This is a genomic window from Runella sp. (assembly GCF_965279615.1).
GTDB lineage: Bacteria > Bacteroidota > Bacteroidia > Cytophagales > Spirosomataceae > Runella.
In genome coordinates this window covers 7008079-7065749 of sequence record NZ_OZ257252.1, presented here as the reverse complement: position 1 = coordinate 7065749, position 57671 = coordinate 7008079, and the positions used below count along the sequence as shown (strand labels likewise).

At 43.1% G+C, this 57671-nt stretch carries 49 protein-coding genes (2 of these 49 only partly in view); 15 read left to right on the top strand and 34 right to left on the bottom strand.

All coding sequences use genetic code 11. The features are described 5' to 3' along the window. From ACQY73_RS29690 to ACQY73_RS29650, 9 genes are all read right to left on the bottom strand, one after another. On the bottom strand, positions 1-788 hold the 5' portion of the coding sequence (locus ACQY73_RS29690; RefSeq protein WP_428657800.1) for an O-antigen ligase family protein. It extends 667 nt beyond the left edge of the window; only the first 788 of its 1455 coding nucleotides appear in the window; the start codon lies at positions 786-788; its stop codon lies off the left edge, out of view. A 29-nt stretch (positions 789-817) separates the two neighbouring features. After that, on the bottom strand, positions 818-2029 hold the full coding sequence (locus ACQY73_RS29685; protein WP_428657799.1) for a glycosyltransferase family 2 protein: 1212 nt from the start codon (positions 2027-2029) through the stop codon (positions 818-820). A 13-nt stretch (positions 2030-2042) separates the two neighbouring features. Next, positions 2043-2987 (bottom strand): glycosyltransferase family 2 protein, encoded by a 945-nt coding sequence (locus ACQY73_RS29680; protein WP_428657798.1) that lies wholly within the window; start codon positions 2985-2987, stop codon positions 2043-2045. After that, positions 2984-4144, bottom strand: coding sequence for a sugar transferase (locus ACQY73_RS29675; RefSeq protein WP_428657797.1), 1161 nt, complete (start codon positions 4142-4144; stop codon positions 2984-2986). Before ACQY73_RS29675 ends, ACQY73_RS29680 begins: the two co-directional genes overlap by 4 nt. A 69-nt stretch (positions 4145-4213) precedes the next feature. Continuing rightward, complete coding sequence (locus ACQY73_RS29670; RefSeq protein ID WP_428657796.1) at positions 4214-4594, bottom strand: response regulator; 381 nt, start codon at positions 4592-4594, stop codon at positions 4214-4216. An 827-nt stretch (positions 4595-5421) separates the two neighbouring features. Further along, the gene (locus ACQY73_RS29665) at positions 5422-6525 is read right to left on the bottom strand and encodes a sensor histidine kinase (protein ID WP_428657795.1); all 1104 of its coding nucleotides are present in this window, start codon (positions 6523-6525) and stop codon (positions 5422-5424) included. 12 nt (positions 6526-6537) lie between these two features. Further along, the gene (locus ACQY73_RS29660; protein ID WP_428657794.1) at positions 6538-7113 is read right to left on the bottom strand and encodes a chemotaxis protein CheB; all 576 of its coding nucleotides are present in this window, start codon (positions 7111-7113) and stop codon (positions 6538-6540) included. Positions 7114-7119: 6 nt separating this feature from the next. Then, on the bottom strand, positions 7120-7947 hold the full coding sequence (locus ACQY73_RS29655; protein WP_428657793.1) for a CheR family methyltransferase: 828 nt from the start codon (positions 7945-7947) through the stop codon (positions 7120-7122). 6 nt (positions 7948-7953) lie between these two features. Then, positions 7954-11409: a response regulator gene (locus ACQY73_RS29650; RefSeq protein WP_428657792.1), complete on the bottom strand. Its 3456-nt coding sequence runs from the start codon at positions 11407-11409 to the stop codon at positions 7954-7956. A gap of 317 nt (positions 11410-11726) precedes the next feature. Here ACQY73_RS29650 and ACQY73_RS29645 point away from each other — a divergent pair, with 317 nt between their 5' ends. Then, positions 11727-12626 carry a PPK2 family polyphosphate kinase gene (locus tag ACQY73_RS29645; protein ID WP_428657791.1) on the top strand — a complete coding sequence of 300 codons (900 nt, stop codon included), beginning with the start codon at positions 11727-11729 and terminating at the stop codon, positions 12624-12626. Positions 12627-12636: 10 nt separating this feature from the next. Here ACQY73_RS29645 and ACQY73_RS29640 read toward each other — a convergent pair whose 3' ends face one another. The 3 genes from ACQY73_RS29640 to ACQY73_RS29630 all read right to left on the bottom strand — a co-directional run bounded on the left by ACQY73_RS29640 (position 12637) and on the right by ACQY73_RS29630 (position 19314). Beyond that, positions 12637-13389 carry a hypothetical protein gene (locus ACQY73_RS29640; RefSeq protein ID WP_428657790.1) on the bottom strand — a complete coding sequence of 251 codons (753 nt, stop codon included), beginning with the start codon at positions 13387-13389 and terminating at the stop codon, positions 12637-12639. 146 nt (positions 13390-13535) lie between these two features. Then, positions 13536-18500 (bottom strand): 3-coathanger stack domain-containing protein, encoded by a 4965-nt coding sequence (locus ACQY73_RS29635; protein ID WP_428657789.1) that lies wholly within the window; start codon positions 18498-18500, stop codon positions 13536-13538. A gap of 406 nt (positions 18501-18906) precedes the next feature. Continuing rightward, the gene (locus ACQY73_RS29630; RefSeq protein WP_428657788.1) at positions 18907-19314 is read right to left on the bottom strand and encodes a DoxX family protein; all 408 of its coding nucleotides are present in this window, start codon (positions 19312-19314) and stop codon (positions 18907-18909) included. Between the two features lie 332 nt (positions 19315-19646). Between ACQY73_RS29630 and ACQY73_RS29625 the strand changes: the two genes are divergently transcribed. Beyond that, entirely contained in the window at positions 19647-20561 is a 915-nt protein-coding gene (locus ACQY73_RS29625) for a Nif3-like dinuclear metal center hexameric protein (RefSeq protein ID WP_428657787.1), read from the top strand. A gap of 79 nt (positions 20562-20640) precedes the next feature. Here the strand turns inward: ACQY73_RS29625 and ACQY73_RS29620 are convergent, their stop codons facing one another. The 9 genes from ACQY73_RS29620 to ACQY73_RS29580 all read right to left on the bottom strand — a co-directional run bounded on the left by ACQY73_RS29620 (position 20641) and on the right by ACQY73_RS29580 (position 29903). Then, positions 20641-22296 (bottom strand): sodium/sugar symporter, encoded by a 1656-nt coding sequence (locus ACQY73_RS29620; protein WP_428657786.1) that lies wholly within the window; start codon positions 22294-22296, stop codon positions 20641-20643. A gap of 110 nt (positions 22297-22406) precedes the next feature. Further along, positions 22407-22817 carry a GxxExxY protein gene (locus ACQY73_RS29615; protein WP_428657785.1) on the bottom strand — a complete coding sequence of 137 codons (411 nt, stop codon included), beginning with the start codon at positions 22815-22817 and terminating at the stop codon, positions 22407-22409. A gap of 102 nt (positions 22818-22919) precedes the next feature. Beyond that, complete coding sequence (locus tag ACQY73_RS29610) at positions 22920-23618, bottom strand: L-ribulose-5-phosphate 4-epimerase (protein ID WP_428657784.1); 699 nt, start codon at positions 23616-23618, stop codon at positions 22920-22922. 4 nt (positions 23619-23622) lie between these two features. Next, positions 23623-25116 carry an L-arabinose isomerase gene (gene araA, locus ACQY73_RS29605; protein WP_428657783.1) on the bottom strand — a complete coding sequence of 498 codons (1494 nt, stop codon included), beginning with the start codon at positions 25114-25116 and terminating at the stop codon, positions 23623-23625. Between the two features lie 4 nt (positions 25117-25120). Further along, positions 25121-25774, bottom strand: coding sequence for a DUF6250 domain-containing protein (locus tag ACQY73_RS29600; protein WP_428657782.1), 654 nt, complete (start codon positions 25772-25774; stop codon positions 25121-25123). An 89-nt stretch (positions 25775-25863) separates the two neighbouring features. Further along, positions 25864-27501 (bottom strand): ribulokinase, encoded by a 1638-nt coding sequence (locus ACQY73_RS29595; protein WP_428657781.1) that lies wholly within the window; start codon positions 27499-27501, stop codon positions 25864-25866. A 34-nt stretch (positions 27502-27535) separates the two neighbouring features. Further along, entirely contained in the window at positions 27536-28228 is a 693-nt protein-coding gene (locus tag ACQY73_RS29590) for an NUDIX hydrolase (protein WP_428657780.1), read from the bottom strand. 260 nt (positions 28229-28488) lie between these two features. After that, a complete protein-coding gene (locus tag ACQY73_RS29585) occupies positions 28489-29256 on the bottom strand; it encodes a sulfite exporter TauE/SafE family protein (RefSeq protein ID WP_428657779.1) in 768 nt (255 codons plus the stop codon). A gap of 77 nt (positions 29257-29333) precedes the next feature. Further along, positions 29334-29903 (bottom strand): MarC family protein, encoded by a 570-nt coding sequence (locus ACQY73_RS29580; RefSeq protein WP_428657778.1) that lies wholly within the window; start codon positions 29901-29903, stop codon positions 29334-29336. Positions 29904-30277: 374 nt separating this feature from the next. Between ACQY73_RS29580 and ACQY73_RS29575 the strand changes: the two genes are divergently transcribed. The 3 genes from ACQY73_RS29575 (at position 30278) to ACQY73_RS29565 (ending at position 34141) form a co-directional block, all read left to right on the top strand. Then, positions 30278-30646: a PadR family transcriptional regulator gene (locus tag ACQY73_RS29575; RefSeq protein WP_428668558.1), complete on the top strand. Its 369-nt coding sequence runs from the start codon at positions 30278-30280 to the stop codon at positions 30644-30646. Between the two features lie 50 nt (positions 30647-30696). After that, positions 30697-33243, top strand: a complete 2547-nt coding sequence (locus ACQY73_RS29570; protein ID WP_428657777.1) for a PspC domain-containing protein — start codon at positions 30697-30699, stop codon at positions 33241-33243. Positions 33244-33379: 136 nt separating this feature from the next. Beyond that, entirely contained in the window at positions 33380-34141 is a 762-nt protein-coding gene (locus tag ACQY73_RS29565) for a hypothetical protein (RefSeq protein WP_428657776.1), read from the top strand. Positions 34142-34145: 4 nt separating this feature from the next. Here ACQY73_RS29565 and ACQY73_RS29560 read toward each other — a convergent pair whose 3' ends face one another. Next, positions 34146-34637, bottom strand: coding sequence for an NUDIX domain-containing protein (locus tag ACQY73_RS29560; RefSeq protein ID WP_428657775.1), 492 nt, complete (start codon positions 34635-34637; stop codon positions 34146-34148). A 225-nt stretch (positions 34638-34862) separates the two neighbouring features. Between ACQY73_RS29560 and ACQY73_RS29555 the strand changes: the two genes are divergently transcribed. Then, positions 34863-35681 (top strand): hypothetical protein, encoded by an 819-nt coding sequence (locus tag ACQY73_RS29555; protein ID WP_428657774.1) that lies wholly within the window; start codon positions 34863-34865, stop codon positions 35679-35681. A gap of 67 nt (positions 35682-35748) precedes the next feature. Here ACQY73_RS29555 and ACQY73_RS29550 read toward each other — a convergent pair whose 3' ends face one another. From ACQY73_RS29550 to ligA, 3 genes are all read right to left on the bottom strand, one after another. Further along, positions 35749-36075 carry a nucleotide pyrophosphohydrolase gene (locus ACQY73_RS29550; protein ID WP_428657773.1) on the bottom strand — a complete coding sequence of 109 codons (327 nt, stop codon included), beginning with the start codon at positions 36073-36075 and terminating at the stop codon, positions 35749-35751. 18 nt (positions 36076-36093) lie between these two features. After that, positions 36094-36627, bottom strand: a complete 534-nt coding sequence (gene pyrR, locus ACQY73_RS29545; protein WP_428657772.1) for a bifunctional pyr operon transcriptional regulator/uracil phosphoribosyltransferase PyrR — start codon at positions 36625-36627, stop codon at positions 36094-36096. Between the two features lie 90 nt (positions 36628-36717). Beyond that, positions 36718-38802, bottom strand: a complete 2085-nt coding sequence (ligA, locus tag ACQY73_RS29540; protein WP_428657771.1) for an NAD-dependent DNA ligase LigA — start codon at positions 38800-38802, stop codon at positions 36718-36720. 196 nt (positions 38803-38998) lie between these two features. On the opposite strand from ligA, the gene ACQY73_RS29535 reads away from it, so the two are divergent. The 4 genes from ACQY73_RS29535 to ACQY73_RS29520 all read left to right on the top strand — a co-directional run bounded on the left by ACQY73_RS29535 (position 38999) and on the right by ACQY73_RS29520 (position 42182). Continuing rightward, on the top strand, positions 38999-39424 hold the full coding sequence (locus tag ACQY73_RS29535; RefSeq protein ID WP_428657770.1) for a hypothetical protein: 426 nt from the start codon (positions 38999-39001) through the stop codon (positions 39422-39424). Between the two features lie 47 nt (positions 39425-39471). Then, positions 39472-40383, top strand: coding sequence for an MBL fold metallo-hydrolase (locus tag ACQY73_RS29530; RefSeq protein ID WP_428657769.1), 912 nt, complete (start codon positions 39472-39474; stop codon positions 40381-40383). 8 nt (positions 40384-40391) lie between these two features. Next, positions 40392-40997 (top strand): Crp/Fnr family transcriptional regulator, encoded by a 606-nt coding sequence (locus ACQY73_RS29525; protein ID WP_428657768.1) that lies wholly within the window; start codon positions 40392-40394, stop codon positions 40995-40997. A 63-nt stretch (positions 40998-41060) separates the two neighbouring features. Further along, positions 41061-42182 (top strand): tRNA-dihydrouridine synthase, encoded by a 1122-nt coding sequence (locus ACQY73_RS29520; protein ID WP_428657767.1) that lies wholly within the window; start codon positions 41061-41063, stop codon positions 42180-42182. Between the two features lie 9 nt (positions 42183-42191). On the opposite strand, the gene ACQY73_RS29515 is transcribed toward ACQY73_RS29520, so the two are convergent. The 5 genes from ACQY73_RS29515 to ACQY73_RS29495 all read right to left on the bottom strand — a co-directional run bounded on the left by ACQY73_RS29515 (position 42192) and on the right by ACQY73_RS29495 (position 46738). After that, entirely contained in the window at positions 42192-43394 is a 1203-nt protein-coding gene (locus ACQY73_RS29515) for an ABC transporter permease (protein ID WP_428657766.1), read from the bottom strand. 3 nt (positions 43395-43397) lie between these two features. Further along, positions 43398-44807, bottom strand: coding sequence for a glycoside hydrolase family 140 protein (locus ACQY73_RS29510; protein ID WP_428657765.1), 1410 nt, complete (start codon positions 44805-44807; stop codon positions 43398-43400). 68 nt (positions 44808-44875) lie between these two features. Continuing rightward, entirely contained in the window at positions 44876-45172 is a 297-nt protein-coding gene (locus tag ACQY73_RS29505; RefSeq protein WP_428657764.1) for a uracil-DNA glycosylase family protein, read from the bottom strand. A 3-nt stretch (positions 45173-45175) separates the two neighbouring features. Then, positions 45176-46258 (bottom strand): IS701 family transposase, encoded by a 1083-nt coding sequence (locus ACQY73_RS29500; protein ID WP_428656040.1) that lies wholly within the window; start codon positions 46256-46258, stop codon positions 45176-45178. A 51-nt stretch (positions 46259-46309) separates the two neighbouring features. Then, the gene (locus ACQY73_RS29495; protein WP_428657763.1) at positions 46310-46738 is read right to left on the bottom strand and encodes a uracil-DNA glycosylase family protein; all 429 of its coding nucleotides are present in this window, start codon (positions 46736-46738) and stop codon (positions 46310-46312) included. 741 nt (positions 46739-47479) lie between these two features. On the opposite strand from ACQY73_RS29495, the gene ACQY73_RS29490 reads away from it, so the two are divergent. Both ACQY73_RS29490 and ACQY73_RS29485 read left to right on the top strand, forming a co-directional pair. Next, a complete protein-coding gene (locus ACQY73_RS29490) occupies positions 47480-47827 on the top strand; it encodes a hypothetical protein (protein WP_428657762.1) in 348 nt (115 codons plus the stop codon). Between the two features lie 233 nt (positions 47828-48060). Continuing rightward, complete coding sequence (locus ACQY73_RS29485) at positions 48061-48315, top strand: DUF3953 domain-containing protein (protein WP_428657761.1); 255 nt, start codon at positions 48061-48063, stop codon at positions 48313-48315. Positions 48316-48510: 195 nt separating this feature from the next. Here the strand turns inward: ACQY73_RS29485 and ACQY73_RS29480 are convergent, their stop codons facing one another. From ACQY73_RS29480 to rbsK, 3 genes are read right to left on the bottom strand one after another with little or no spacing between them, the layout of a single operon-like run. Next, positions 48511-49506, bottom strand: coding sequence for a GRP family sugar transporter (locus ACQY73_RS29480; RefSeq protein WP_428657760.1), 996 nt, complete (start codon positions 49504-49506; stop codon positions 48511-48513). Between the two features lie 40 nt (positions 49507-49546). Beyond that, positions 49547-51094, bottom strand: coding sequence for an ADP-ribosylglycohydrolase family protein (locus ACQY73_RS29475; protein ID WP_428657759.1), 1548 nt, complete (start codon positions 51092-51094; stop codon positions 49547-49549). 4 nt (positions 51095-51098) lie between these two features. Continuing rightward, complete coding sequence (gene rbsK / locus ACQY73_RS29470; RefSeq protein ID WP_428657758.1) at positions 51099-52037, bottom strand: ribokinase; 939 nt, start codon at positions 52035-52037, stop codon at positions 51099-51101. Positions 52038-52209: 172 nt separating this feature from the next. On the opposite strand from rbsK, the gene ACQY73_RS29465 reads away from it, so the two are divergent. Continuing rightward, a complete protein-coding gene (locus tag ACQY73_RS29465; protein ID WP_428657757.1) occupies positions 52210-53646 on the top strand; it encodes a hypothetical protein in 1437 nt (478 codons plus the stop codon). A 43-nt stretch (positions 53647-53689) separates the two neighbouring features. Here the strand turns inward: ACQY73_RS29465 and ACQY73_RS29460 are convergent, their stop codons facing one another. Continuing rightward, positions 53690-55009, bottom strand: a complete 1320-nt coding sequence (locus ACQY73_RS29460) for a Gfo/Idh/MocA family protein (RefSeq protein WP_428657756.1) — start codon at positions 55007-55009, stop codon at positions 53690-53692. Between the two features lie 524 nt (positions 55010-55533). Between ACQY73_RS29460 and ACQY73_RS29455 the strand changes: the two genes are divergently transcribed. Together ACQY73_RS29455 and ACQY73_RS29450 are read left to right on the top strand one after the other, a co-directional pair. Beyond that, the gene (locus ACQY73_RS29455; protein ID WP_428657755.1) at positions 55534-57357 is read left to right on the top strand and encodes a 3-coathanger stack domain-containing protein; all 1824 of its coding nucleotides are present in this window, start codon (positions 55534-55536) and stop codon (positions 57355-57357) included. 124 nt (positions 57358-57481) lie between these two features. Beyond that, on the top strand, positions 57482-57671 hold the 5' portion of the coding sequence (locus ACQY73_RS29450; protein WP_428657754.1) for a hypothetical protein. Its footprint extends 104 nt past the window's final position; only the first 190 of its 294 coding nucleotides appear in the window; its start codon is at positions 57482-57484; its stop codon lies off the right edge, out of view.

Genomic DNA, 57671 nt, shown 5'->3' with positions numbered 1-57671 from the left:
ACCAATGCCAAAAATAAGTATCCCGCTTTGTAAAGCCAATTCTTATCTTCAAAGAACCAGATCATGCAAACCAACGTCGTTGCGGCCATTTCAGCACCAAACTGTGATGCATCCGTATAAAACGAAAACACCCGCAATACTCCAAACAATACGTGCGTTTTGTCGGCTCCGGCATTCAACCACAATTGCTCTTTAACGGTCAGTCCGATGTACTGTTGTTTAAATCCCCAAAGCACTCCCAAAAACGACCATACCAACCACGTCCGGATCATGATCTTTATATCCGACTTTTTGAATGGAAGAATCAAAACAATACACGTTATTAAGATCCAGTAAAGCGAGAATTTTCTGAAATTATAGAGCCATGCAGGTTTATAAGGAGCCTCGGGATTGAAGTATTCAAGAATAGTATAAACGATCCAAATCAACACTAAATAGAAAGTGGGATGGTTTATTTTACTCCAATCATATTTCTTGGCGTTGACAAGCATGCTTAGCATGGTGAGTATCAACGAAATATCTATAAAAGTCCCGAAAGGCACCTCTACCTCCAAAAACCGGGCGAAGAAACTGACTAAGAAATTACATTGAATAAATAACAGGAAGCCAAATCTGGGCTCATAAAATATTCCATAAAGAATAGCGCAGCCAATAGGTAATGCAAAGGCAGCAGCAGCCCCAATAATTCCTAAAACGGCAATAAGGTAGCCGCAAATGAACGTCCATACCAATCCCAAAAGACCATAAAGCCAAAACTTTGCCCTCTCGCTATTGAGTAAAGATACCATTCCGTACACCTCCCTTGTCTTTTTACTTTTTATTGCGCTTTCAATAATACATCATCGGCACGACGGACTTTCTCCCACATACCTGATTGTTTACCACGCAAGTATCGTACCAATCCGGCCAAGGCGCATACGTTCATAAACGTAAAATAGAAAGGGACAAAGAGTAATTTCCAGCGCAACCGACGCTGTTCCAATTGATACCCCACCCAGGCAGCGCCATAAAAAAGGCACTGAAGCACAAAAAGCAGTATCCAAACATTTCCCGGTTGCGTCGGAGTTTGCAAAGCAGCGTATGCCAACCACGCATTTAAAAGGAAGATCAACGGTAAACAAATGGGTGCAACTGCCCAACGAAACACGCGATGCGACACATATTCAAAGCACAAAATGCCGTAACGGAAGGGATTCAATAAATAACTCAGCCGGACTATTGATTGAAATCCTCCCGCCGCAATGCGAATTTTTCGCTTTTGTTCATCCAATATCGAAAACGAGGGATGTTCCAAGGCATACGCATCAGGTTCATAGGCCACTTTGTAGCCTTTGCCGGCAATGCGCAGGGAAATGATAAAATCATCCAGAATGGTATCCGGTTCAACGTGTTCATACAACTCTGTACGGACGGCAAACAACTCTCCGGCCGCTCCCACAATGGTATGTAATTCCGAATCCCAACGTTTAAGTTGTGATTCATACTTCCAATATAACCCTTCGCCCGACCCTGCCGCTGACTCGTCATCGCCGGTAAGTATGCGCTTTTCGCCCGCCACAGCTCCTACAATCGGGTCTTGAAAATGTCTTACAATATTCTTAACCGCTTCCTTGTTTAGCTGCGTATTGGCGTCCGTGAAAATAACAATCGGGGTTTTAACGTACTTCAGTGCCTCATTCATTGCAGCCACTTTTCCCCGCCGCTCGCTTCCTCCAAGCACATCTACTTTGGCGCCGTAATGCTCTTTTATCCATTCCGTAGAGCCATCAGTGGAGCCTTCGGTTACGAACAGAAATCGAATTTTATCGACCGGATATTCCTGTCCCAAAGAATTAGTGAGTTTGGCAGGTATACAGGAAAGTTCGTTGTAAGCAGGAACGACCAATGTTACTTCAGGGACAAAAGACTCATTGGTTTTTACCGAAGTGCGTTTTCCGCGAAGTTTAATGAGCAACCATACCACTAATCCGTATCCCAGATAGGTGTATACTACAAGGCCGATACAAAGGAGAAGTAAAATTTCAACCATTTTTCTGCAGGAGTTATATTTTGTAAGGTTTATCCAACAGTACCGACGGAATAATGTCTCCGTTTTGGTCTACCTTATGCGTCAGATTCCATGCCACGGCATCTTTGATGGCTTTCAGGTAGTTGGTTTGTCCGCGCACTAAGTGAACCAGCGTGGCTTTGGGTAAGGCCAGAAGAAAGTAGTATAAGCAAAACGTAGCCAATGTCATTCCGGTTACATTTCTACGCATAAAAAGCAAGCGATTGCGCGTATGATAGTACACTTTCAGCGGATTGGCTTTTCCTACGCTCATGGATTCCCGGTGGTAGATCAAGGCTTTGGCCTCGTAATATATCTTGAATCCGGCCCGCCAAATACGCGCCGACCAATCCAGTTCTTCATAGTATAAGAAATAACTGTCTTCCAGAGAGCCTGCTTTTTCGATCACCTCCCGACGTACCATCATTGCAGCTCCGTGGGCGAAGGGCGTGGGGCCGGAAACATCATGTTGCCCTTTATCTTCTTCCTGCAAACCAATGGCCCATGTTCTGCCCGTGAGGCGGTCCAGTGGTCTATACCCCGCATATTGAAGAATGGAAGGATGATCGTGGTAACGGATTTTAGGGCAAGTCATCCCAATGGAAGGATCGGTGGCAAAAGGAGCCAGCAGGTCCTCTACAAGGGTCGGCGTAACGATAGTATCGTTGTTCAGCAAAAAAAAATACTCGCCTTTCGCCTGTTTAATTCCTGCGTTATTTCCTCCCGAGAAGCCTAAATTGGCCTTGGTCAGAATTATTTTAACGTTAGGATAATTACCTTTTTCAATCAGCGGTGTGGGATCTTCCACCGAACCATTGTCTACTACAATTATTTCTACATTGGGATAGGTCAGTGTCCGGGTTGATTCCAACATATCACACGTAACCTGTGCCTGATTGTAATTGATGGTTATAAACGAGACAAGTGGCAGCGCGCTCATACGTTTTCTTTTTGAAAAACTGCCTTAACCGTTTTGATCATGATGATCAGATCTGTTTTGAACGAGTATTTTTTGGCGTAAAGTACATCCAATTGAATACGTTCAAGATCTGAAACCTTTGATTTTCCCCGTTTTGTTACCTGCCAAAGGCCGGTAAGGCCGGCGGGAGCCGCAAATCTGCGGGCATATCCCGTAGAGGTGAGCTTTTCTGCTTCGTAAGGAGGTAAAGGACGATTTCCCACAAACGACATATCTCCTATCAGGATATTAAACAACTGAGGAAGTTCGTCAATACTGGTATTTCGCAGAAATTTCCCCAATTTGGTGACGCGCGGGTCTTCTTTAAATTTGGAAAAAGTAGCCTTTGACTTTTGCTTTTGGTGGTAAAGTTTCTCGCAAATTTGTTCTTTATCTAAAAATAAAATTCGTTGGCAATCAGTCCCTGCAAGTTGGCACTCTTCACATAAATTGCTGACAGCAACTGCGGGAGCTACATTATACATGTTTAGTGAGGCCATATTAGCCAACATCTTGTCGGCATCGGTACGCATGGTTCGAAATTTATACATATCGAAAATACGATACCCCATCCCCACCCGCTTGGAGCGGTAAAATATCGGCCCTTTAGAATCCATTTTTACCAAAACGGCAACCACCGTCAATATCGGCGACAGCATCAAAAGCGCCGTTGCCGAAACGGCAATATCAAAAGCCCTTTTTCCGAATGGGCTTCGAACCCGCGTTGGTTTATAAGGAACTCGGGCGGCCTCTGTATATTGTTTTTTCTGAACGAGGTAGTTAAGCCTGATTCGAAGTGCTTCAAGGGGATAAGGCCAGGTAAATACATCAATGACTTGCCCCTGAACTATTTTAGGATCAGCCCCTTCATTCGATTTAAACAAAATGACCGGTATAGATTGAAAATAAGCCTTATTGCGCAGTGATTTCAAAAAATCAGGACAACTTGCCGAATCATGACAAATAATCAGATCGACCGGATTTCCCATCTCTAAATAATCAAGCGCTTCTGTATGATTCGACTCCGTTATAACCTCGACCAACGCTCCGAAATCTTTGTTTAACAGTGATATGCCTTGGGGATCGTTTTCAATATACATTACTCGAAACGAGCCCTTTTTACCTGGTTCTGCCTCCATTTGCTTTTCTCAAGGTATAAAATGCCGGAATAAAGAAACTTTCTACAAACAAACAATGCCTATTGCAGGTTACTTCGTTCGCCGCATTACGGCCAACACCTTCGCTTTTACTTCCAGAGGATTGAAAGGTTTGGTCATAAAGTCATCGGCTCCCAATTCCAGACAGGCTATGCGGGTATTACTGTCATCGAAGGTAGACAGTATAATAATGGGCAAATTTTTGAACATTGGGCTGGCCCGTATCGTTCGAATCAAATCCTGACCGTTTAAGTAGGGCATCTGAAGGTCGGTCAGAATAACATCGACAGGGTTTCCCTGTTCCAACCAACTCATCGCTTCTATTCCATTAATGTGAGTTGTTACTTCAAAATCATTTTTTAAAGATTGACGGAGAACTTTACGAATGAACGCATCATCTTCCACAATAAGGACATTGTAACGGTTAGTCATGAGTACTGAATTTTTTTAGTATTTGCTTCATCAAACGTTGAAAATAGTTATAAATACTTCAGGTTATGTATCTTGAAATGTACTGTTTCAACTACAACAATTATTCCAAATATTTGTATTTCGCAGCCGGCTCATCTACTTCAGGCCATTCCCATACTTCACATTTTCAGGTATTTAGAGATAATTGAAGGGCAATGCTAGGTATACTTATAAGGCGAACAAAATTATACTAATTAGTCACAACTGCCATTTGTCTAACTTGATAAACATACGTTTGTTATAATTAATATGTCTTTTAAATTATTATTTTTAATAAATTGATGTTTTTATTCCAATTGTGACTCATGCTTAAGCTCGTTTATGGTAGGTTCATAACGTAAATTGTACTATTTATAACGAGTAATGCTAAGCGGATTATGGAGTTAGGGAGCGTATCTATAAAATGTACGATCAGTCTACAATTGATACTTTTCGAATGTTTTTTCTAACTATTATTACTTTTTCAACACAAACTTATATAATTAGTGAATAATTTATTGTTTTTTTCCTATTCCATGCAACCGCCCTAAATGCCAATCTGTATCTGATTCGCAATTTATAGCAGTATAGGCACAACAAATATACCCTTTTTGAATTAAATCAAATGATTTGTTACCTATTAATTCTTTTGACTTGACCCACTTCAATTCATGTATATATTGTATTTGCATTTACCAAGATAATAACCCAAAAAGGCAAGTCTGCTGTTTTAAATTATTGGTATATTTTTAACAAAATCCACTTTGGCTTTCCAACAGCGGTGAAAATTTTGTTTTAAATGAAAATATTTATTTTTTCCATTCAAAATAAAAAATGCTTCCCTGACTGGGATCTGAGTTTACCCAAATTTTACCGCCCTGTTCCTCGACCAATAATTTCAAAATAGAAAGTCCCACCCCTGTACTGCTCTCCGTTGTAGCCATATTGATAGAGGTCCTGAAAAATTTAAATATATTTTCATGATCCTGAAAAGGAATACCGGGTCCATTATCCCGCACAAAAAATTCGAACAGATCGCCTCTGTCTTTGCATCCTAACTCAATGAGAGCATCGGGTTTATTGTTATATTTAAAAGCGTTACTGATCAGATTTTGAAATACCTGCTGAAGTTTCAGTTTTTTAGTCCATAAAACAGGCAAGGTCCCGATGATTTTAAAGGTAATATGAGGAGGTAAAAACAAATTATGCACTACTTCTTCGACCATTTCCTGAACACTCACCTCCTCCATTGTTTGATCGGCAATACTTTTTCGTGAATAATCAAGCAGCGCATTGATCATATTGGAAAGATAAAGTGCCGCTTCTTTGGAATGAGAGATATACTCTTTGCATTCTTCGGGAGATAGGTCGCCGTCATCATTTAATTCCAGCAATGATAACGCCCCGATCAAACCCGTAAGGGGCGATTTCATATCGTGAGCGATAATAAAGGCAAATTTTTCCAGTTGTTGGTTGATCCTTTGGAGTTCAATGGCAGTATACTTCAGCTCCTGTTGGTATTGGTATAAATGCTGAAAAACCTTCACTTTTGCTTTAGTAACATTGATATCCAACGGTTTTTGAAGATAATCTACCGCTCCTTCATCAAATCCTTTCAGCATATAATGCTCTTCTTTGTTGATGGCCGTTACAAAAATAATGGAGATATTCTTTGTTTTTTGATTGGTTTTCAGCAATCTGGCTACTTCAAATCCGTCCATTTCAGGCATTTGCACATCCAGCATGATCAGACCGATATTGTCATTTTTGAGTGCATGACGCAAGGCTTGATTTCCGGAAGTTGCTTTGATAAAAACCCTGTTCTCATCGGCCAGCATTTCTTCAAGGGCCAATAAGTTTTCTTCTCGGTCGTCGACCAAAAGAATTGTAAAGTCGCGATTAGGGTTTAACATTTTCAAATTTAATTATACGTTCAGTGTCTGTAAGAAAGCGGAAATTTGGAAAGGTGTCAGTGCTTGTACGCCGGTATTATTATCAAGGGCAAATTGAGGCATTACAGGATATTCGGCCGTAGATGGGTCCTGCACAATACCGGCCCCACCCCTCGCAATAATCTCAGCCATTCCCCGTGAACCATCTCTGTTTGCTCCGCTCAACAGAATCGCTACTGCCTTTTCAGTATATATTTCCGCGATACTTTCAAAAGTAACATCTATTGAAGGCCGGCTATAAGATACCGGTTCCGAATAATCTAAACAAAAGGAATGGGTGGCTTCAATCAACAGATGATAGTTTTGAGGAGCCAAATAAACGCAATTTTTTTGGATAGGTTCTTTATCATCGGGTTCTTTCACAATAATTTCTTTTCGTTTTACATCAAGAATCTGTTCCATCTCACTAATTACGTTTTTGGAGCGGTGAAGAACAATGATAACTTTAAAATTAAAAGGAGCGGGAAGGGCTTCTATCAACTCACTGAGCACGGAAATACTTCCCGCTGAGCCGCCAATTACAACAATATCAACGCCATTTTGTGTCATCTTGTTTTATTTTTTCCGCCGGTAGATACGAGTCGCCGGGTTGACCGATTCAAACTGCTGCTTTATATCCGTAAACAGTAACGACTCCTTGATTCCAAGCGCTAAATACCCTAAAGGAGACAAACTGTCGTGAAACAAATGAATGGCCCGGTTCTGTAGATCATGATTGAAATAGATCATTACATTTCGGCAGCATATCAATTGAAATTCATTAAATACCTGATCTACAGCTAAGTTATGTTGGGCGAAAACGACACATTCACGGTATTCTTTCCGAATGATGGCATTGTCGTACTGTGCAGTATAGTAGGAAGAAAAATCGTTTTGCCCACCCGATTTAATGTAATTTGTGGTATAGTCTTTGATCTGTTTTAAAGGAATGATTCCCTGACGTGCTTTTTCTAAATTGACCGGGTTGAGATCGGTAGCATACAATCTTGTGCGATTGAGTAATCCTGCTTCCTGCAAAAGAATAGACATTGAGTATACTTCCTCTCCCGTAGCACAACCGGCATGCCATATCTTAATAATAGGATAGGATGCAAGCGTTGGAAGTACTTTATCGCGCAGATCCTTATAAAATAATGGGTCTCTGAACATCTCTGTAACATTGACCGTCAGGGTTTCTAAAAACCAGGCAAAAAAAGATTTATCATTGGTCAAATGGTATTTCAGTTCATAACTTGTTTTAAATCCTGCAATATTCATGCAACGCGTTACACGTCGCAGTAGGGAAGCACGGGCATAATCGTTGAAATCATACCCGTGTTGAGTATGGATGAGATGAATGATCTCGTTTAATTCTTCGGTAGTAAGTTGTGTTTGTGAATCCATCGTTTATTATGACAACCACACCCGCATCAATGAAAAAAGTTGCCCTGTATCTACCGGTTTAGTGATATAATCAGATGCTCCTGCCGCAATTACTTTCTCTCGGTCTTCCGGCATTGCTTTCGCCGTCAAGGCTATGATCGGCAATTTGGCCAACCGCAGATCATTCCGAATTCTGGAAGTAGCCTCATACCCATCCATTTCGGGCATCATGATATCCATTAATACAATATCGGTATCCGGATTTTGCTGTAGCACTTCCAATGCCTCTCTTCCATTGTCTGCCGTAATCACCTTCATATGTTGGTCTTCCAACAATGTGCTCAGTGCAAACACATTACGCATGTCATCATCTACCAGCAAGACCTTCTTCCCTTCCAACCCCCGATTACTGAATGCCGCCGCCGGTTGAGGCAGTTTTTTGGATTCCACTTCCTGAACTTTAAAAAGAAACAGTTCCAATTCGTCCATCAATCGTTCCATGGATTGTGTAGACTCTCTGATGATTACATTTGACAACTTTCTCAGTTGACGCTCTTCAATTGGGTTGAGGTCTTCATCAATGTAAACAATCACAGGCAGCGCTTGTGATTCCTTCGGTTCTTTCAAACGGCCCAGTTTCTCAATGCCCACCTTCAGGTTTTTACGCATATCCACGATCAGGCAATCATAGCTCTCATCCATAATTTTATCGGTTGCATCCTGTTCAGAGGCAACAACTTCCCATTTCAGATCAGGATAGCGTTTTCCAAGTACCTGACCGATGGAATTTCGTTGGATGTACTCTCCTGCCACTATCAGCACTTTCTTAATTTCAACGTTCAATTGCGCTTCCAGCAAATTGAAAACTTTCTCCAGATCCTGGGTTTTGACGGGTTTTTGGATAAACGCCTGTGCTCCCTGTAATGATAAACGAGAAGCATCAGATCCGGAAATAACGTGCACGGGAATATGCTTTAACTGTTCGTCATTTTTGATCCATGAGAGAATACTCTGCCCATCCACGATCGGTAACTGTACATCCAAAATGATTGCCGAAGGCTTGTATTTTTGGGCATAGTACATTCCTTCATCGCCCTGCAATGCCACGATTACTTTATATTTTTTATCACGCGCCAGATCTCGGACAATGCCGGCAAATATGGGGTCATCCTCAATGATCAAAATCACGAAATCTCGGTTGTCGATCACATCGCGGTCATCTTCAATCTTCGTTTGAGCCACTACATTTTTATGAAATTCAGTCATGGTAAAAGGCTGTCTTTCTTCGGCAGGCAACGGTTCAGGAGTTGGTGCCGATACATCAACCGGTTTGAAGCTGAGTGGAATATAGACAAAAAAAGTACTGCCTTTGCCTACTTCACTTTGTAATCTTACCTCTCCGCCCAGGCGTTTTACCAATTCTTTGATAATGGAAAGACCCAGGCCTGTTCCGCCATATTTGCGACTGGTAGAGCCATCAGCCTGTTGAAAAGCTTCAAAAATGAGTTGTTGTTTTTCGGCCGGAATCCCAACTCCGTTATCAGCAACACTCATCAGCAGGACTTGCTCTGCCTTTCTCAACGCCTCGGTAGAATATTCATTCTTAGGTTCCAACGCTGTAAAAGAAAGCGTGATCTTACCATTTTTAGGGGTAAACTTAAATGCATTTGACAGCAGGTTCTGAATGATCTGTTCCAGTCGCTGCTTGTCGGTGTGAAGAGCCGTGGGAACGGATGCATCTACATTCGTTGTAAATGTCACGCCTTTTTCTTCGGCCACCACGCTGAACAATTGTTTGATATCGCGAGTGATGTGTTTAACCGGTACGCTTTCAAACTGAAAATCAACCTTTCCGGCTTCAATTTTCGATAGATCCAGAATATCATTGATCAATTTCAAGAGATCCGTCCCTGACTTTTGAATCACTTTGGCGTATTCTACCTGCTTGGCAGTCAGGTTATTTGATTTATTTTCTGATAACAGGTTGGCCAAGATCAATACACTGTTCAGTGGCGTACGCAACTCGTGCGACATATTTGCCAAAAACTCTGATTTGTACGCACTCGTTACTTCCAACTCCTTCGCTTTCAGCGCCAACGACTGTCTGGCCACTTCTACCGCTTCGTTCTGCTCTTCCAGTTCTGAATTTATATGGCGCAGTTCTTCTTCCTGTACACGCAGTTCTTCTTCCGATGCCAACAGGCTTTCCGTTTGACGCGACAGTTCTTCATTCGCCCGGCGTAATTCATCCTGCTGATTTTTCAACGCTTCGGTTTGTACTTTCAATTGCTCCAACAGACCCACTACTTTAAGCTTTGCCTGTATTGCATTAATTGACAATGATATATCTTTAGCTATTCGTTTTAAAAGCTCCTTATGCCGGTCTTCAAACGGCGTAAAAGATGCCAGTTCAATAACTCCTTTCAATTCTTTTCCATACCAAAGCGGTATACACATGATCTCACCCGGGGCAGCAGCCCCGCTTCCCGACTCAATAGCCCAATACGGCAAAGGTACTGACTTGGTTATACGTAATTGTCTTTCGGTAGCCGACCGTCCTACCAATCCTTCTCCCAATGAATACGATTGAGGCGTCTGCGAAGACAAAGCAACTGAAGCAGTTAATACCAGTTTTTGTTCTTCTTCATTAAACGTATAAAAACCGCTGGCAGGCAGTTCCAGGTAGTCCATAATTGATTTCAGGCCGGCAGAGCCAAGGGCTTCAAGTTCGTCGATATTTTGTAGGGAGTCATTGATAACGGTCAATCCGGCCAAGTACCAATTTCGATCATTGATGGAATGATTAAGTCCTTCCAGTTCAGTTACATTTTTGCTGAGCTGGTTCTCGATCTTTCGGCGGCTCTTAAATTCCAAAAAATAAAAATAAGTCAGTACGGCGGCCAGTAAAAACAGTAACAAAGTCCCCAGAACTGTCTCTCTTGTTACATTTTCAACATCCGCCTGAATGGCATTTTCCCGTTGAATCAACTCATACTGTTCGGTACTGTATATTTTTTTTACCAAGAATCTTACCCTATCCATTTCTTTCATCTCTTTTGCAGTAAGTTCGATCATGGCTTCTCTGCTTAAAGTAAGGGTGTTGTCAGGAGTTAACAGCCACAATTGCAACAATGTGTGCACCGACTGCTGTATCTGCTCCAGCGTGGCAAGTTTTCGGGGATTGTTTTGCAGAAGTTGGGTTAACTTATCCATCACATGCCCAATGTTCAGTTGTGCTTGGGTATAGGGAATAAGGAATTTCTTTTCGTTGGTACCCCGAAAAGCCCTTTGTCCTGTTTCCATATCGACTAAGAGTTTCTCAAGCGTAATGAGTTGATCAGCCGTTTCGCGCTTTTCTTTTACCCAATACGCTTCTTCCGATTGACGTTGAATTGTATTAAAAAACGAAACGCCCAAAAAAACTCCTAATAGGATCGTAACAGATGATCCAATAAGCAGCCAAGTGGCAATAGAGATTTTCATAGATAGAAACGGCAATCAGTCATTTATCGAGAATGACTAAGATGTTGTTTAGCGTTGAAATTGTTATAACAGTACTGGTATCTTCCTACCTGATAATACTCAACAAAATCAGCGCCAAACTTTCATTATAACTTAAATCAACATAAAATATACCCGGTATTTCATTATGGCTCCCTATAAAGAACAGATAATTTCTATTTTTTACTGTTAAACTAAAAAAAAAGAACATCTTAGCAAAAGAAAGTTATCGGATGGCGTGTATTCGGGCCTTTTGCACAAATATATGCCTTTCAGCACTCAAATTTAACCGTTTCACAATGTCCAAATCATTCAAGTCAGACAATTTTCGGTACGATGGCAGCCGGCCTTTCCATCATAAAAAAGCAGCTACTAAAATAAACGACCTCTATAAAGATAAAGCAGATTATGCCTCTCAGTTGGAAGAGTTTCGTACCGAAATTGACCAACTTCAGAGCCTTATGTACGCCCACAATCGCTACGGGCTATTGGTCATTTTTCAAGCCATGGATGCCGCCGGAAAGGATAGCACTATTAAGCACGTATTGTCGGGAGTAAATCCCATAGGTGTAAAAATTCAATCGTTCAAGCGTCCTTCCGACAACGAGTTGGATCATGATTTTTTGTGGCGACACATACAGCATTTACCCCAACGCGGCGATATTACCATTTTCAACCGAAGCCATTACGAAGAGGTCTTGGTTGTTAAAGTGCATCCTGAAATTCTAACGAACTCCCAAAAGCTGCCGAAGGAACTGACCAAAGATTTGGATAAAGTATGGAAACAGCGCTACAATGATATCGGCAATTTTGAAAAGTACCTTTATCACAATGGCATCCGTGTTGTTAAGATCTTCTTAAATATCTCACAGCTGGAACAGGGAAAGCAGCTCATCGAGCGGATCGAAGACCCTACCAAAAATTGGAAGTTCGAAGAAGACGATATTAAAGAGCGCGCCAAATGGAAAGAATACATGCACGCTTACGAAGAAGCCATCAATGCTACCGCTACCGAAAAGGCGCCGTGGTATGTGGTGCCCGCCGACGACAAGAAAAACATGCGATTGATCGTAGGTCAGATCCTGATCGAAGAACTCAAAAACATGAATATGTCGTTTCCGGAAACAACCACTGAGCGACACGCTGCATTACAGAAACTGATCGAAACGATTCACGAGCAGGACAGAAGTGCACAATAAAGGTAGTATGTCAATGGTGAGATTTACCGTATTTTTTCAGTGCTTCGTCTACGTTTATCTTCTTGACTTTCAATAGCTCTTTGCCCATTTTTACGGCATTGTACATATCAATATTGTCGATTTCGGTGGGCTTTTCGTTGAGGCCCACCACGATCACATCAAATGTATACGCCCGTTCGGTGGTCGCAACCAGCCAGTGAATATTGTTTTTAACGTCTGAAATGGACGAAAAGCTACCTGCTTTTCCCGTTTCTTCGATGGTTTGTTTGATCAACATAGCATCGCCTTCATCCCGAATTCGATCATATTGCCGCAACAGAAATTCTCCTTTCAGTACTCTATGGCATGAGGTCATGTTTTGATGACCGTGCGGAATAATGGCACGGTCTTTCCTCATTCCAAAAACCCGCCCGATAAATGAATATTTTTCAGAAATTCCTTCTACTTTCGGCAGTACAGGGTCTTTGGTTACAACGCCCAAATCAGGGTAATTGAAGTTTGAAATGGCTTTCTCAAAATCAATCACTTTCATCAGGTCCTCCAAGGGAAGTTTGTGATAAAACGCATCTATTCTTTGCTGCCACACCGCCGGTGTAATAGAGTGCGTTTTCAGATCCTGACACAGAACGTGCATTTCTCTCAACCATTGGGTGGCAATGGGCTTTACAGAATGCGCAAACAACTGCTGCTGAAACAATGTATCCAGAAAAGCAATACTCGTTAAAGCAGTCAATACATCCTGTGAAAATTCTCTTCTTGTCATCGGTCAAAAGGTTGAAATTGCGGCGTTTGATGCAAGTTACAGTTGGGAATTTTTTAATCCAAAACACGCTTAAAAAATGTCAATCGGGGTAGCCTGTTTACTTTTAAGGCTACCCCGATCGGCATTACACAATAAGTTATTCTGATCTAATTACAGCCTTGAATTATTGCATTAAAACTCCCGCCGGTACTTAAATTTGTCTGAAATCCCGGCGACAGCAGTACAGAATTTTGCCCATAGTAATTGGCCGTAGCTCCATCGCCGATTTTATTAGTGGCGTTGATTTGCAACGCTTTGGCGGTATTGGTCTGACCGGGAGCTATATCCAAAATTGTTGAATATAAACTCAATACAGAGGGGCAGGGGGATGGAAGTTTGTATTTTAACAGTGAGAAATAATTCACTCCGCTGTCATAGTCTGAGCCTAAAAGCGTTGTACCGTTATCAGCGTATAATCTTACATACGTAAAAAGATACGAACCACTGCTCGGCAAAGTTTCAATGCGCAGTGAATCATTTACAACGTTGATCGATAACTTATAATAACTATAAACATTACTTACCGAAACCACATTGATGTAAAAGACTTTATTGTTATACACATAGGTATACCAATCTACATCATTTTTTGAATCGAGACAAACTTCAGGACTTAAATAACTCCCATTATTTGTATGAGTTGCAGATAAATAGGTATTATTCGGTTCCAGAGGGTCACACTCTGTTGTAACAGTAACAGAACCTTCTGACGATATACAGCCATTTACATCAAGACATATCGCTGAGTAAGCAGCAGTTCCGTTAGGTGTAACGGAACGAATAGCCGGCAAGATACCATTATCGATCCAACGAATGGTGCCATTGCAGTTAGATGCCGTTAAAGTTGTACCTTGACCGGGCGATACAGAACTCGGAGAAGCAGTTATTACAGGAGGAGTCGGAGCCAGATTATTTGTAATTGTCAGTATACCGATACTCTTAGGACTTATATATGTAGGGTTGCCTGAAGTGATAACAAACCGATAGGTACCCGTAGGAACGGAAGAAGGAATGATCACATTTGCAAAGGTATAGGAAGAATAACCGGTCAAAGATGCGATATTACTGACCACACTATTTCCCGAAGTTGCGTCTACCAAGTGAAGAGAAAGCTTAATATCAGAATAACAGCAAAAATTTGAAGAATACTTTACAGTTACGCTACTGTTCTGACAGATAGATGTCGACTTAAAATCAACCAACAGTGGACAAGTATAATATTTATTTGATTCTGCCTGACAATCTCCGCTTTGTACCGTCACAAAATATCCTCCGGGTTTGTTGGTTGTCAAAGAAGAAGAGTTAGCTCCCGTAACCGGCAAAAAAGGTCCGTTCGATACCGGTGCATAATACCATTGATAAGTAAAAGCAGGATCTGTAAGGCTCGAAAAAAGGGTAAAATTGCTTCCATCACTACAATCTGTTCCTCCGGTTCGGCTAATAAAAGGTCTGGATATACTGCCTGCATTAACAGTATATGGAGCCGAAGTAACATCATAGCCGTTTGGTCCCGTCACTCTAACGGTGTAATTACCACTAATTGTAGCTGTATATCCACTTGATCCGGAAGACGAAAAAACCCCGTCTCTATACCATTGGTAAGAATAACCTGAAATTCCCTGAGTAGAAAAGCTCGCGGTTCCACACTGTCTTGGGAATGATTCCTGAATTTGCGGAGAAGCAATACACCCCGCAGAAGTAACTGTAAATATATAGTTACTTACGACAGTAGTAAAATAAGGAACGGAAGCGTTAACTCTGATCTGGAAACTGCTGCCTATGGATAATGATGCGGGTATAGGAAGGGTAATAGAATTACCAAGAGAACTAATACTATAAGAGGTAATAAAACCTCCATTGGCAGGGTTAACAAGTGTAACGTATAAATATTTATTACCCGTCCACGTACCCGTTAATGTATAAGGGATTTCAACAGTCCCCCCGGCACAGGCATTTAGATTTGCCGGTGTTGGAAGCACTATTGAAGTACCCACGTCAACGATAACATTGACAGACCCATTCACATTCCCACTGCTGCAACTATTTTCAAAGCCGTATAAACTGTAAGTACGATTCTGCTCGGGTGTCACATTAAGCGTATAAGTTGAATTATCAGTCGTTATCCGACGGATATAGGTACCGTCAGAGTATTGGAATACAAAAGGAGGTTGTCCTGTCATTGTAACAGTCAACGGTACCGTTTGACCTACTGAAATAAATACATTGGAGTTATTTCCATTAGCATTCGTCAGTGTAGCCATGCCACTATTTGAAACAGAGACAGTGGATGAGGTAACCGAGCAATTACCCGTTTTTGGAGTGACAATAACATAGTAGTAACCTGCGAAAACCGCGTTATAATCCGCGGAATTATATCCACTGATGAGAGAGTAGTCGTTTTCACCGATAGCTCTGTAATACCATTGATAATCATAGGTCGCCCCATCCGACGGAGTGGCATTTAGTGTCACTTGACCACCGTTGCATAGGGCTCCATTGGAGGGTGTTATACTTACGCCGGGCATACTTATCGTAACAGCAGTAGCTGTAGAAGTGGAATTATATCCGTTGGAAGTATTGCTTACCTGTACAGTATAAGCCCCTGATTGAAATGCGCTATAAAAACTCTCCGTTGCTCCGACAATACTGTTTCCATTCAAAAACCATTGATATGTATAGCCATTGCCTTGAGGGTATGCATAGAGATACGCATTTCCACACTGAACAATTGAGCTACTGTTTCTAATCGTCGCAGCAGGTTGACAACCTATATTACTAACTGTCAATTGGTAACTGCTTGTAAGAGAATTATAATAAGGTAATTCTGAAGAAACTCTGACTTTGATCAAAGAATTTAGACCCAGTGACGCCGGCAATGTGTAACGAATAGGATTTTCAGAAAAACTTCCCAGGCCGGTGTTTGAAATATAGTTGTTGTTGGCATCTCGCAGTTCAACATAAAGCTTACGGTCATTGGTCCAAGTACCTGTAGTAATATAAGGAATATCAATAGTGCTGCCCGCACATACATTTAGGGTACCGGGAGTAGGCAATGTAAATGTTGTGTTTGGGTCTACAATAATATTTACAGAGTTATTACTATATCCCGTATTAGTACAACCGCTTGATAAAATACTTGTCAAATAGTAACTACGGTTTTGTTCGGGTCGAATTGCAATTAAATAGGGACTTTCGGTAGTTGTCATGCGTTTATAACCGGAACCGTCATACATTTGAAATGTCCACGGTCCCTGTCCCGTAAAAGTAGCTTTCAATTGGGTGCCTGCTCCCAAAGGAATGGATTGGCTGCTATTTCCTGAAAGTGTAGTAAGAGTAGCATTCGCATAGTTCGTAACATTAAAAGAGCCTGTTGATGTGCAGCCCGCATTTGTATATACTGCCTGATAATACCCCGTGCCTGAAGCCGTGTAAGTGGCATTGGTTGCGCCGGAAATCGGCACATCGTAATTATACCATTGCCAAGTCCCCCCGGTATTTGTCGTGGTTGCCGTCAATACCGCTGTTGTATTGTTTCCACACAATACAGGATTAGGAGAGGTGATTGTAATCTGCGAGGATAACAATGTAACGGTTTGTATAGCTGAAGAATCACTATAATTGGTAGTGGCATTTGTTACTTTTACATAATAATTCCCCGACTCATACGCATAAAACCCCGATGATGTCGTATTGGGAATGGCTATTCCATTGCGAAACCATTGGTAGTTTGAGTTACTATTGCTGCCGGGAATATTGGTGAAAAGATAAACAGAATTACAAGCTTGATTGGCAGGAGACATATAGACGATTGGCTTGGGTAAACAACCAACATTAGTCACTGTCAGAATATAAGAACTGATGACCGGTCCTGCCACACCGGCGGGTAAAACGGGGAGTACACCAATACGGTATTGGCTAAATGGAGGCAAATAGCTTGGAATCGAAACGCGCAAAGGACTGTCAGATTGCCCGGATTGTGTACCTAATCCTGAACCGTCCGTTTCGTTGATTAATTGTACCGCCAGATTTCGTGCTGCTGTCCACATTCCCAATGTTGTATACGGGATTTCGATAGTGCTTCCTGCGCAAACATTCAAATTTGTTGGAGTCGGCAGTGTAACAGAAGTAGAAGGATCCACTACGACACGAACATTTCCTATAAACTCCCCGGTTGAAATACCACATGAATTATTTCCTGCACTGGTTAATTTGTAACGACGATTTTGGTCAGGCGTTACCACTAATATATAAGGATTTGAGGTGATGTTACTAACTGATTTAGTACCGGATCCATCGCTATACGAAAAGTAAAAGGGACCCGTTCCCGTAAAATTTACCTTCAATGAAGCACTCTGGCCCGGAGTTACAGTAACGACTCCGTTTGGATTATCGCTTTGATCCGTAAGAGTGGCATACGGGACGGAAGCTACCTGAAAAGGGTTAGCGGTTATGGCAGTCCCGTTTTCTGTTACAACCACTCTATAAAAACCGGTTGTGCTTGTGGTCAGACTGTTATTGGTTTGCCCTGCCTGATTGGTATAAGTACAGCTTGAACAGGAAGCATATTGCCATTGGTATGTGTACTGTGCCCCTTGCGGTTGCGCTACCAACGCAGCAGACGTATTGCCGTTACACAAGACGGGATTTGCCGATGAAATGGTTGCGGTAAAAGCAGACTGTATCTCTTTAGGAGGTTTGCCCTTTCCATCCTTTAAGGATTGTGCCCAAATCGCCGCAATTTCAGCGCTGTTGTCAGGACAGGCATTGATAGTTAACTTGGATGAAGTACCGCTTATTTGAGCATTAGAGACTGTCACTGAGTAATTTCCGGCAGAGCGCACAGGCAATGTATTTGCGGTTGTAGTCTCCGACAGTTTTCCATCCAAAAACCATTGATATGAAAGTCCCGGTTCGTTGGGAGTCGCAATCAGGGTCATTTTGCTTCCTTCACAGAAATAAGGTGAACCTGTTTGGTTTTGAAGATTAAGTTGGACATCAATAGACGTTTTTTCCTGAGCAATGGCTGTAAGAGCGAAGAAGAAAAAAAGGCAATAGGTAGAAAATTTCTGCATACAAATGAATTAATATAACTCTTCCGTTGGGACGGAAGAAGGCATTGAAATAAAGTTTAGGTTTTAGACGTACAAAAAATGAAATGGTTGCTGATGTTCTTACTAAATACCGGTAAAGAGTAAATAGTTTGTTTTGACAGTATCAGTTTAAATATGCAGTAAATTTTTAAAACAAAAAATGCTGATCTCTCATTTACGTTTTTCCTTTATTTTATTTATAAAATAACTTACCGACAAGTCACTGATAATGAATCTAAACCTAAGTTATTTCAATACTGAAATTTTTACATTTTCTTTATTTTATCTTTCTATTTTATGCCAAACAAGAAGGCTCTTTGCTTAAATCATTAAACAAAAAACGCCCCAATTTGAAGATTGGAGCGTTCAAAAATTGTTACCGGTTTTCCTAAACAGCAGACAGCACTTTCTTTTGGCTTCTAATTGTAGTGTAGTTCAACAGCTTATGGTAGTATACATAAGAAACTGCCAATATCCCAAAAACAAACAACGGAAAAAGGGTTTGACCATTGCTAAAACCATCGACGACCCCATGACCGATAAATGCCGAAATAAACGAAATCCCGAAGCCTACATATGCCCATTCTTTGTAACGGCTCGGCACAAACGGCAGTACTAAAAGCAAACCGCCGATGACCTTGAAAACCGTCAGCTGAATCCTGAAATAGTCGGGATATCCAAGGTGGCGGATACCTTCTTTAGCGAGCTCAGTATGAGAAGTAAGGGCAGGCATTACGGTGTCGAACAGAAAAATAAAGCCGGTGGCTACCCAATAAATGATTTTGTCCTTTTTCATTTTGTATTTGTTTTTGAATTGTTTGCGAGACTGAAAAAATGATAGATTCACTGTCTTTTGACAGAACAAAGTTGCACATATTCAGTAAGAATAAAAGGGTGCAAAAACGTCAAAGTAAGGGGGTAATTACGCCTGTATTTCGGGGACGAGTTTTTGCTTTAGGCAGTTCATTCTCCGACTTGAAAGTAAAAGAAATACTTCACTTGGAGTTCAACCATTTATTATGTAAAATTGATTCCGGCGATAGTAGAAGTTTGGCCTGTTACACAAAACAAAAGACTTAAAAATCAGTCTGTTATATTTGCTTACTAACTTTACAACTTCAATACAAAATGGATCATTCAGTTTTCAATAATTCTTTCCTTGATCGAAGGAAGTTTATTATCAATTCCGTCAAATCAGCAGGTGTACTTTCTATGTCTTCGCCTTTAATAACAAAAAATATTTTGCCGACAAAAAAACAATTTACGGTACAGGAGATCATCCACCTTATCTTAAAAGAAGGACAATTGCCGATCCAAAAATTAACGGTAGACACCATCAAATCCGGACACGCTGACCAAGTAGTGACGGGAATCGTTACAACGATGTTTCCGACGATTGCAGTGATTGAAGAAGCCGCCAAGCGCGATGCCAATTTCATCATTGCTCATGAACCAACTTTTTACAATCACCGGGATGATGTCGAATGGGTGAAGAACAATTCGGTAGTAAAGCAAAAACAACAGTTGCTGGAAAAACATAAAATGGCCGTTTGGCGATTTCACGATTATTGCCATGCCTTAACTCCCGACGCCATCAGTTATGGAGTGGCAAAAAAAGCCAATTGGCTTCCTTACTTCAAAACCGGAGAAACTATAGTAACCCTTCCCTCTCAATCGTTGCAGCAAATGGTGCAACACCTCAAAGCATCTTTGGGAATTACTCACGTAAAAGTTATCGGCAACCCGGAACAGCAATGCAAACGCGTTGCTTTATTGCCCGGTGCATGGGGCGGTCAACGACACGTTTCGGTAGCGGAGGCCGAAAAGCCGGATGTATTGATCGTGGGTGAAGTATCCGAATGGGAAACGGCAGAATACATCCGAGATGCCCGGTTGCTGGGTTCCAACATTGCATTGATCGTTCTTGGGCATGCCGTCAGCGAAGAGCCCGGCATGGAGTGGTTCGTTGATTGGCTGCAACCTAAAATTGCCGATGTAAAAGTCACGCATTTGGCCTCTAAAGATCCTTTTTTGTGGCTTTAGTACTAACTTTCTTCAACTTCCTGAAAGTTTTAAATGGGAGTGCCCGGCCTTTCGGGAAGTTGAAAAAAGTTAATGAATCCTACCAGAAAATCCAGTAAATCAAGCTAAACGTCACAACCACAGCAATGGCACCGTAACGGAACGAAGGCGTCACCTTGAACCATTCGGGGCGTACTTCAAAAGCATTGGGTTGGTTCTTGCCTTTCGATTGTGATAAACTGATGGCTACGTGTACCGCCGAACAAATCCAAAATACTACGCCCATGCGATTGAGGAATGGAAATTCAGGATATATGTTTTCAATCACGGCCGATAAAGCAATACTTAATACCGCAGCGGCCAAAGCGCCGTTGGCAGTGGCTTTTTTCCAGAAAAAACCCAAGAGGAAAATGCTCAAAATTCCCGGTGAAATATAGCCGGTGTACACCTGAATGTACTCAAACGCCTGCCCAAAATTCGCCAGCAACGGACTTACAATTAAGGCAATAATGAAAGCCACGATGATGGCTACCCGTCCCGTCCAAACGGTTTGTTTTTCAGTAAGATTTTTATTAAAAAACTTATTGTGAATGTCGAGCATATAAATGGTCGAGATACTGTTGGCTTTTCCGGCCAAACTCGCCACAATCGCCGCCGTCAGAGCCGCAAAGGCCAAGCCTTTCAAACCTACGGGCAGCAAATTTAACAACACCGGATAGGCATTGTCGGGCTTTACAATACCGTTTTGAGTAATGCCATTGACAATTGACGTATCGGCGTTTTCCTGAAACAACACATAAGCCGCCAAGCCGGGTAACACAACGATAAACGGCATCATCATTTTCAGGAAGGCCGCAAATAATACGCCGTTACGAGCCGTGTTGATGTCGGCCCCAAGCGCGCGTTGGGTCATGTATTGGTTACATCCAAAATAGTTGAGGTTATTCACCCATTGCCCTCCGATGATGAACATCATGATGCCCGGCAACTGATTGTATGCATCAATGAAACCACCGCGTCCGTCGTGAACCTGGTATTGACCGGGTGTGAAAATCATGTGTAAATGACTGTCCGCTTTTTCACGAATTAAGCTTAAACCTTCCAATACGCCCGAGCCTGTACCGACTTTATCGGACAGTAGATCTAAGGCCAAATAGGTAGTGGCCAAGCCGCCGAAGATCAGACAAACGACCTGAATCACGTCGGTATAACCGATCACTTTCATTCCACCCAAGGTAATAATAACCGCAAAAGTGGTCAGGAAGATCGCGCAGGGCATAAATGCAAAGCCTGTCATTTTCTCTAAGCTCAATGCGCCAAGGTAAATGATAGACGTAAGGTTGACGAAAATGTACAAAAACAACCAGAATACGGCCATGATCGTCGCCAAGCGCTCATTGTAGCGTTTGGCAAGAAACTGCGGCATGGTATATATTTTGTTGTTCAGGTACATCGGCAAAAAATACACCGCCACAATAATGAGCGCTACACCCCCTAATAATTCATACACCGAAATGGCAATCCCTAACTGAAAGGCCTGCCCGCTCATGCCGATAAACTGCTCGGCAGAAATGTTGGAGGCAATGATGGAAGCACCGATAGCCCACCAAGTCAGCGAGCCTTCGGCCAGAAAAAAGTCTTTTGAATCGGCGGTTTGCTTGCCTTTGTGTTTATATACCCAGTAGCCGTAGCTCGATACAATTACAAAATAAATGAGGAAGATAACATAGTCAAGGGTTTCAAGTCCAAGAGTCATAGGGCGTCTTTAGGTTTTGCGACCACATAGGTACATAGAGCACATAGGAAAAACTATTGAACGAAGTTCAAAAACTATGTGTCCTATGTGCCTATGTGGTTGCAGGGTTATTATTTAGGTAATTGTGAAAAGTATTCGTTTACGAATGTTCTTTGTCCTTCTTTAAAAATATTACTTACATTAAAATTGATTAAGATACCTTTCGGTTTTTTAAGAAGCTTCATATATGTTAAAAGTTGGGCATCAAAAAGTGGCAACATCTTTTCAACTGATTTTAATTCAACGATGATCAGGTCTTCTACTAAAACATCATATCGCAAATCACAATCAATCATTTCATTTTTGTACATAATAGGAAAAGATTGCTGATATTCTACTCGTAATTTCTTAGTCTGCAATTCTCGAACAAAACATCTTTCATACACTTTTTCCAATAATCCGGGTCCCAATTCTTTATGTACTTCAATGGCGCAACCTACAATATCACAGGTAAGTAAGTCTAAATATCTCTGTGTTTTCATTCCTATTAGGCTCCATTGCGACCACATAGGTACATAGGGCACATAGAAAAATTTATTGAACGAAGGCCATCTCTATGTGTTCTATGTGCCTATGTGGTTGTATTAGCAGCCCTGCCCATAATAGGCATTTTTGCCGTGTTTGCGTTCAAAATGTTTCATGCGTAATGTGTCTTTGATACGAGGTGTTTGAGGATTGATCTGCAACGTCAAATAGGCCATACGTGCCACTTCTTCCAAGACCGCCGCGTTGTAGACCGATTTCTCGGCGGTTTTGCCCCACGTAAACGGTCCGTGGTTTTGAAGGAGCACCATTTCCATTTCTTTATGCGAAAGTCCTCTGGCCTCAAATACACCAAAGATTTGATTGCCCGTTTCGTACTCATAATCTCCCTGAATCATTTCATCCGACAACACAGGCGCACATGGAATATCCTGATGCGTATGGTCGGCGTGAGTGGTTCCAAAGATGGGAATATCCAATCCTGCCTGCGCCCAAGCCACCGCATACGTACTATGGGTGTGCGTGATTCCGCCGATATCGTCCCATGTTTTATAAAGCAATGCATGCGTTTTTGTATCCGACGACGGGCGCATTTTTCCTTCCACCACCTTGGCATCGTAATCCATGATGACAATGTCTTCGGGTTTCAGAGATTCATACGGAACGCCGCTGGGTTTGATGGCAAAAACGGCTCTATCGCGGTCTACGGCGCTCACATTGCCAAACGTAAAAAGCACCAAGCCCAGTTTAGGCAGCTGCATGTTGGCTTCGTAGCATTCCTGTTGTAATGATCTGTACATGATATTATGGGATTGTACGGTAAGCTGATTCGCTCCAACGCAATTCATTTTTCAATTGGCGAATAGTCGTGTTTTTATCGATCACGACCAATTCTACCCCAAACATATCCGCAAAATCTTCGATGTATTCGGTCGTAAGGTTTTGGCTGTAAACGGTATGGTGCGCCCCTCCCGCCAAAATCCACGCCTGCAAACCTACCTGCATGCTTGGCTGCGGTTTCCAAAGTGCGCGTGCTGTGGGCAGTTTCGGAAATTCTTCGGTCACCTCAACGGCTTCCACTTCGTTGACCAACAACCGGAAACGATTACCCATGTCGATCAAAGAAACGTTGAGCGCCGGCCCTGCGGCACCGTTGAACACCAAACGAACAGGATCTTCCTTACCACCAATCCCCAACGGATGCACTTCACATTTTACGGTTCCTTTGGCAATGGTCGGACAGATTTCCAACATGTGCGAACCCAGCACCATCGGATTGGTCGGGTCGAAATGATACGTATAATCTTCCATGAAAGAATTACCGCCTTCCATGCCGCTTGCCATTACTTTCAGGGCACGTACCATTGCTGAAGTTTTCCAATCGCCTTCACCACCGTAGCCATAACCCGCCGCCATCATGCGTTGTGAGCCGATGCCGGGAAGTTGGCGCATCCCGTGCAGGTCTTCGAAGGTATTGGTATACGCTGAAAAGCCGCCTTCTTCTAAAAACGCCTTCAAACCCAATTCAATACGTGCTGCTTCTACCAACGACTGGCGCATAAAACCGCCGTTTCTGAGCGAATCCATGAGTTCGTAAGTGTCTTCGTATTCCTGCATCAGCGTAAAAATATCCGCCTCTGAAATTTGGTTGATGTACTTGACCAAATCTCCCACGCCATGTGTATTTACCGAAAAACCAAAGGTCATTTCAGCCGCTACTTTGTCGCCATCGGTCACAGCCACTTGCCGCATGTTATCGCCAAAACGCACCACTTTCATCGTTTGCATTTCGTACTTGGCCGCCGCTACCCTGCTCCACACGTTGATCTGTTCAAGCACATCGGCTTGCTGCCAATGCCCCACTACTACTTTGCGGTTCAGGCGCATCCGCGACATGATAAACCCAAATTCACGGTCGCCGTGCGCCGATTGATTAAGGTTCATAAAATCCATGTCAATGTCGTTGAACGGAATATCGCGGTTAAACTGCGTGTGCAAATGCAGTAATGGTTTTTTGAGCACATTCAATCCCCGAATCCACATTTTAGCGGGCGAGAACGTATGCATCCACGCAATAATACCGATGCAATTGGGCGCAACGTTGGCTTCCTGACAAATAGCATAGATTTCATCGGGTGTTTTCACAACGGGCTTAAACACCACACGCACAGGAATTTGAGAGGAATCATTGAACGAATCTGCAATGACCTTTGAGTGCTCGTCTACCTGACGCAGCGTTTCTTCACCGTACAAATGCTGGCTTCCTGTGACAAACCAGACTTCAAATTGTTTGAGCATGTTATTAATTAAATGAAACGACTTTAAAATTATCTATTACTTGCCTCGACTTGGTGGTATTGAATCCAAAATACCCGTTGGTCAAAGGCTCGTCATCCGTGAAACTGAAAAACAGTCGGTCATTGACGTAGACCTGCGTTACTTTATTTTGCATTGTGATCTGAAAATGATACAATTTGTTTGCCGTAAGTAAATGGGAAGCATCTGTATATTCCAGCAGTAATGCCCGCTCGCCGTCTCCGTGGTATTTTAGAAATTGCGTAGTTGTGTTTCTATTTCCTCCGATCTGTGCATAATAAAGGCTTAAAGAATCATCATTCGCGGAAGATCGTTCGGTAAACGCTGCATCATGAGGATTGCCGGCTTGCCAAAAAAAATTTACGTCAGCTAATCTGTCATTTGGTTTTCCTTCAACCAATACCGCACGATCAAACTCGACCGTCCAGTTTCCTGCCAATTTTTTCCTGAACCAAACCGTCGCCGCATCACTTACATCCATCAAAAGCCGTCCGTTTTCCGGTGCAATTCGCTGTTTGGAACCGCTTCGCACACACCACGCAGTTGTGTCCAGCTCACCCTCGAAAGTGTCCTGATATGTCATTCTTTGCGCCATCAAAACCGTTTGAATCAAGCAAAACCCAATCAATACGTAAGGCATAGATCTGTCGATTGAACGTTAAATTAATCATTTCTCAAAGGTTATTTTTCAAGGAACGGCTTACGCACTATACTTTAAGCGATGCAGTATTATAGTTCTTTTTCTACAAAAGCGCCTAATTTCACGTATTTTTGATACAATCGTTGATACACTTCCACTTTATCCGGGTTGGGATGGTATTCGGCATCAAATCCTGAACCCATTGCTTCCTGTGCCGCTTTCATGGCGGGATGAATTCCTGCCGCCACGGCTGCACACATAGCCGCCCCTAAAGCACATGCCTGATCCGAACTCGCTACTTTAATGGGCATATTAAGTACATCGGCCAAAGTTTGCATCACAAAAGGTGATTTTTTGGCAACCCCTCCAATACCAATGACTTTTTTGATGGCAACACCTTCCCGGAAAAATCGGTCAACAATGGCTCTCGAACCAAATGCAGTTGCTTCCACCAACGCTTTGAAGATCTTCACCGCATCGGTGCTCAAATTCATACCCGAAACAGTTGCTTTTAACGTATGATTCGCATCAGGTGTACGGCGACCGTTGATCCAATCCAACGCCACAGGGTCATTTTCCGTAACGGGCAATTTAGCAGCTTGCTCCGACAAATAAGGAATCAATTTTTTACGCAATAATTCTGCTTCCGACTCTCCTAAAAGTACTCTGACGGGCTCCACAATTACCTGTTGAAACCAGGCGTACAGATCACCAAAAGCCGATTGTCCCGCTTCCATGCCCAACATGCCCGGAATGATGGATCCGTCTACCTGACCGCAAATACCGCGAATCAACAAATGCCCGATAGCTTCATTGGGAGCAATGAGCATGTCACAGGTGGAAGTACCCATTACCCGCACAAACGTGTAAGGCTCAATTTCAGCTCCTACTGCGCCCATGTGCGCATCAAAAGCTCCTACGCCGATTATTATATCGGCAGGAATGCCCAGTTTCGTGGCCCATTCTGCCGAGATCGTCCCCATTGCTTCGTCAGAAGTGTATGTATCTTTAAATAAACGCTGGCGTAATCCTGCCAGTTGCGGATCAAGTTTGACCAAGAATTCCTCAGAAGGCAGTCCGTGAAATTCATCATTCCACATCGCTTTATGACCGGCAGCGCAACGTGAACGTTTCAACGTCAACGGATCGGTATTGCCGGTCAATACCGCCGAGATCCAGTCACAATGTTCTACCCACGAAAATGCCTGTGCGCGCACTTTGCTGTCAACCCGCATTGTCCGCAGGATTTTAGACCAGTACCATTCGGAAGAATAAATTCCTCCCACGTATTTGGTATAATCCACATCCCAATGATGCGCCAATTGATTGATCTCTTCCGCTTCGGCATTGCCCGTATGGTCTTTCCAAAGAATGAACATTCCGTTGGGATTATCTCCAAACTCAGGCAGGAGCGCCAACGGCGTACCGTTTTTATCGACCGCCACAGGTGTAGAACCCGTTGTATCTACCGAAATTCCTTTAATATTCCGACGAACTTCATCAGGTACATTCGCCAATGCACCTTTGATCGTTTCTTCCAACCCTTCCAAATAATCCAGCGGATGCTGGCGAAACTGTGAAATTTCGGGGGCGCAATACATCCCCTTTTTCCAACGCGGGTATTCAAATACATGCGTTCCAACGGCTTCGCCCGTGTGGGCATTCACGACCAACGCGCGAACCGAATCGGTCCCATAATCTACTCCAATAACGTACTGATCTTGCATTGTTTTTTTATTTTTTTGCAACGGTGCTATGCATTTACATGACAGGCATAAAGTACCAAAAATTATGAAAGTTGCTTTCGTATTTTTCTTTATCCAAACGGTACATGATCGCCTTTTTTGTGGTCGAATTTGCGTTCTTTTCACCCGTATCCAACAGTATTCCGGTTGACAAAATCTTACGACTGAAATTGCGGCGGTCGAGTTTTACATCATAAATAGCTTCATATAATTTCTGTAATTGGGGAATGGTAAATTGTTCGGGCAATAATTCAAACCCGATGGGATGCAAAGCGGCTTTATAACGCAGGCGTTCGAGCGCAATTTGAACCATTTTTTCGTGGTCAAAGATCAACTTTGGCATCTGTTTAAAACTGATCCAACAGGCATTATGCGCTTTTACCGACTCTTCATCGTGCTTATGAATGTTAATAAGGGCAAAAAATCCTACCGAAATGGTGCGCTCTACAGGATCACGATCCACTTTGCCGAAGGTCTGCAATTGCTCCACATAAATGTTATGAAGCCCCGTCAGTTCGTGTAGAATCCGTTCGGCGCCAACTTCCAAATCCTCTTCGGTATTGACAAATCCCCCCATCAACGACCACTTGCCTTTTTCAGGTTCAAAACGGCGCTTGATCAACAGCAATTTCAGTTCTTCTCCATCAAAACCAAAAATGATACAATCAATGGCCACCAACAGTCGAGTGGAGTGCGCGTATTTATTCATTTTAAATGTGTCAACTAAACACAATAATAGTCGCTTTTTTATTACTATTCAATTATATTCTTTAATTTATTTAAAATGAAGTGAATAGTTAGGTAGTGAAGCATAAAAACGCATCGATTTAATAAAAAATCGTTTAACGCTTAGCCTTACAAATCGCGGGCGGCTCTTTCGGGTTTGAGAACCCGAAAACACCTTGGGCTGTGCCGCCGGGTTCTCAAACCCGGCGCTTGGGATTCTCAAATCCCAAGCAAAAATGCGCCTTATCCGGTAAACATTCTTAAAACATCGTACCCAAAACGAAGAATCAGGCCAAAAACAACGACTAAAAATACGTTTCGAATGAAGGCATTGCCGCGTAAGATCGCCAAACGACTTCCCAAATAAGCGCCCAATACATTACAGACCATCATGGGCAAAGCAATCTCAAAGGCAACATACCCCTGCCACACAAAAAATACCAGTGAAGCAACATCCGCAACGACATTGATGATCTTGGCCACCGCCGACGCCCGCAGGAATTGATACCCGATCACACTCACAAATCCAAATACCAGCAAACTGCCCGTGCCCGGACCCACAAAACCATTGTAAAATCCTGTTGCCATGCCGATCAGCAACGCGTACCATTGCAGACGAACAACCGATACGGGCAGGCTTTCGTCTTGTCCTAAGGTTTTGTTGGAATAGGAATAAATGGCAATGGCTGCCATCAGAAATAAAATGATGGGTTTCAGCACTTCTGCTTTCATGTGGCTGGCGATGGTAGCACCCAGAAATGACATCAGGGCTGTGCCAACGGCGGTAATAAACACCACACGCCAAGGCACTGCAACTTTACGGGCATATTGGTACCCTGCTACGCTTGTACCCACAAACGACGCAAAACGATTCGTGCCGATCACTTGCGAAACGGAGAAATGAGGAAACAAAATAAACAGTGCAGGCACTTGTACCAAGCCCCCGCCGCCAACAATGGAATCTACAAAGCCTGCCAATAAGGCCGCCAACGAAGCAATAAAAATGTCCAAATTTGGTGGGTTAAAAGAGTCTAAAATTCACGCAGAGACGCTAAGAGGTCAAGAAAAAACACTGCTTCTTTGCGTGATTACAGCGTACTGCGAAACAATTTAATGGAAATAGCCACCAAGATCAAGCCGAAAATCTTGCGCAATACATCCGTTCCTGCTACACCGAGTAGCCGCTCGATCCACGCCGATGAGCGCAACACCAGATAGATAAACACAAGGTTGATCAGAATGGCGATAATGATATTGATTTCCTGATACGCCGCTTTCAGCGACAGGATCGTGGTCATGGTTCCTGCTCCGGCGATCATCGGAAACGCAATCGGAACGATAGAGGTGGCATTGCTGTGAACCGCATCATGCTTAAATATATTTCTACCTAAGATCATTTCCAAACCGATCAAAAACAGGATCAACGCACCCGCCACGGCAAAAGAGGCTACGTCTACGCCAAACAGTTTGAGAATTTCTTTTCCTAAGTACAGAAACGCGATCATCATTCCGCCGGACACCAGGGTGGCGCGCCGGGCGTTGATCTCTCCCGCTTTTTTTCGAAGGTCAATGATGACCGGAATAGAACCTAAAATATCAATGACAGAAAATAAAATCAAGGTAACGGAAAGTATCTCTTTGAAGTTGATGGAATACATAATGAGGGGAAATTAACGGGTGAAAGCAGTCGTCATAACCTTCGCAAAGGTACGGCAAACCTGTCAAAAGGTGCAGTAATTTTTCAGAAGGTGTGGTTATTTTTCCCCACCCCCGATTTTAATCCGTTCATCCTTGATTTTTACCGCTTCCAAAATAAAAATTAAAAAATTAGCCAAGTACCTTGCATCACAAAGTACCTTACATTAACTTTGTACCATTGATTACCTATTATTACAGCCATTTTAAACAAGTACCGGTCATGATTAGTCATAAGGTTGTCAGAAAAAGTCAGTAAAGACAACCTTATGACTACCCATGACAAACCTTTACAGCCATGACGTTCAATCAAAAATTTCCAAAACATGACAACAGCATGAATATTGAGAACGCTCAAGTGCAGATGCGAAAAGGAATCTTGGAATTCTGCATTATGCACATCATTTCTCGGGGCGAAGTGTACGCTTCCGATATGCTCGATGAACTGACCTCCGCCAAAATTATGGTCGTAGAAGGCACGCTTTATCCCCTACTCACTCGGCTCAAAAATTCGGGCCTGCTCGATTACAAATGGGTCGAATCCTCCTCCGGTCCACCGCGGAAGTATTACATACTGACCGATATGGGTAAACAGTTTTTGGACGAAATGCAAACAACTTGGATTGAGCTTTCTGACTCTGTTAATACGATTGTGGTAAAAACACAGGATTTAGGAGCAAAAAAAGACCAGCAGCCAACCAACTAACATTTAACAAACAAGGAAAACTGTTAACTGATGCGCAAGCATTCATTGCCATGAAAAAGACTATCAGCATAAATATCGCCGGTCTGATTTTTTACATCGAAGAGGACGGCTACGATAAATTAAGAAATTACCTCAATTCCATCCAGAAATACTTTGCATCGTACGAAGACAGTAAAGAGATCATCTCTGACATCGAAGGACGTATCGCCGAGAAGTTTTTGAACAAGCAAAAAACCGCTGACAAGCAGGTGATCGCGCTCGAAGATGTAGAGGAACTTATCAAAAGTATGGGAACGGTGGCCGATTTTGAAGCCATTGAAGAAGAAGAAGATTTGGCCACAGAAGCAGCAGCAAGCAGCCAGGCATCAACCGGTTTCAGCCAAACTTCAGCAGGGAAAGCCGAACCGGTACTTCCCAAAAGTACGACGTATGCACCGCCCCGTAAACTGGTGCGTGATACCAAACGGAAATTATTGGGTGGCGTTTGTGCAGGAATCGCCCATTATTTCAATGTTGACCCGCTTTTCATTCGCCTGCTCTTCCTGCTTTTCTTCATGGGACTGCCCGCCATCAGCGGAGGACTCTTCGGAGGCGACGGCGTAGATGTATTCGGGCCATTGAGTGGATTTTCATTCTTATTATACATCGCCTGCTGGGTTTCTTTTCCGGGCTCCGATGTGCTTGAAGAAGACAAAAACATCAAGAAATTTTACCGTAATCCCGATCAGAAAGTAGTGGGCGGGGTAGCTGCAGGAGTAGCCGCTTATTTTGGAGTGGATCTCGGAGTGGTTCGTTTCGTGTGGGTATTGAGTATTTTATTTGCCGGAACAGGGCTTCTGTTATACATCATCTTATGGCTTATCACCCCGAAAGCCAACACATTAACGGAAAAAATGGAAATGAAAGGACAGCCTATTACCCTTGAAAATATTGAAACAAACGTTAAAAAAGCGATGCAACCGGAGCAAAAAGAGGAAAACATAGCCACCAAGCTTCTTTTGTTCCCTTTTCGTGCGGTAGCGTTGGTATTCAGCGGGTTAACTCCGCTTATGAAATTTCTGGTGGTCATCATGCGTATCTTTGCCGGACTTATACTGTTCGTGATCGGTGCAGGTGCACTATTAGGGTTGATTACGGCGCTTTTCGCCGTATTTGGCTTAGGCACATGGGATTTCGGCCGTCTTGACGACGACCTCATGCCGCTCAACTTCTTCATCGGTGAAGTTTCCCCTGTGGCCTACATCTTCGCATTCTTTGCCATCGGCGTTCCTTTTGCTACGCTGGCTTGGTTGGGTATCTCATTATTGACCAAAGAAAACAAATTTACGCCGGCAGTTTGGCAAACATTCCTGGGTCTGTTTTTGGCCGGTATTTTGGGCAGCACCGTCTTTGGATTCAGATACGGGGCAAACTTCCGCCGCGAAGGCACGGTCGAAAAAGAACAAACCTATAAATTGCCGCAAACGCCCGTTTTACTGGACATCAATGAAGACAACTTTGATAACGGTTACAACAATACCCATTTGGATTTGGAAGGTTATGAAAGTGCCGACGCCAAGGTAGACTTTAGATTTCGTTCACAGGGACGTTCACGTCAGGATGCTGAACGCAACGCCTCCGAAATTGTCTATAACATCAAACAAAGCGATTCAACCCTGGTATTTGACGAAGACTTTACCCTTTCCGACAAATCGCCTCGTTTCCGTGGACAAAGTGTACGCTTAACATTATATTTCCCTTACGATAAAACTTTCCGCATGACCCGTGATTTTTACGACCACTTCTGGGGTGTAAGAAATCAAATACAAAAAGAGTATGTATTGGAAGACAACAGAGAAATGTTCAAAACTATCCGTTGGGCGATAAAACGTGATTCAGGCTTGGTATGTCTTGACCGCCCCATTGCCGTACACAATGATTCGGACGACCACAATAATTCGGACGACATGGACGAAATCAGCGATGGCATTGAGTCGGGACTGAATGAAGCGTTTGACCGCTCATTTGATGCCAAAGGGGAAATGGTCAAGCAATTTGACGTGACTGATTTCAAAAAAGTAAAGATCGGTGGTGCCTTTGTAGTAAGTCTTCAAAAAGGCGATGTGTATAAAGTAGTGGCTGACGGCCGCGAAAGCGATCTGGACGATGTAGAAGTCAAAGTAGAAGACGGAACCTTACGGGTTGAAAACCGTCGGAAAGTTAAGATTCATGAACGCAACAAACGCATAGGTATTACTATTACCGTTCCAACCATCGAAAACATCACTTTTTCAGGCGCAACGCTGAGCAAGATAACAGGTTTCAACGATTTGGGAACCCTGAAAGTGGACATCTCGGGCGCCTCCAAAGCGTACTTTGATGTAAATGCAAAAAAAATAGAGTTAGATGTAACGGGAGCTTCCAAAGTAGAATTGCACGGAAATGCCAATACGCTCGAAGCTGATCTCGCCGGGGCTTGTTCGCTGGATACCGAACACATGTCCATTCAAAATGGCGATGTACAGGCTTCAGGTGTAAGCAAGGTCAATTTAGGGCATATTCCTAACCTCAAAGCAAGCAGCAGCGGCGTCAGTCGCATTCATCGCCAAGGTGAATAACTGATAGAAAGACATTCCTGAATTCGCAGTAATTTTTACGAGTTACTGCGAATTTGTTTTTTCAGGCAAGGAAACATTCAATGTTTCCGGTATAGCTTTCTCCGTTTTACTTCCAATAACTGATAAAAGAACGGGCATGAATATCAAAACACTCGCCAACTCTTTTTTTTCGAAGTTTAATGTACCAAACGACGAAAACTACCGATTTCCCGGTCGGTGGATTGGAGGTACTTCGATGATATTCGGCCCGTTATTGCTGCTTTCCGGTATATTATTACGGCTCCGATTTCATTTTTTCTTCCCGCAACAACTTGCTGCCTATCAGCAGAATCCTACCTTAATTACTGCCTCTTATTCGCTCTTTTTAGCAGGAAATATTTTACTCTGGCCTGCCATCGTGCTATTGGCCAGATTGATCGGTCAAACGCATCCGGGTTGGGCAACGTGGGGTAGTACAATGGTTATCTTTGGACTTTTTGCCCGCACTTTCCACGCGGGTATTGATCAACTTGCCTTTCAATTGGTAAACGCACAAAATCTTGACCTTGCCACTAAAGTCGTGGCTGATTCCTACGGTGCATTTCACATTGTTGCTGCGCTTTCTCCCCTTATTCTTTTTGGATGGGTGGTGCTTGCCATCGGTACTTATCTTTCCGGTACCCTTGGCATCATTCGCGCCATCGCTTTAGGTTCGATGTCTGCGTTAATGATGGGCGTTCTTAAAGGCAGCACTTGGGTATCGGTTGTCAGCAGTTTGGGACTTTGTGCTGCACTTATACCGCTTGGCTTTCAAATTCTTATTGAAAAACCAACACCGGGCATCAGTTCATTTGTCATTCGTTTTTTTCTGATGATTGGTTTCGCGGCTCTTCTGCTTTTTATTGGACGATTGGGATAAAATACTACTTTGTCCTTTTTGCCAACCATTCCTTTACGGCCACTCCGGTGCCAAAAGGCCACGGACGGAGTTTATTGATGGGAACAATTTTATACGCCTGTAATTCTTCTTCGTCCATTATTATTTCCCCCGTAGCGCGTACGTGATAGGCAATGATGAGCTCATTTCGTTGAAAAAAAGAATACACACCCAGCCGTTCGACCATTTCCGCTTCCAGCCCCAACTCTTCTTTTACTTCCCGCAACACCGCTTCTTCGGGCGATTCTCCTTTTTCTAAAAAACCGCTCACGATGCCAAACCACTCGGCGGGCCACCCTTTATTCTGGATCAAAATGACGGTATCATTGTCGTATTCAACGATAGCACCCACCACCGGAAGCGGATTGTCCCAGTGTACATAGCCGCAACGCTCCGAGCAAACAAGCCGTTCTCGCTGATTTAGTTCAGTCGTTTCAAGAGTTTTTCCGCATTGTGGACAAAAATGAAAAGAAGACATAGTAGATTGGTATTTTCAAAATGACCGTTTATATACAAAAGAAACAGATATTGAAATTAGGCACTTTTTTTGCTGAAAATCCTTTGAATCCTTCTTATGTAATCGTTTTTTTTAATTAATTTGATTTTGCATCAAAAGTATACCAAAATGGGTAAAGTATTTAAGTTGGCATTTTTTTTGCCTGATTATTGAGTTACGCTCTAACTAAGTCATCACGATCGTTCTATGTTTGCTAAATCTACTATTTATTGGTTTTTTTTTATTTTAATGATTGGCTTTGGCATTTTCAAAGGCTGTCGCCCTAAAGACAATGAAGTGGGTCCAAGCATTGATTCGACCGCTATCTCCCCGTGTATTTTGCTTTCCGAACGCATCAATAACGTTTTATATAGAACCTACGAGTATGATTCGACCCGCAGGCTTGTACGAATGCTGGAATATTCAGCAAATTTTTCTGCGAATCAAGTGGTCAAACGATATACTTTTGAATATTCTAAAGAAAATACATTGATCCGTTTGCGGGAAACCAATATTCAAACCCGTGACCAAAGTTATATCTACGAACTTAATTACGCCAATCGCACTACCCTTAGCACTATTTATTCTTTCAGGGTTTTCAATTCCGGAGCTGTTATTGATGATACGCTGAAACTCACTTATACCAAAGATAACCATCGGGTTTCAGAACTTCAATCCTCTAAAGGGATCACATCAAAGTGGGAATACGATACCGCCGCCAATGTCAAAAAATGGCTACTGCATTTACCTACTAAAACGACCGACAGTTTAATAGCTGAATACGGAGACCACGATGACAAAGTAAATATCTATGCTTTTTCAGAGGGAATGCAGCTGCTGAATCTGCTCAACGGTCGCGCCCAAAGCAAGCGTAATCCGCTCAATTATACGCTATTGAAAGAAAGTACAGATGTAGTCTATCAATACAACGACAAACGTGTTCCTACGCTACGAGTCCTAAAAGTCAAGTCAAACAATAATGTATTACGGGAAACCGTGTATTCGTATGAGCTGGATTGCAAATAATCAGGAATGAGGAGTCAGTAATCAGAAGCGAGCAATTCAACCAAATTCAATTATTCCTTTCCTCTCGTTACTTCAACTTATCGTTTTCAAGGTGCCTTGTCGCATCACGCTTGGTTTTCTTTTCCAAGTTCTTATGAAAGGCTTCGGTCAGATCCACCCCCGTTTGATTGGCAAGACACATCAATACCCAAAGTACATCGGCCATTTCGTCGGCCATATTTTTATCCAGATCCGATTTTTTGAACGACTGATCGCCGTAGGTACGCACCACAATTCGGGCGAGTTCTCCCACTTCTTCGGTCAGAATAGCCAAGTTTGTCAGTTCACTGAAATAGCGTACACCATAGGTTTTTATCCAATTATCTACTTCCTGCTGAGCTTGTTCAATGGTCATGGTTTTGAATTTTGAAGATTAATCTACCAGCCAAATGCGGTCAGCTTCGTGACCCTGTTCACGCCATTCTACCTGCACTCGCTGTGTGTCTAAGGTGTTTACTTTCATGCCGGTATAATCAGGCTCTACGGGTATTTCACGGCTGTATTGGCGGTCGATCAATACCATTAATTCTACTTTTCGCGGACGCCCGAAGGCCTGCATGGCGTCAAGTGCTGCACGTACCATGCGGCCGGTTGCCAGAACATCGTCGATCAAAATGACCTTCTTTCCTTCAATCACAAAATTGACTTTGGTAGCGTTGGGTTTCAATTGTTCCCGACGGCGAAAATCATCGCGGTAAAAGGTAGCGTCCAAGTAGCCCAACGGAATCGGTTTATCAGTAATTGAGCGAAGTTCAGCTACTACCCGTTCGGCAAAGAAAATACCGCGCGGTTGTAAGCCCAATACTGCTGAATCGGCAAAATCGCCATGATTTTCGATGAGTTGCTGACACAAACGACTAACCATAATTTCAAACAGCGGACTACTTAATATAAGACGTTGATTCATATTTCATGTGGGTTGATCTGACCGGTAACAGGGATGCAAGAATACACTTTTTTGGGATGAACTTTGAAGAGAAAACGGTAAACTTTTTGATCAATCAACTGTCAGCATCCCCAAGAACTCTTCTTCTGAGATCAATTTTACGTTTAATCTTGTGGCCTTGTCGATTTTGGAAGCGCCGGGCTTTTCTCCTACGATCAGGAAGTTCAGCTTGGCCGATACACCGCTGAGCAATTTTCCACCATTAGCTTCGATCTTCGCTTCCAATTCTTCGCGGCTCATGCCGGCAAATGTTCCGGTATACAAAAAGCTTTTTCCTTCCAATGTATTGGATTCAGCCACTACCGGCACATTATCTGTTTCAAACTGCAAGCCTGCCGCACGCAGACGTTCGATATAGGTTCGGTTGGCAGGATCAGCAAAATAGTCAACTATGCTTTGGGCTATTTTACCGCCAATTTCGGGTACGTTGCAAAGGGTAGCATAATCTGCCGCCATCAGTGCATCAATATTACGGAAATAAGCGGCTAATTTTTCGGCAACCGTGGCTCCCACAAAGCGAATCCCGATACCAAAAAGCACTTGTTTGAAAGGCACGTTCTTGGACTGCTCAATGCCTTTCAGGATATTTTCAACGGTTTTTTCTTTGAAACCGATCTTTTTGGTCTTTCCCGTTTCTTCGTCGGTAATCACTTTTTCCAATCCAAAGAGTTTTTCGTAGGTCAAATCATACAGATCGGCCGGGGTCTGAATGAGGTTTTTGTCAAACAATAATTCTATTTTTCCTTCACCCAAGCTGTCAATATTCATGGCTTTGCGGTGAATAAAGTGCTCCACTTTGCCGCGCAATTGGGGAGGGCATCCGCGCTCGTTAGGGCAATAGTGATTCGCTTCATTTTCTTTTCGAACAAGTTCGGTACCGCATTCGGGGCAGTTGGTGGGGTAAATGATTGGGTATAACGGACGGGTCGTCCGTACCACAAGGTCTACGCCTGTTATTTTGGGGATGATCTCACCGCCTTTTTCTACAAATACTACGTCGTTGAGCATCAGACCCAAGCGCTCTATCTCGTTGGCATTGTGCAATGAAGCGCGTTTTACCCGTGTGCCGGAAAGTTGCAGACCTTTTCCGTCTTCGTTTAGATTGTCTAAGTTAGCGACAGGAGTGAGCGCGCCGGTGCGTCCTACTTGGTACGAAACGGATTTCAAAACACCTGCCTTATTTTCAGCTTTGTATTTGAAAGAAATCGCCCACCGTGGACTTTTGGCCGTAAAGCCTAATTCGCGCTGTTGCGCTATCGAATTGATCTTAATAACAATACCATCGGTAGCCAACGGCAACGTGTGTCGCTTCGTTTCCCATTCGTGAATGTAAGCCAACACTTCGTCGATATCAGCGCATTTACACCAACCCGGCGACACGTTAAAGCCCCACTTTTTCAGGGTAAGCAAGCTTTGCTCATGGGTTTCAAAAACAGCTTCGTCTGACATAAAGGCGTACAAATAACAATCCAATCCGCGCCGTGCCGACTCAGCCGAATCCTGTAATTTAAAGGCTCCCGAAGCTGCGTTTCGAGGATTGGCATAGGTGGGCTCGTCGGCAGCCTCCAAGTCTTTGTTGAGTTTTTCAAACGACGCAATCGGCATAAAACCTTCGCCGCGCACTTCAAATACCGCAGGCGGCAACACATCCGCCCGGCCGCTGATCTTCAAGGGCAAGGTTTTAATAGTTCGCACATTACCTGTAATATCATCACCGCGTGTACCGTCGCCGCGCGTTACCGCACGCTTCAAAACACCGTTTTCGTAGGTCATACTGAGCGAGATACCGTCAAATTTCAATTCGCAAATGTATTCATACGCCTCTCCGTAAAGGCCTTTTCGAACACGCTCATCAAAATCACGCAGGTCCTGTTCGTTGTACGTATTTCCGAGCGAAAGCATCGGGTAACGGTGATAGACCGTTGTAAAATTCTTCGTTATTCCCCCTCCTACCCGCAAGCTCGGCGAATCATCACGCCTCATATCAGGGTGTTGATTTTCCAATTCAGTCAATTCCCGAAGGAGTGTATCAAACTCAAAATCACTGATTTCCGATATGCTGTCCTGATAGTATCGGTGGTTAAAATAATTGAGCAGATCGGTAAGTTCGTTTATGCGGTCGGCAGGGTTTTGCATGGGATTTCGTCAACAGGTCATTTACTACGCGCGAAGTTAGGGAAGCTAATTTTTCAAACAAAGGAAGTTTTGCCTAAATTCGTTTGAAAGAATCTGAGATGTGAATATAATAACGGCTATAGTTTTAGCAAAAGAAACGTTTAAGAAGTAACTTTTTAACTAAAGGTCATAATGGTTTTACTATAATTTAATGTCCATGACGCTTGAAGAGTTTTTACAATTTGTAGATAAAACCATTAGCGAATTAATTCTTTATGCAGAATTATACGCTGATAAAAGCTTCGCTAATTATAAGTTAACGTTTGAATGGATTGCTTACCACAAAGAAGAAATAACCGGACGGGAAAATATCATTTATGAAATAACGGATAAAGTATACAAAACCCCTGACAAAATCTTTCCTTGTGTTGACTTAATCATTAATCGACCAACCAAAGAGGAAAAATTATTAATTATTGGTATGATCGCAGGCTATCAACCAAGAGAGTTTGGTCGAGGGTGGAGTAATAGACCCGGCCCTTTCATATATGGGCTAGGGCAAGGGATAAAAAATCGAAAAGTAAACGCTGATTCTCCGGAATTCAAAAAAAAGTTGGTGGAGTTAGGTCTGATCCATTACTAATTTCAACTGTGCTTTCTTACAATTTAATAGATCAAATCTTTTTTCTCATGCGCCGTCTCCTCTGCTTCTTATTACTCTTCAGTACCTTCGCCTACGCTCAATCTCCCTACATTTTGGTCTTGGGCATAACGCAGGATGGTGGCTATCCGCAGGCAGGATGCAACACACCCAACTGCATGGATGCATGGGAAGGGAGGCGGCCGCCGCTGTACGTAACAAGCTTGGCAATTGTAGACCCTCAAACCAAACAACGATGGTTGATCGACGCCACCCCTGACTTTAAATACCAATTGCAATTACTCAAAACCAATACCCAAAACGCCTCTAACGAACTGGCAGGGATTTTTCTGACCCACGCCCACATCGGGCATTACACGGGACTGATGCACTTAGGGCGGGAGGCCTTGGGCGCTAAAAACGTAAAGGTCTACGCCATGCCGCTGATGCAACGATTTCTGGAAAACAACGGGCCCTGGAGCCAGTTGGTGAGTTTGAAAAACATTGATATTCAACCCATGACCGACAGCACCTCCATTGTGTTGAATGACCGCATCAGCATCCGGCCTTTTACCGTTCCTCACCGGGCTGAATATTCCGAAACGGTCGGTTTTCGAATTCGAACGAACAATAAGACCTTTGTATACATTCCCGACATTGACAAATGGAGTCTTTGGAAGAAAGACCTGAACGATGTGGTCAAAGCCGCCGATTATGCTTTTATTGATGCTACGTTCTTTGCCGATGGCGAAATACCTCGCCCCATGAGCGAAGTGCCGCATCCGTTTGTTTCGGAAACCATGAAGCTATTGGAAAAATTGCCCAAAACAGAAAGGCAAAAGGTGTTTTTTACGCATTTCAATCACACAAATCCTTTGTTGCACCCCGACACTCCCCAACGAAATGCTGTACTGAAAGAAGGGTATCAGGTAGCTGTGCAAGGCCAAATCATTGAATTGTAAGCTGCTGTATGAAAACAAATAGCAACGAAAACGTCTCGGTTTTTCAATCGCATCTTCAACGCATCATTCCCGTCAATGATGAAGAATTCGACTATATTCTCTCTTATTTCTCTGTAAAACACCTCAAGAAAAAAGACTATTTGGTGCGGCCTTTTCAGGTGTGTAAGTATGAAAGCTATATCTTGAAAGGTCTTTTTCAAACAGCCATTTTGGATGATTCAGGTCGGTTGCATACACTTTATTTTCCGCACGAAGATTGGTGGGTCAGCGATTTTAAGAGTTTCAAAAAAGAAGAAGAATCACGCATGGAGATCATTGCGTTGGAAGATGCGGTTCTGCTTCAAATCTCCAAACCCAATCTGGAAGCCCTGTACCTGAGTTTTCCGAAATTTGAACGTTTTTTTAGAATTTTAAACGAGAATGCGGGCATTGCGCTGCAAGACCGAATCATTCAGAATTTCTCTAAAGATGCGGAGAATAAATACGCAGAATTTCGAGCTAAATACCCTGAATTACAACAACGTATCTCTCAAAAACGAATTGCGGCCTATCTGGGTATCACGCCGGAATATTTCAGTCAGATGTCAAAGAAAAAAGAATCTGCAAAATCTTAAGGTAGCTTAAGTTTTAAGAAATTGTTCAAAAGTACGTTTGCGGTGTACTTTTAAACAATTTCCATGAAAACGTTTTTCGACAAAACACAACTAAATACGCAGGAAATCAGCAACCGATTTCTGGTAGCGCCCATGACACGCGTAAGTGCTGACTTACAGGGCATTCCCACCGTCGAAATGCTTGATTATTATACCGAATTTGCCAAAGGAGGTTTTGGAGGAATCATTACCGAAGGCATTTATACCGATGCACTTTATTCCCAATCATACCCCAATCAGCCGGGCATCGTCAATGATCTACAGATCGAAGGTTGGCAAAAAATCACTTCGAACGTTAAGAAACACGGTGCAATCATCATTGCTCAATTGATGCATGCGGGTTCGATTTCTCAAATGTTGTCAATTACCAAAGCGCCTTCTGTCATTGTTCCATTAGGAAATAAGCTACCTCAGTACGGCGGAGGAAGCGGTGCCTTTCCTATTCCCCAAAAAATGACGCAGGAAGATATCCAAAATGTGATTGATGGATTTGCAAACTCTTCCGTCAATGCCGCAGAAGCCGGCTTCAACGGCGTTGAATTGCACGGTGCCAATGGCTACCTTTTGGACCAATTCATTACTCCTTATCTTAATTTGAGAAACGACCGATACGGCGGTACTATCGAAAATCGGCTTCGTATCGTTTTGGAAATCATCCATAAAATCAGGGAAGTTGTACCCAAAGATTTTATCATCGGATTGCGAATTTCCGAAGGGAAAGTCAACAATCTGTCGTACCGATGGGAAAATGGCAGTCAGGCAGCTAAAGAAATTTTAACGGAAATCAAAAAAGTTTCGATTGATTATCTGCACGTTGCGGCGGAGCATTATGGATGGGAAGCTGAAAGCCGCTACGATGACGGCACTTCGCTGACGGGCTTGGCCAAAACTATATTAAGCATTCCCGTGATTGCCAATGGAGGATTGCATGATTTGAACTTGTCTCAATCATTATTGGATACACAACAGGCTGATTTGTTGGCCATTGGTAAATATGCGCTTTCAAATCCTGATTTTGTCCAAAAAGTCAAAAATCAAATCGAACTCACTCCCTTTGCTAAAAAGGCTTTGTACCCGAATCCGTCTTTATTTTCGGAAGATAAATACAAAAAATACATGGCATTACAGGATTCCTTAAATGTGTAATAAAAAAGATCAATACATTTCAGCAGCTCGTTTGGCAGGCAGAAAAGACACAATAATGGTAACTGCAATGACCAAAAAAGCAGTAATTACAAAATCCTGCCATACCATTTTGACAGGATAAGCATCCACTAATGAACTGACCATTCCCATCGACACGAAACCGTATGTTTGTTGTAACCAACAGATAATAACGCCCAACAGCAACCCGACCGCTGCGCCCGCAAAAGCAACCAATGCGCCTTCAAACAGAAAGATTCGTTTGACAATGCTGCGCGTAGCGCCCATGGCAAAAAGCATTTTAATATCGTCGCGTTTTTCGAGAACGAGCATGGAAAGCGAGAAGAAAATATTGACCGCCGCTACCAACACGATCAGTCCTAAGGTAATGGTGACAAACAGTTTTTCGAGACGAATGGCGCGCAATAAGTCGGCATTCTGCTCGTCGCGCGTACGTATCACAAATGCATCACCCAACGTGTTCTTCAATGTGTTTTTGACGGCGTTGGCATCGACGTTGGGCTGCAATTGCAATTCCAGGGAAGAACGTTGTGAGCCGTAACCGAGCAATTCGGCCGCAAAATCCAGTGGTACAATCACATAATCGTCAAAGCGCAGTTCGAGCATATACACCCCTCCTACCCGAATAACCTGTTGATTAAAGGCATCGGGAGAATTCAGCGTGCGCGTGTCGGAGCGGGGATACCAGAGTTCGAGCGGCGTAAAAATATCGTTAGGATTGATGCTTAATAATTGCTGAACCGTAGCACCGATCACGGCCTTGGGCTCACCATTGGCCATCACTTCTACGGCTCCGTAGACCAACGCCGTGTCCAGTTGGTGTCGTTGCTCATACGTAGAATCAACGCCTTTAAGCTTGACCACCACACGGCGATCGGCATAACGCGCCAGTGCGTTATCTTCAATGACCTGTGTGGCAAACTTAACCCCGTCGGTTTTCTGAATTTTCGACAAAAGTGCCGGCGTAACATTAATGCGTTTTCCTTTGGCAGGGGTAATTTTCAGATCAGGATCAAAACTTCGAAACAGCTGACGGTTAAGTTCTTCCATGCCATTAAAGACCGACAATACGATCACCAACGCCATTGTCCCCACGCCCACGCCCAACATCGAAATATTGGCAATCAGACTGATAAAGCTTTTTTTCTTCTTAGAACTAAAATAACGGCGGGCAACGAAAAGGGGAAAATTCATAGCTTATTTCTTAACAACTTTCGGTAATCCATATCCTGCCCAAGGCTTGGCGGCATCGTCAACGACCAGTACCCAATCGCAGGTGGGGCAAGTGACGGGTGGTTTAAATTCTTTGACGCCATCGTTTTTAAAATCACCGATTTGGGTAGTAATACCGTCACGGGGATTGAACCAATAAGCCATCAATTGCCCCGCGCTCAGTTTTGTCAGATCCATTTTCAGTGTCTTTCCCGTTGGAGTATAGGCAAACAGGAAGTCTTTATTTTCACCCAATGCCGCCATTTGGTAACCTGCATCGTCGGGGTTATCACCTTTCAGCAATGATTGCTCAGGAATCAGTTGATTCCAAGGGTGCGATTCATACAGTTTGCGCATATATCCAACTTGCCACGCCCCATCACTGTCAATGGCTCGACGCCAATGCGTACGGGCTACCGAAACGGGTTTATTGCGATTTGGATCAAAAAATTGCCAAATATTGTGATTGCCATACGTATGTCCGCAGCCACCCGCCAATATGGCCCACCACGCTGCCTGTCGCGCATCGTGTGCGTTGAAATAATCCTGTTCGGGTTTCCAGTCGATGGGATGATCTTCGTAGCGCGGCTCGCCGTCCAGCGTTGGTTTTACCGGAAACAATTGATAATTCTGGCGCTGCATGGTATAATTTTTCGTATTTCGGGCGGAATGACCTGACTGATACATATTGAAACTGAGCCAGTTGTCTTTGTGGAAGAACGCCGCCGAATTACTATTGCCCGTGGGGTGATACGTCATAAGTTGTGTACCGCCATTACCTGCCCGAATGCCTTCGGCCATCGCGCGAATGATGGCAAAATGTTTTTCCGCTTCGGGATTTCTATCGCCGCCCAATATCCAAATGACAGGCTTGCCTTTGTAACGTTTGCCCAACCATTCCCCATAAATACGGGCATTTTCGGGCGTAAAGATCTCGGGTCCTACACCCCATTTTTTATTGAATTTATCGCCCCACGTGGGCAGCAATCCCGTCACTAAACCCAAAGAAGCCGCTTTATTAACAATGTAATCTACGTGTTGGAAATACAGATCGTTGGGTTGTGCGGGGTCATTGTTTTTAAGCGGTAACTGTCCATATTGATTAGGCTGTGTCAAACCGTCAAACTCGGCCAACGCCACGGCCTGTATCACCGTAAAACCCTGTTCCGCACGCCGTTTCAGGTAAAAATCCGCTTCTTCTCTTGTTAATCTATGAAACAATTCCCAAGCCGTATCTCCCAACCAAAAGAACGGTTTCCCATCACCGCGCGTGATGTTACGTTTGTCGGGTGCAATGTACAGCTTTGACCACTGCGCCTGCTTGGGAGCGGGCTGGGCCTTTACCGAGAAAATTGATAAGATGCAAAGTACCAAACAGAGCGTCGAGAATCTCATAGAATACGCGTTTTTGAAAGGGCTAAGGTAAATACTTTCGGAACAATAAGGAAAGCAGCCTCGCTCATTTACTCAATACGCTTAAAAGCAGCGAGGTATTTATCAATATAGTGTTGCTTAAAAGTCGATTTGTACTGCATCACAAAGCGCGGATGTTCCAACGCAATGATTTCATCAAAAAAGGCATATTTTTTATTCAACGCCCGTAGGAATGTTTCGTTTTTTCCCGTTCCCATGCAGAAGCAAACATCCGTAGAAACACCTATCTCAATCTGTTTTTGGATATTTTCCACGATAAAATCATAGACTGCATCGGTAAGTTCTTTACTGTCGTAATAATTATAACTGATGTTACGCTCAGGCATAGCCTAAGCAAATAATAATTGTTTTTCGTTCTTTGACAATTTGGTTTTCAAGACTTGCAATTCTGCGAAAGATGCCTGAATAGCTTTTAAATACAATTTGCTTTTAAGGGCAAAATGGTTGAGTTTTTCCTGAATTTTAAGACGTTCAAGTTTGATATAGGCACAGAGGCTGGCAAAGAAATGTGTTTGCTGAGTTTGTAAGGTGCGAGTCGGCGACTTAGATAAAGAAGCATTATTTTTCAGCGACTTATGATACTCTTCCACTCCCCACCGTTCTTGATAGGTCGTGATAATTTGTTGGAAATGGTTGGTTACATTAGTGGATAGTAAAAATAATTCGCCCTCGGATCCATTCTCGTTTATGAAAATGTCTTTACATACCAGTACAGGCTCTTTGACTGACCGCAGGTAAACGTTCTGAGGAACGCCAACTTTCAAATCTATATGGCTAATTTTAACGAACTTCCCCTGAGCTCGGTCCTGAGCAGATAAAGCTACTTCTAAATTGGATTTAACTGCACCTATCAAATGCTTCGTCAATGCTCTTATGAAATTGATATTTTCGGCATTTACATACCAACTGTCACAGAGAAGATAAGTGAACCTAACGGAATTTTGACAGGCCTGTTTGACTAATTCCCGCAGCATGTCATTTTTGGTCTTCTCAGAACGCCAAACTTCTTTTCTATCCTTTAAAAGGCATTGTAATGACTTGATAACCAACATAAAGCCAATCGGAAACTGTATGCCTTTGACTCGATAAAGTAATGTCACAAAGTTAATTCCGTTCACAAAACGATCTTTGCTGTGGTCATAGTGAGGACATACTAATCCATTAGGATCTGTATAAGGTTTTTCACTGATACTGTCATCTACGATTAGCACGCCATCATCAGACTCTATTTGTCGAACAAAGGGCTTTGCCTGCTTCCATAATGCTTTGCCGGTATGTTCGCTTTGATTAAGAAAATCTGTCACATCGTCGTGGCTAATGCTATTGTCCAACAGCCGCGAAAGACCCGTGGCACTGGTTTGCCCGAATGAACTCAATAAATAGTCAGTGTATAAGTCCAAATCTGTTTTCATACACCAAAGGTAATTTTGTATTTAACACTTTAACATAGAACAAGCGTAACATCAGTTATAATTTACCTCTTTCCCCTTGTCTCTTAGTGCAGTAAAGCCCAACGGGCAAATCGAATGAATGTAAAAATGTTGGTAAAAAGCTTCCGGTCCTCCGTATGCGTCAATGACATTATACACAAAAACAGAAGACATTTCGTGCGTCAGCATTCCCGGAAAAGGAATGCCGCACTTTTCGATCAATCGTTTGGGATCGGTAAAAGGAACGCCCGTAATTCCGCCCCCAAATCGGCCGGGATTGATCCCTAAAATAAGGTGCCGGGACTGCGTATCGTCGTAGTATTTTTTATAGAAAATCGAAGATAACGGCAGTACCTTTTCATCTTCCCGAAAAGGATTCATGATGCGAATTCCTTTCGGCAATGTTCCTGAAAAATGAAGTTGTTGGTTGAAGGTGATCACTTTATCGGCAAACGTTCTCATGGCAAGAGGCTTATCAATAATTCAATAATGACGAGCAGGATGTAAAAAAGTTTGAAGTTTTTTGAATGTTTTAATAAGCTACATGAGTTTCCGACACTACTTTTTCAGGTCAAAATATATGTCTTTTTAAAGCTAAATAAATTAATTTGATGCCCAAAACTCTTGGGCATTTATGCATTTGGCAGGATTATTGTCTTTATCCACAATGGAGGATTTTGATCGAAAGGTCTGCCTCTTTTTGAATGTCGCCCTGCATGAATTTCGTGCAGGTTTGATATTTCAATCGGTTAATTGACGTGAAAGCCCTAAGGCCATTGCCTATGGGCTTTTTCGTTGTTAAAGTAAGAAAAAAAATGACTAATAACTCAACTACTTTCGTGGGGTTATTACAATTATAATGATTCTGCCCTTTATTCCCTCAAATCATCTCTTGCTTCTACCATTTTTTCCCGGTTCATGAAGCGCTTTTTGGCTGAACATTTTGGATCAACCATAAAATCAAAAATATATTCCAATCCGACAAAGCCGAATCAAGAGGCAATGGTATATAACAGCAAATAAATAGTTGCCCCATGAAAAAAAAATTTGGTAAGTAGTCCCTAAATAGACATTTTTTCCGCCAAGCAGTATACTAATATTATATTATTTAACGAATGAATAGGAATGTTCAAATTTTAATTTGAAACAAAATATCCCTTAACGTATATTTATGCTCAGCGTTCCTGTACTTATACCAGCGTTATGAAAACTAAAGTCCTTTTACTGCGGGACAGCGACGTTGTCCCGCAGATTTTTGTCACAATTTTGGCTTCTCCCGACTATGAAGTTTATCAGATCAACGTTAAAGATTTTGACGAACTGTTGATGTGTATCATTACACTGCAACCTGATCTGATCATGTGCGAAGATTCATTTCAACCGCTTATTTTACTCATTGACAGCAAAATCAATAAAAGAATCCCGGTGTTATTTTTTGGCAGATCGGAACTTGCAACATCTCAGCTTCAGATCGTCAATCGGTCTACTGCTTATTTGGCTTCACCTTTCAAATTTGAAGTATTCAAAGCTATGGTAGCTTTATTGGTTTGAAAGAAATGCACTACTATGATTTTTAGAATTGAAGTACTTATTCCATTCACCGTTTCTTCGCAAAATGACCACCCGTCTTTTACAGCCGCCTCTAAAGTACTGTTCTTATTTCAACGGGGCTTAAAAGTCCACATGAAAGCGCAGATAAGGCTAAAAAACCGTGTTATCCGATTAAAATTCGGGAAAGGTTTTTGCGAACGCTTAATGATCGAGAAAAGTAGCCAATCCAATGTATGACAACGTTGACAAAATGGCTTCTCGGTATTATGCTTATCATTTCAGGGATAGATGAAATTCAGAAGAACAGGACAATGGCAGGTTTGAGTTTCATTATTGCCGGCGCCGCCTTAATCCCTGTCTGTCAGAGACTTATAGAATACCTCGTCGGGAAGACTCTCCGCGAAAAGATATACTATGCAGTCTCGGCAGGATTAATTGCCCTTGGAATTTTGACCAATTTATTTCAGCAACGATTATTAAAAGTATAGTGGTTTCTGTGAATTTTCATACTATTATGATCTGATGCATCAAGCTTAAAACGCCTTGCAAAAAATTCAGAATGGCTCTAAAAACCATGAAATTTCCGGATAACGTATAGATAATATAGTGTAATGGTGATTCAGGATACAGACATAGATTTTCCAAACACAACTACCTCTGTTTCATATCAACAACAGGGCAAATTATCGGGCCATAATAATCAATCCCAGTCCAACGACATAACACAACAACATCATATTCAGCAGATTGGAGGTTCCTTTTGGCGCATTTTTAAATTCTTTCCAAATGTATATTCCCCAAATGGCCGCTACAATCGTGGCTCCCTGACCCAATCCGTATGAAATAGCCGGGCTGGCTTTTTCGGCGGCTAAAATACTGAATGCCATCCCCAAATTCCAGACCATGCCTCCCAAAACCCCCATAAGGTGATCGCGGAAACTACCTTTAAAATATGCAGAAAATGAAGTCGGTGCGCCCACAAACGGACGATACATCAGCACAGTATTGATGATAAAATTGCTGAGAAAAATACCGATGGCAAAAAAGACCAACGCAGTGTAGGGTGTTAGTTTGCCCGCCTCCGGCAGGGCAAAGTTGGTGGTCATCGAATTGGCAACGTACTTATAGAAAAAACCCATCAATACCCCTGCTACTACGCTCAGCAACAGCCCTTTCGTCGAAACGCCCGCCGTAGTACGGCTCAATTTTCGGTACGCATTGGCATTCAGCAAAATAGCCGCCGTAACCAGTGCTACCCCGCCAAATAACAGCAGCACATTACCCGCCGGTGCATCAATATAATTGACCACTACCCCAATGACCAGCGCCAATCCAATGCCAACCGGAAAAGCAACCGACATCCCTGCAATGGAAATAGCTGCTACCAACAATATATTGGCAATGTTGAACACCGCTCCTCCAATCACAGCCGATTGTAAGCTGGCGGTATTGGCTTGGGCATAATCGGTTAAAAATGAACGCCCCTGCTCCCCGTTGCTTCCCAGCGTGAAGGCCAAAAGCAGCGAAAACAGTAAAATGCCAATGGTATAATCCCAATAAAACAATTCAAAACGCCAGCCGGATGAGGCCAATTTTTGAGTATTGGCCCATGATCCCCAGCAAAGCATAGTGATCAGACAGAAAATAACAGCGACCGAATAGGTTTCAAGAATAAACATGGAAAGGAGTTGATTTTAGCGGTTTAGGGGCAAAAGAATATTATTTCTTCCAGGCAATGTCAATGGCTTGGTCGTCAAAAATAATTCCATAACTCAAACGTAACGTGTGGTCCGGGCTGGGATTCAGGAGTTTAAAACGAACTTTGTGTTGACCTTTGGGCAATTGGTATTTCCAAAACAAGTTAAAGCGGCGCTCTTTAAAAGCCGTGGGAAGCTTCACAGTCTCAAGGGTTTTATTGTCCAACATCACTTCCACTTCAAACACATAATCACTTCCTTTCTCGTTTTTGCGATTGGCAGTTCCGTTGAATACGTACCCAATGCCTGAAAAAGGGACTTCCAACTCATTGACCAGCGTTTGGTCAATGTTTCTTTTTTCAACGGGAAAATGTCCCGGATGACTGACTTCCAAGCGTACAGGCTTAGGGATTTGGGTCATGACCGTGACCTTATCGGCATCTACTTTTCCGCCGTTCCGTTCGATCACCTGCAACGCGTGCTTCATACTGATGGCGTAGGTATCGTTGAGCGACATGGTCGTATACTTAAAATCAATGTCTTCGGCTTCTTTCAAGCCCATTTTCCAATACGCCGGAATGGCGTCGTAGCCGAGCATGGTGCCCAGAATACCGCCCGCCGATGCCGGATTGCAATCCGAATCCTGTCCGCAACGCGTACTGATTTCCAACGTTTTGCTAAAATCTCCCTGCCCGTACAAAAGTCCGATGATCACATAAGCTGCATTGACGGTAGCATCAATGTTGAATGGATTAAATATGCCTTCGGGGCAGGTACGGTCAGAAGACCATTTTTTTTGGACTTCAAACCAATTCTGTTTCCAATCGTTGGGGTATTGTTTGTGCCAACGAATCACATCGGCCATGCATTTATAAAAATCACTTTGGGGCGGGATGGTCTTCAATGCTTCCGTCACAACGTAATTAACATCTTTTGATACATACGCCAACGAATACATAGCACCCATGTAGACACCGCCGTACCAACCGTCGCCATAATTCATGATGTGCCCGATCTTGTCGGAAATTTCCGAGGCTGTATTGGGCATTCCCGGCGACATCAGTCCCGCAAAGTCGGCTTCAATTTGATAATCAATGGCATCAGCCTGAGGGTTATTGAGCCAATGACCTGATTGCGGTGGCAGGATGCCGTTCAGGATGTTATAACGCCCTATCTGATTGGCGTGCCACAGAAAATAATCTGCATTGGCATAGGCTTTGGCATGGGAGGCAACGGGTGCATCAAGTCCTTCTTTTTCAAACACATCGACAAACGTCAGGTCCATGTAAATATCATCGTACAATCCCGGAATGTTGGTCATGGTCTGCTTAATATATCCATCAAACCACGGAATGGGCTGATAGTCATTGATCATGGTGCCGTTGTTTTTAAATTCGGTGGGACCGCCAAACGTGCAACCGATCAACTGACCCGCCCAACCGCCTTTGAGTTTATCCTGAAGAGAGGCTTTGCTGATCGTCATTTTTTGGGCGTACGTGATGGCTGTACTGACCGTAAAAAGACAAAAGAAAGAAATTCGGAAAATGTTTATTTGTGACTTGTTCTTCATGGTATTAGGGTTTTGTAACGTTCGATAAGGATAAAGCATCTACTTCTTTGCGCGTAGGCACTGACGCCTGCGCTCCCATGCGGGTCACGGAAATGGAAGCCGCTTTGCAGGCAAACGTAACCGCTTCTGACAGGGATTTGGTTTCCGATAATGCCACCACCAAGGCGCCGTTGAACACATCTCCGGCGGCAGTGGTATCGGTTGCGGTGACCGGCGGAGCGGCAATAAGTTTACCGCCTTCTTCATTGTACAGAAATGCGCCTTTTGCTCCCAACGTAATGATCACATTTTTAAGGCCTTTTGCCAAAAACCATTCGGCTGCTTCCCGAAGCGAGCCAAGATCGTGGGCCTCAACCGTAATGCCCGTAAGCAGTTTTGTTTCGGTTTCGTTGGGGGTAATGGCAAACAGGTTAGCATATATCTCGTTGGGGAGAGGCTGTGCCGGGGCAGGATTCAGGATAATTTTCAACCCTCGTTTGGCTCCATGTTCAACGGCGGCGGTTACAGTTTGGAGTGGAATCTCCAGTTGCAGCAACAACAATTCAGCTTCCGAAACCGATTCAAGCGCCTGCACAACTTCATACGCAAGCAGATGAGCATTGGCTCCGGGCGCTACCATGATACAGTTTTCGCCTTGTTCATCTACGCCGATGAGTGCCACTCCCGAAGGATTTTTAGCGTCGGAAAATACAAATTCGGTACGAATCTTATCTTGGCGAAAACCCTGAATTGCCTGTTTGCCGAAAATATCGTTGCCTACCTTTGCTACGAATGTCACATCTGCTCCCAAACGCGCCGCTGCTACGGCTTGGTTTGCTCCTTTTCCGCCGGGATTCATAAGAAAAGTCCCTCCAATGACGGTTTCACCCGGAGCAGGGAGTTTGTTAGCTTTTACGACCATGTCGGTATTGGAAGAGCCAATAACCAGTATTCGTTGTACCATATTCAAAGATTTTTTCAGCAATTGCTTAATAATAATTCAAATATGTACAGATAAAGTAATATTATTGACTCAACTATTCTTAAATAAAGCTATTTTTAAATTCACAATAAATTTATAATTTTCTGTATATCAAATAATTGATTTATACAATTTAGCTATTTCTAATAACTTTATGCTTCTTTCAACACTTCACTCGCTGATTCATTCCTTATCTAAATCTGAGAAAAGGTTTTTCACGCTGTTGGTCACCTCAGAGCAAAAGGATTTTTATCGACTTTATGAATTGTTGGAATCTCAACCGGTAGTGAATGAAAAGCAACTCAATGACGCCTTTGGCGAAAAATCGCTCGAACCTGCCCGCAAGTATTTGTATCGAACCTTAATGAAAGCACTGCGGCTGTATGAATCAGAGAAAAACATCGAAGGGCAGCTCATGAATTTATTGCAGGATGCACGTATCCTGCACGACAAAGGCTTTTTTAACGCGGCGCATGAACAATTGGATAAGCTCAAAGTGCTGGCGCTGCAACACGAAAAATTTTCGTATTGGCTGCCTGCCATTCGTCTTGAATTACAGCTTCACTCCCGATCGCAGTTTGGCGATCTGAACGAACAGGCACTGGTTGAACAGCAAAATACGATGCTGCAAGTGCTTGAACACGAGCAAAATTTTGTTCGTCATGCGTATTTATTCGAAACATTGTCGTGTCGGTATTGGCAGCGCGGATTAACGCAAAATCCTGCGGAGGTCCAACGACTCAATGATCTGTTACTGGAAGAATATCAATTGCTTAACAGTCGGCATTACGAATCGTTTGAAGCGCAAAAACTCCACCTGCATTTTCAGTCGCAATACTTTCTGATGACGGGAGCGCCGGAAAGCAGCCTATCGGTTTTTTACGAATTAATTGCTTTTTACGATCAACATTCCGCCCTTTGGAAAGATGCTCCCATTCATTACCTCTACGTACTCGACGGTATTTTGGCCGACCTTCGCTGGTGCGAGCAGTTTGACCAAATGCCTTTTTTTATTCAAAAACTCCGCGATTTTACCCTTCAGAATAACACGCTCATTGAGTTGGGAAATGCATTGACCGACAGTTATCAAATGCAGCAATACCTGGGCGAACATCGCTTTGACGAAGCATTCACATTGGCTGAAAAGGCTGCAAATACGTATTTAACAAACACAATGAATTCCCTGCCCACAGCCCTTAAAATAGAAATAAACCTGCTGATAGCCCGTATTTATTTTCACAAAAAACTGTATCAGAGCGCGCTTAAACTTCTCAATAATCGACTCAATGAAGGCATTGTCGACGCACCCGATTACTGGCAATGGCTGTATTATATGCTGCGGTTAATGATCCAATATGAATTGGGGAACTTCGATTATCTCGAATACGAGCTCAAAAACCTTGGGCGGCGTCACAAAAAGACAAACGCTCCTGTCTTGTTTTCGGAGTGGTTAAGCCTTTTTCTTAAATTGTTGACCAATCACAGGCTCTTGCATGAACCCGCAAACAAAGCACTCAACCCCCAAAATCTCAGATTAAGGCAATGGCTGCCTTTTGAAGAATGGGTAAAGGAGAAAGCTGCTACCCCCTGATTTTATGCGAATCGCTCGCAGGAGGCGAGCGATTCGCATAAAGTTATACCACTACATCCCATCCCTTGGCGTATTCTCTCGACCAAAGTTTCATGGCTTCTTTGTCGTTCAGAATATGTCCGTTGGTCGAATCGCAATGAAGCGCTCTGCCTACCCGATACGCAATATTACCCAATTGAGGCAACAGCGTCGATTTATGTCCTTCCAAAATCGGCGCATTGATCTTCTCTTTGCCCCGAATGGCTTCACAAAAATTAGCCAAATGCAACCCATCCAATAATTCCGTCGGACTGACTGTATTGTTGGGGTCATACGGCGTGTCGTCTTTTACTTCCGAGACCAATTTGTTGGCGCCGTCAAAGATCTTATAGCTATTGGCGCCGGGGTATACGATCGTTCCTTTTTCGCCGTAAAAAACCACGCCTCGCCCACTGCCTTCCGAATTGTAGCCGTTGCAACTGCGCCCTTCCCACGTACAGGCCGTGTTGTTGGGGAAATTATAGGTAATGGTCTGCGTATCGGGCGTTTCCCAATCGTCCTGAAAATGAAAACGTCCACCTGCTGAGACCACCTGCGTTGGGAAATTGACCCCCAACCCCCAACGGGCTACATCCAACTCGTGCGTGCCGTTGTTGAGGGCTTCGCCCGTGCCCCAATGCCAAAACCAGTGCCAGTTGTAGTGAACCAAGTTGTCTTTGTATTCCCGGCGCGGCGCAGGCCCCTGCCAAAGGTCAAAGTCAAGGTGCTGCGGAACGGCAGCCACTGAGCCTTTCCCGATGGATTTCCGATTATTGACGTACCAAGCCCGCGCAAAATACACTCGTCCGATAGCTCCGCCGTGCAGTTTGGCGATCATGTCTTTGACATTGCTGAAGGTCCGCCGTTGGCTGCCCATCTGCACCAATTTTTTATATTTATTGGTCGCTTCCACCAGCATCTCCCCTTCGCGGGGATTGTGACTGCACGGTTTTTCCACATACACATTTTTACCGGCCTGTAAGCCCATGATGGCTGCCGGCGTATGCCAATGATCGGGCGCTGAAATGGCCAAACCGTCGAAATCTTTTTTCTCCAACATTTTACGAATATCGCTGAAACCCTGCGGTTTTTTGCCCGTCATTTTTTCTATTTCAGCGATGGTTTTGGCCAGCACCTTCGCATCCGGGTCACACACATACGCCACTTCTACGTTGGGGAGTTTGGAGAAAGTTTTAGACAGAAACGTTCCCCGGCTGTTGGTGCCCATCACTCCAATGAGCACTTTTTCGTTGGGAGCACCCTGAAAAGAATACAGGCCGGAGGAGGTAAGAATTCCGGTGCCGGCCAAGGCAGATCGTTTGATGAATTCGCGGCGATTCGGCATAATGTATTGAAAGATTGTGGTTTAGAAGAATCAGACAAAAAAGGCAAAATTCCTGTTTATTCATACCTGCCGGTAAATTGCCGGTATTCTTATGAAAACAATCTTATTTGAAAATCTACTTTTATGGACTCATGATAAAAAGTCAATTTTACAGGTTTTACTTGCAAGCCAATCCTCAAATAAAAGACTGTTTATCAATACATTAATCTTCCTGTTAATAGCCGGTCGGGTTGTGAGCAACCCGACACACCCGGCCTACTCTTAAAACCTTTTGGCTTATCAAATTGTAGATTGGCCGAGATAGTAATATCTCAGGTTAGTAATGCTTAACCCCGTTTGCCTTAGCATACGGGGTTTTTCGGTAATTAACCTAACTATATCCGCATTCGGCAGCATAAATCAATGCAGATTTATCGAAAAAATAAATCTGCATACATCCATTCATTTGTTTATTACGTCTTTAGAGTACTTGAAAGTCATTGCATTGACCAAAAACGATGATCGTTTACTTCAAATTCACACTTATGTCTAAACAATCTTTTCTTTATCTGTTGTTGTTTTTGGCCGGTGCCACCAAGTCCATTTCTCAAAAAGTAAACATGCATCCGGATGAGACCGGTAGAATGAACCTCGACATGTCCGCACCGTCGCGGACAGTTTCCGCGCAACAGGTTACCATCACTGCTTCTTTAGACGAACATTTCCCCGAAAGCCAGGTACATCTCCAACTCAGTTTTTCGGAAATTGTCAATTTAAATGAAGTCAAATATGTCGTTGTTGTTATCAATAAAGGCGATGACATTCGGTTCTCCAAAGTACTTTTTTTCTCCAATAAGGCCATCGACAAGGTCAACCGATCTTTAACCACGTCTTTTGGCGGTCTTAAACCCGATCAATTATTTGCCGCACAGGTATTTCTGCATATGAATGATGCTCAGTACAATACGTGTAATGGTGATCAGGTTGGACAGATTACTTTTACTACCGCTAAAGAGTCCGTAAACAGGCAAAAAAAGTTGTTATTCGTGATCGACAAAGAAATGGAAGGTGATACTGACATTGACAACGCCATTACTGCTTATATCAACGACATTACGCCCTATTATGGCATCATCTTTGAAAAGATTTACCTTGAAAATCAAAATGTGAAGAAAAATGAATTAATGGCAAAAATCCGAACGGATTATGCAAATACCGCGAATCCGCTGCGTTATCTGTTTTTTTTAGGCTCCAATGCCACAACCCAAATAAGAAGACAGTTCCTGAATCCTGCCAATAATACTCCCGTTTACACCTACTATGACCTAAGCGTTAATTTTTACACACAGCTATACGCGCCCGAGTTTTATTATGACTCCACTGAAAATATGTTTGTGCAAAAAACATATCAATACTGTACTTTCAGCGGATTTCCGGCCAATGATATAGGAAACTCGCTTTGTCAGTCAAACTCTTTTGATCTTGCTTTCGGCGCTGTTATTCCCAACGGGCCAACGCCTAAAAAGGAGTACATTTTAAACTATTTCACCAAATTGCACCAATTTAAAAAGGGGAATATCACCTTTAATAAATCTGTTCTTTTTGCTGACACCCAATTTCATGATGGCGGTGCCCCTGCGGCCCTCTCTGCCATTAATCCTCGATGGCAGGTCAACGACACGATCAATGTTCCTCAGAAATTCGGGCCGGATTTTCACGGATATGATCCTGTATGGAATCAGGATTACACCTCCAAGCTTGCCACCGGATCGTACGAAATCTGCATGTTCATGGGTCACGGTGCGCCAACATTTCATTATTATGGCATTTCAAACAGCACCATCCGTAACCTTCCGAACTTAAATACCATGGCTTTTGATTTCAACGCCTGTTCGGTGGGGGCCTTTAATGAGTACGATTATGTAGCAGGCGCTTACTTGGAAAAAGGGAATACGCTGTTTGTAAAAGCCTATACAACAAGTGTCGGCATTGCCGTCTTCGAATTTCGCTCTCCTCTCATTGACTATTTTCGGGAAGGGAGCCCGTTTTCCGATATAAGCAAAAGAGCATTTTTCGGTGACTCTTATTTATACAACAACAGCAGTTTGATAGTGCAGATCAATCTGGGCGACCCTCTTTTACAAATAGACCCGCCTTGTGCCGTCAATACATTAGCGTTAACAAATCCCTTTAATAATATTAACGGTACGACTGTTGTCGCTGCCGAAAATTCCATCACCGCTCAAAATAAGATCATCTCATCGCCAAGTACTTCTTATCAGGCCGGCAATGCTATTACGTTGCAAAATGGTTTTGAAGTCGCTCCGGGCGCTATTTTCAATGCCCGCATTATCGGTTGCCCTGATTAAGTGTTTTTGCTAACTACTGCCTTATTTCCATAAAAATCTATAAAAGACGCATAGCCAACCGCTTTTCTTCTATATTTTTTACGTCATTTTGTGTTAATTGCTTTAAAAATTAACCCTACACATAATGACCGATGACTACCTAAAGCAAATTGCCGACTCGTTGAAGGTGATAGAGTTTCATCTCAGTGATTTGACCTACAACAACCTGGTTATTCCCGATACGGAATTTTGGAATATCTATTTTGAAATAAGGGGCTGGATATACCAACATTATGGTCGCCGTATCATTGAAAATCTGTATATTCAGTGGCACA

Bases quoted from the DNA above. Each gene is read 5' to 3' on its own strand.
- ACQY73_RS29685 (WP_428657799.1), bottom strand. From the start codon at position 2,029: ATGGTTGAAATTTTACTTCTCCTTTGTATCGGCCTTGTAGTATACACC.
- ACQY73_RS29680 (WP_428657798.1), bottom strand. From the start codon at position 2,987: ATGAGCGCGCTGCCACTTGTCTCGTTTATAACCATCAATTACAATCAG.
- ACQY73_RS29675 (WP_428657797.1), bottom strand. From the start codon at position 4,144: ATGGAGGCAGAACCAGGTAAAAAGGGCTCGTTTCGAGTAATGTATATT.
- ACQY73_RS29670 (WP_428657796.1), bottom strand. From the start codon at position 4,594: ATGACTAACCGTTACAATGTCCTTATTGTGGAAGATGATGCGTTCATT.
- ACQY73_RS29665 (WP_428657795.1), bottom strand. From the start codon at position 6,525: ATGTTAAACCCTAATCGCGACTTTACAATTCTTTTGGTCGACGACCGA.
- ACQY73_RS29660 (WP_428657794.1), bottom strand. From the start codon at position 7,113: ATGACACAAAATGGCGTTGATATTGTTGTAATTGGCGGCTCAGCGGGA.
- ACQY73_RS29655 (WP_428657793.1), bottom strand. From the start codon at position 7,947: ATGGATTCACAAACACAACTTACTACCGAAGAATTAAACGAGATCATT.
- ACQY73_RS29650 (WP_428657792.1), bottom strand. From the start codon at position 11,409: ATGAAAATCTCTATTGCCACTTGGCTGCTTATTGGATCATCTGTTACG.
- ACQY73_RS29645 (WP_428657791.1), top strand. From the start codon at position 11,727: ATGTCCAAATCATTCAAGTCAGACAATTTTCGGTACGATGGCAGCCGG.
- ACQY73_RS29640 (WP_428657790.1), bottom strand. From the start codon at position 13,389: ATGACAAGAAGAGAATTTTCACAGGATGTATTGACTGCTTTAACGAGT.
- ACQY73_RS29635 (WP_428657789.1), bottom strand. From the start codon at position 18,500: ATGCAGAAATTTTCTACCTATTGCCTTTTTTTCTTCTTCGCTCTTACA.
- ACQY73_RS29630 (WP_428657788.1), bottom strand. From the start codon at position 19,314: ATGAAAAAGGACAAAATCATTTATTGGGTAGCCACCGGCTTTATTTTT.
- ACQY73_RS29625 (WP_428657787.1), top strand. From the start codon at position 19,647: ATGGATCATTCAGTTTTCAATAATTCTTTCCTTGATCGAAGGAAGTTT.
- ACQY73_RS29620 (WP_428657786.1), bottom strand. From the start codon at position 22,296: ATGACTCTTGGACTTGAAACCCTTGACTATGTTATCTTCCTCATTTAT.
- ACQY73_RS29615 (WP_428657785.1), bottom strand. From the start codon at position 22,817: ATGAAAACACAGAGATATTTAGACTTACTTACCTGTGATATTGTAGGT.
- ACQY73_RS29610 (WP_428657784.1), bottom strand. From the start codon at position 23,618: ATGTACAGATCATTACAACAGGAATGCTACGAAGCCAACATGCAGCTG.
- araA (WP_428657783.1), bottom strand. From the start codon at position 25,116: ATGCTCAAACAATTTGAAGTCTGGTTTGTCACAGGAAGCCAGCATTTG.
- ACQY73_RS29600 (WP_428657782.1), bottom strand. From the start codon at position 25,774: ATGCCTTACGTATTGATTGGGTTTTGCTTGATTCAAACGGTTTTGATG.
- ACQY73_RS29595 (WP_428657781.1), bottom strand. From the start codon at position 27,501: ATGCAAGATCAGTACGTTATTGGAGTAGATTATGGGACCGATTCGGTT.
- ACQY73_RS29590 (WP_428657780.1), bottom strand. From the start codon at position 28,228: ATGAATAAATACGCGCACTCCACTCGACTGTTGGTGGCCATTGATTGT.
- ACQY73_RS29580 (WP_428657778.1), bottom strand. From the start codon at position 29,903: ATGTATTCCATCAACTTCAAAGAGATACTTTCCGTTACCTTGATTTTA.
- ACQY73_RS29575 (WP_428668558.1), top strand. From the start codon at position 30,278: ATGAATATTGAGAACGCTCAAGTGCAGATGCGAAAAGGAATCTTGGAA.
- ACQY73_RS29570 (WP_428657777.1), top strand. From the start codon at position 30,697: ATGAAAAAGACTATCAGCATAAATATCGCCGGTCTGATTTTTTACATC.
- ACQY73_RS29565 (WP_428657776.1), top strand. From the start codon at position 33,380: ATGAATATCAAAACACTCGCCAACTCTTTTTTTTCGAAGTTTAATGTA.
- ACQY73_RS29560 (WP_428657775.1), bottom strand. From the start codon at position 34,637: ATGTCTTCTTTTCATTTTTGTCCACAATGCGGAAAAACTCTTGAAACG.
- ACQY73_RS29555 (WP_428657774.1), top strand. From the start codon at position 34,863: ATGTTTGCTAAATCTACTATTTATTGGTTTTTTTTTATTTTAATGATT.
- ACQY73_RS29550 (WP_428657773.1), bottom strand. From the start codon at position 36,075: ATGACCATTGAACAAGCTCAGCAGGAAGTAGATAATTGGATAAAAACC.
- pyrR (WP_428657772.1), bottom strand. From the start codon at position 36,627: ATGAATCAACGTCTTATATTAAGTAGTCCGCTGTTTGAAATTATGGTT.
- ligA (WP_428657771.1), bottom strand. From the start codon at position 38,802: ATGCAAAACCCTGCCGACCGCATAAACGAACTTACCGATCTGCTCAAT.
- ACQY73_RS29535 (WP_428657770.1), top strand. From the start codon at position 38,999: ATGACGCTTGAAGAGTTTTTACAATTTGTAGATAAAACCATTAGCGAA.
- ACQY73_RS29530 (WP_428657769.1), top strand. From the start codon at position 39,472: ATGCGCCGTCTCCTCTGCTTCTTATTACTCTTCAGTACCTTCGCCTAC.
- ACQY73_RS29525 (WP_428657768.1), top strand. From the start codon at position 40,392: ATGAAAACAAATAGCAACGAAAACGTCTCGGTTTTTCAATCGCATCTT.
- ACQY73_RS29520 (WP_428657767.1), top strand. From the start codon at position 41,061: ATGAAAACGTTTTTCGACAAAACACAACTAAATACGCAGGAAATCAGC.
- ACQY73_RS29515 (WP_428657766.1), bottom strand. From the start codon at position 43,394: ATGAATTTTCCCCTTTTCGTTGCCCGCCGTTATTTTAGTTCTAAGAAG.
- ACQY73_RS29510 (WP_428657765.1), bottom strand. From the start codon at position 44,807: ATGAGATTCTCGACGCTCTGTTTGGTACTTTGCATCTTATCAATTTTC.
- ACQY73_RS29505 (WP_428657764.1), bottom strand. From the start codon at position 45,172: ATGCCTGAGCGTAACATCAGTTATAATTATTACGACAGTAAAGAACTT.
- ACQY73_RS29500 (WP_428656040.1), bottom strand. From the start codon at position 46,258: ATGAAAACAGATTTGGACTTATACACTGACTATTTATTGAGTTCATTC.
- ACQY73_RS29495 (WP_428657763.1), bottom strand. From the start codon at position 46,738: ATGAGAACGTTTGCCGATAAAGTGATCACCTTCAACCAACAACTTCAT.
- ACQY73_RS29490 (WP_428657762.1), top strand. From the start codon at position 47,480: ATGAAAACTAAAGTCCTTTTACTGCGGGACAGCGACGTTGTCCCGCAG.
- ACQY73_RS29485 (WP_428657761.1), top strand. From the start codon at position 48,061: ATGACAACGTTGACAAAATGGCTTCTCGGTATTATGCTTATCATTTCA.
- ACQY73_RS29480 (WP_428657760.1), bottom strand. From the start codon at position 49,506: ATGTTTATTCTTGAAACCTATTCGGTCGCTGTTATTTTCTGTCTGATC.
- ACQY73_RS29475 (WP_428657759.1), bottom strand. From the start codon at position 51,094: ATGAAGAACAAGTCACAAATAAACATTTTCCGAATTTCTTTCTTTTGT.
- rbsK (WP_428657758.1), bottom strand. From the start codon at position 52,037: ATGGTACAACGAATACTGGTTATTGGCTCTTCCAATACCGACATGGTC.
- ACQY73_RS29465 (WP_428657757.1), top strand. From the start codon at position 52,210: ATGCTTCTTTCAACACTTCACTCGCTGATTCATTCCTTATCTAAATCT.
- ACQY73_RS29460 (WP_428657756.1), bottom strand. From the start codon at position 55,009: ATGCCGAATCGCCGCGAATTCATCAAACGATCTGCCTTGGCCGGCACC.
- ACQY73_RS29455 (WP_428657755.1), top strand. From the start codon at position 55,534: ATGTCTAAACAATCTTTTCTTTATCTGTTGTTGTTTTTGGCCGGTGCC.